This is a genomic window from Pseudomonas sp. B21-019 (assembly GCF_024749225.1).
Taxonomy (GTDB): domain Bacteria; phylum Pseudomonadota; class Gammaproteobacteria; order Pseudomonadales; family Pseudomonadaceae; genus Aquipseudomonas.
In genome coordinates this window covers 117,501-175,171 of record NZ_CP087193.1, presented here as the reverse complement: position 1 = coordinate 175,171, position 57,671 = coordinate 117,501, and the positions used below count along the sequence as shown (strand labels likewise).

The 57,671-nt window shown below is 61.0% G+C and carries 30 protein-coding genes and 3 rRNA genes (2 of these 33 cut by a window edge); 9 read left to right on the top strand and 24 right to left on the bottom strand.

Going from position 1 to position 57,671, the window contains the following annotated elements; genetic code table 11:
• From LOY36_RS00730 to LOY36_RS00720, 3 genes are all read right to left on the bottom strand, one after another.
• Positions 1-2,309, bottom strand: the beginning of a protein-coding gene (locus LOY36_RS00730) for an Ig-like domain-containing protein (RefSeq protein ID WP_258671871.1). The gene continues 5,557 nt to the left of window position 1, outside the view; only the first 2,309 of its 7,866 coding nucleotides appear in the window; it begins with the start codon at positions 2,307-2,309; the stop codon falls past the left edge of the window.
• Between the two features lie 50 nt (positions 2,310-2,359).
• On the bottom strand, positions 2,360-3,205 hold the full coding sequence (locus LOY36_RS00725; protein ID WP_018929397.1) for a sulfotransferase: 846 nt from the start codon (positions 3,203-3,205) through the stop codon (positions 2,360-2,362).
• A gap of 151 nt (positions 3,206-3,356) precedes the next feature.
• Complete coding sequence (locus LOY36_RS00720; protein ID WP_258671870.1) at positions 3,357-4,928, bottom strand: glycosyltransferase family 39 protein; 1,572 nt, start codon at positions 4,926-4,928, stop codon at positions 3,357-3,359.
• Positions 4,929-5,203: 275 nt separating this feature from the next.
• Here LOY36_RS00720 and LOY36_RS00715 point away from each other — a divergent pair, with 275 nt between their 5' ends.
• Positions 5,204-5,791 carry a phage tail protein gene (locus tag LOY36_RS00715; protein WP_018929399.1) on the top strand — a complete coding sequence of 196 codons (588 nt, stop codon included), beginning with the start codon at positions 5,204-5,206 and terminating at the stop codon, positions 5,789-5,791.
• 56 nt (positions 5,792-5,847) lie between these two features.
• Entirely contained in the window at positions 5,848-6,159 is a 312-nt protein-coding gene (locus tag LOY36_RS00710) for a DUF6916 family protein (protein WP_019651576.1), read from the top strand.
• Positions 6,160-6,281: 122 nt separating this feature from the next.
• On the opposite strand, the gene LOY36_RS00705 is transcribed toward LOY36_RS00710, so the two are convergent.
• The 15 genes from LOY36_RS00705 to LOY36_RS00635 all read right to left on the bottom strand — a co-directional run bounded on the left by LOY36_RS00705 (position 6,282) and on the right by LOY36_RS00635 (position 25,389).
• A complete protein-coding gene (locus LOY36_RS00705) occupies positions 6,282-6,779 on the bottom strand; it encodes a GNAT family N-acetyltransferase (protein ID WP_258671869.1) in 498 nt (165 codons plus the stop codon).
• A 12-nt stretch (positions 6,780-6,791) separates the two neighbouring features.
• Positions 6,792-8,888 (bottom strand): biotin/lipoyl-binding protein, encoded by a 2,097-nt coding sequence (locus LOY36_RS00700; RefSeq protein ID WP_258671868.1) that lies wholly within the window; start codon positions 8,886-8,888, stop codon positions 6,792-6,794.
• Positions 8,889-10,208: an efflux RND transporter periplasmic adaptor subunit gene (locus LOY36_RS00695; RefSeq protein ID WP_258671867.1), complete on the bottom strand. Its 1,320-nt coding sequence runs from the start codon at positions 10,206-10,208 to the stop codon at positions 8,889-8,891.
• Entirely contained in the window at positions 10,205-10,987 is a 783-nt protein-coding gene (locus tag LOY36_RS00690; protein ID WP_026331885.1) for an efflux RND transporter periplasmic adaptor subunit, read from the bottom strand. The genes LOY36_RS00695 and LOY36_RS00690 overlap by 4 nt, the downstream gene beginning before the upstream one ends.
• Positions 10,988-11,111: 124 nt before the next feature.
• Positions 11,112-12,680, bottom strand: a complete 1,569-nt coding sequence (locus tag LOY36_RS00685) for an efflux transporter outer membrane subunit (protein ID WP_258671865.1) — start codon at positions 12,678-12,680, stop codon at positions 11,112-11,114.
• The gene (locus LOY36_RS00680; RefSeq protein ID WP_019651581.1) at positions 12,677-13,747 is read right to left on the bottom strand and encodes an HlyD family secretion protein; all 1,071 of its coding nucleotides are present in this window, start codon (positions 13,745-13,747) and stop codon (positions 12,677-12,679) included. The genes LOY36_RS00685 and LOY36_RS00680 overlap by 4 nt, the downstream gene beginning before the upstream one ends.
• 26 nt (positions 13,748-13,773) lie before the next feature.
• Positions 13,774-15,312, bottom strand: coding sequence for an MFS transporter (locus tag LOY36_RS00675; RefSeq protein ID WP_258671863.1), 1,539 nt, complete (start codon positions 15,310-15,312; stop codon positions 13,774-13,776).
• Between the two features lie 179 nt (positions 15,313-15,491).
• Positions 15,492-16,412, bottom strand: a complete 921-nt coding sequence (locus tag LOY36_RS00670) for a LysR family transcriptional regulator (RefSeq protein WP_019651583.1) — start codon at positions 16,410-16,412, stop codon at positions 15,492-15,494.
• A gap of 76 nt (positions 16,413-16,488) precedes the next feature.
• Positions 16,489-17,355 carry an ABC transporter permease gene (locus LOY36_RS00665; RefSeq protein ID WP_258671862.1) on the bottom strand — a complete coding sequence of 289 codons (867 nt, stop codon included), beginning with the start codon at positions 17,353-17,355 and terminating at the stop codon, positions 16,489-16,491.
• A 20-nt stretch (positions 17,356-17,375) separates the two neighbouring features.
• Complete coding sequence (locus LOY36_RS00660; protein WP_258671861.1) at positions 17,376-18,236, bottom strand: ABC transporter ATP-binding protein; 861 nt, start codon at positions 18,234-18,236, stop codon at positions 17,376-17,378.
• Between the two features lie 5 nt (positions 18,237-18,241).
• Entirely contained in the window at positions 18,242-19,267 is a 1,026-nt protein-coding gene (locus LOY36_RS00655) for an ABC transporter substrate-binding protein (protein ID WP_086944200.1), read from the bottom strand.
• A gap of 15 nt (positions 19,268-19,282) precedes the next feature.
• Positions 19,283-20,194: a TauD/TfdA family dioxygenase gene (locus LOY36_RS00650; RefSeq protein ID WP_258671860.1), complete on the bottom strand. Its 912-nt coding sequence runs from the start codon at positions 20,192-20,194 to the stop codon at positions 19,283-19,285.
• 289 nt (positions 20,195-20,483) lie between these two features.
• Positions 20,484-21,851, bottom strand: coding sequence for an HlyD family type I secretion periplasmic adaptor subunit (locus tag LOY36_RS00645; protein WP_019651587.1), 1,368 nt, complete (start codon positions 21,849-21,851; stop codon positions 20,484-20,486).
• A complete protein-coding gene (locus tag LOY36_RS00640; RefSeq protein ID WP_258671858.1) occupies positions 21,841-23,997 on the bottom strand; it encodes a type I secretion system permease/ATPase in 2,157 nt (718 codons plus the stop codon). The genes LOY36_RS00645 and LOY36_RS00640 overlap by 11 nt, the downstream gene beginning before the upstream one ends.
• Positions 23,998-24,036: 39 nt before the next feature.
• A complete protein-coding gene (locus LOY36_RS00635) occupies positions 24,037-25,389 on the bottom strand; it encodes a TolC family outer membrane protein (protein ID WP_019651589.1) in 1,353 nt (450 codons plus the stop codon).
• Positions 25,390-25,745: 356 nt separating this feature from the next.
• Between LOY36_RS00635 and LOY36_RS00630 the strand changes: the two genes are divergently transcribed.
• Both LOY36_RS00630 and LOY36_RS00625 read left to right on the top strand, forming a co-directional pair.
• Positions 25,746-41,975, top strand: coding sequence for a LapA family giant adhesin (locus LOY36_RS00630; protein ID WP_258671856.1), 16,230 nt, complete (start codon positions 25,746-25,748; stop codon positions 41,973-41,975).
• A gap of 147 nt (positions 41,976-42,122) precedes the next feature.
• Complete coding sequence (locus LOY36_RS00625; protein ID WP_019582912.1) at positions 42,123-42,461, top strand: hypothetical protein; 339 nt, start codon at positions 42,123-42,125, stop codon at positions 42,459-42,461.
• Positions 42,462-42,509: 48 nt separating this feature from the next.
• Here the strand turns inward: LOY36_RS00625 and lapD are convergent, their stop codons facing one another.
• Positions 42,510-44,456, bottom strand: a complete 1,947-nt coding sequence (gene lapD / locus LOY36_RS00620) for a cyclic di-GMP receptor LapD (protein WP_258671854.1) — start codon at positions 44,454-44,456, stop codon at positions 42,510-42,512.
• 14 nt (positions 44,457-44,470) lie between these two features.
• A complete protein-coding gene (gene lapG / locus LOY36_RS00615; RefSeq protein WP_018930302.1) occupies positions 44,471-45,163 on the bottom strand; it encodes a cysteine protease LapG in 693 nt (230 codons plus the stop codon).
• Between the two features lie 266 nt (positions 45,164-45,429).
• Here lapG and LOY36_RS00610 point away from each other — a divergent pair, with 266 nt between their 5' ends.
• The 5 genes from LOY36_RS00610 to LOY36_RS00590 all read left to right on the top strand — a co-directional run bounded on the left by LOY36_RS00610 (position 45,430) and on the right by LOY36_RS00590 (position 52,514).
• The gene (locus LOY36_RS00610; protein ID WP_019651884.1) at positions 45,430-46,140 is read left to right on the top strand and encodes a GntR family transcriptional regulator; all 711 of its coding nucleotides are present in this window, start codon (positions 45,430-45,432) and stop codon (positions 46,138-46,140) included.
• 743 nt (positions 46,141-46,883) lie between these two features.
• Positions 46,884-47,660: a DUF3050 domain-containing protein gene (locus tag LOY36_RS00605; protein WP_019582916.1), complete on the top strand. Its 777-nt coding sequence runs from the start codon at positions 46,884-46,886 to the stop codon at positions 47,658-47,660.
• A complete protein-coding gene (locus LOY36_RS00600) occupies positions 47,657-48,586 on the top strand; it encodes a diiron oxygenase (RefSeq protein WP_258671853.1) in 930 nt (309 codons plus the stop codon). Before LOY36_RS00605 ends, LOY36_RS00600 begins: the two co-directional genes overlap by 4 nt.
• A 13-nt stretch (positions 48,587-48,599) precedes the next feature.
• Positions 48,600-52,016 carry a non-ribosomal peptide synthetase gene (locus LOY36_RS00595; protein WP_258671851.1) on the top strand — a complete coding sequence of 1,139 codons (3,417 nt, stop codon included), beginning with the start codon at positions 48,600-48,602 and terminating at the stop codon, positions 52,014-52,016.
• A 30-nt stretch (positions 52,017-52,046) separates the two neighbouring features.
• Positions 52,047-52,514 (top strand): SRPBCC family protein, encoded by a 468-nt coding sequence (locus tag LOY36_RS00590; RefSeq protein WP_019651881.1) that lies wholly within the window; start codon positions 52,047-52,049, stop codon positions 52,512-52,514.
• A gap of 136 nt (positions 52,515-52,650) precedes the next feature.
• Here LOY36_RS00590 and LOY36_RS00585 read toward each other — a convergent pair whose 3' ends face one another.
• From LOY36_RS00585 to LOY36_RS00570, 4 genes are all read right to left on the bottom strand, one after another.
• Complete coding sequence (locus LOY36_RS00585; protein WP_258671848.1) at positions 52,651-54,531, bottom strand: methyl-accepting chemotaxis protein; 1,881 nt, start codon at positions 54,529-54,531, stop codon at positions 52,651-52,653.
• A 407-nt stretch (positions 54,532-54,938) separates the two neighbouring features.
• Positions 54,939-55,054, bottom strand: a 5S ribosomal RNA gene (gene rrf / locus LOY36_RS00580).
• Between the two features lie 107 nt (positions 55,055-55,161).
• Positions 55,162-55,277: ribosomal RNA gene (rrf, locus tag LOY36_RS00575) — 5S ribosomal RNA — on the bottom strand.
• A gap of 149 nt (positions 55,278-55,426) precedes the next feature.
• Positions 55,427-57,671, bottom strand: a 23S ribosomal RNA gene (locus LOY36_RS00570); it runs 647 nt beyond the window's last position.

Sequence of the window (57,671 nt, the reverse complement as noted above, 5' to 3'; positions counted from 1 at the left end):
GTGAAGGTTCCCGTCCAGGTGATGCCGCCATCGCTGCTGCTCACCGCCGTGAGCGTACCGTTGGCAATCGTCAGGTCCGCGTTGGTGAGGCCGGTGACCGCTTCATTGAAGGTGATGGTCACCAGCGAGGTTTCGCCGACTTTCAGCGCATTGTCCGCCACCACGATGGTCGCGGTCGGGCGTACGGTGTCGACCGTGTAGTTATTGGAGTTGGTGGTGCCGACGCCGGCGGTGCCCAGGCCGTTTATCACGCCGGTGTTGTCCAGGGTGATGACGTTGGTCGTATCGGAAATACTGGCGGACGGGGTGAACGTTGCCGTCCAGGTGATGCCGCCATCGCTGCTGCTGACGGAGCTCAGGGTGCCGTTGGGGATAGTCAGGTCCGCGTTGGTGAAACCGGTCACGGCCTCGGAAAAGGTGATCGTCACCAAGGACGTTTCGCCGATGCTCAGTGTGGTGTCGGCGACCACAATGGTCGCGGTCGGCGGTGGCGAATACGCGGTGTTGAGTACGCCACCGTCGTTATAGATAGTCGCGAAGGAGGTCGGCGAGGTGCCGGTTGAACCTCCGCCCTGCGCGGTACCGCCTGCACCACTGGCCGCGGCATTACCGGCCAGGGCCGCGAAGTTGGCAGCCGTGATCAGTAGCGTGCCTTTGTTCCAGATCGCACCGACGCCCCGGCCGCCAATGCCGCCATTACTGGCATTGCTGCCTTGGCCACCACCACCGCCACCGCCGCCACCGGCGCCGATGTTGTTGCTGATGGTCGACGTGCCGATGACGGTTATGGTGCCGCTGCTGGCGTTGTAGATCCCGCCCACCGCATTGCCGCCAGCGCCACCTACCTTGTCCCAACCGGCCCCGCCGCCGCCACCGCCAATGGAAATCGTGCCATTGGTGGCCGTCGAACCGTTACCGCCGTTGCTGTAATAGGAAACGCCCACCCCGCCAGCACCGCCAGTGGTGGTACCGCCGCGACCGCCCATATGGGTGGCGTCATAACCGCCGCCATAACCACCGACACCGGCGCTGCCCGCCTGGCCGCCCAATGTGCCGGTGCCCGGCCCTGCCGAACCGCCGTGCCCGCCGCCCTGGCCGCCCAAACCGCCACCGCCACCGCCGCCACCGCCGTAAAAAGCGCCCGTGACACCGCCGCCGCCACCACCACCGGAAGCGGCGTTGGAGGTCACGGTAACGTTTTTCAGGGTCAGTATCCCTGCGTTGAAAATCCCCCCCGCCATCGCGCCCGTGGCACCGTAGCCACCGTTGCCACCGTTGCCCGCCACCAGGCCGCGGGTGATCACCAGGCCATCGAGTGTCACGATGCTGCCAGACGCCACTTCAACCACTCGGGTCTTGTACTGACCATCGAGAGTCACATCTGCCACACCGTCGTTGTTCAAGTCGCCATCAACGTAGACGTTCTTGTTGATCAGCAACTCGGAGGTCAACTGCACCGTCATGCCGGTGCTGAATGTGACGATATCGCCGTTCTGCGCCGAGGCGAGGGCGGCACGCAACGAGCCGACGCCCGTGTTGGCGTTGTTGGTGGCGGTCCAGGTGGCCAGGCCCCAGTGATAATCGTTCATGGCCGTGGTCGAGAGCACGTTGGCGCTTTCGATGTTGCCGGTGGCAATTTCCAGATTCCAGTCGCCACCGACCCCGGTGCGGTTGCTGGAAGCGGCGATATCACGACCGGTCAGTTGCGCCAGCGAGTCGACGAAACTCAAGCCGCGCTCACCTTCGGCGGTGTAGCAGCCGTAGATCAAGATGTCGCCGCCGACGTTCATGTCCTTGCCGATTTCCGCCAGCACGGCGCTGCGGGCCGCGACGTTATCGGCCGACAGATAACTGTTACCCAGCCACAGATCGCCTGCGTTGCCGTGGGCGATGATCTGCACCGAACTGATGCCTTGATGGGTATCGAGGTAGTCGGCAATCTGCTGCAAGCCGTCCTTGCTCGCGTCCAGCTGAACCACCTGAGTGCCAGGCGCGACGCCTTTAAGCAGGCTGTCGGCGTCCTTGACCCGCGAATCGACGAACACCACGCTTTGCCCCGGCACCGCGACAGGTGTCGGGGTTGGCGTGGCATCGGCCTGGCCGTGGGTGTCCTTGCTGGCGACCGGCTGATCGGCAGTCGGTGCCTTGACCGCGTCGGCCGTGGTATGGCTGTCAGCCTGGGCAGTATCGGCCACCGTGGCGGCCACCGCGCCGTCGAACAGCATGCGCGGCTCCAGGGACATAATCATTGGCGAGGCCAGCGCTCGTGCGCCTTCGGTAACCCGCGACTTGCCTTTGCTCCACCACATGCTGCTCACCCGGACTCGAACTTTTTGACAGGCTAATGAAAACGCCGCGATCAACTGATCGCGGCGTCGGCTTTCATACGAATGACATTGGCGGCGCTGGCTGAGCCATCGAGCCAAAAGGACAACTCGGCGTATTGCTTGAACAAATCCGGCGGCAGGATCGTGCGCCTGGACTGCAATTGGACCTTGGCCTTCACCTTATGCAGCCCCGAGAGGCCAAGGGCCTGGTCGAATTCCGGCGCGTCGTAGGCCAAATGATCGAAATCATGTTCGAACCAGGGTTCACCGATGAAGTCGTAGACCAGCCGCATCACCCGCTCTGGCGCCTGGCTCAGCAGGTCGTAATCGATGATCAGCAGTGAGTCGGCGTGTTCGCCGTAATAGGCTTCCTTGAGGGCGGCCCAGGAAAACCCCACCAGCCGATTGCGCTGGGCCAGGGTTTCGCAGCGGCTGTAGACCGTGTTGCGTTCGACTGCATCGCCGAACAACTTGGTGTTTTCGAAGGGATTGGCGCGGTACAGGCGCTCGATGCTGTCCATGACCCAGGCGACATTGCGCACACAGGCAATGATCTTGGCTTGAGGGAACAGATCGCTGATCGCCGGCAGGCGCGAACTCCACAAGCGATTGGTGTCGAACACCACCGGTTTGTCGGCCTTGTCGGCATAGTAAGAATCGAACAAGCCACGCAACAGGCGGCGACGCAGGTCGGTGTCGATCACCGCGCCGAATTCGCTGCCGGCGCTGCATTGCTCCAGAACGCCGGAAAAGAGTGCGCCCACGGGGCTGGTCATGCCGGCATGAAAGCGCGGATTCTGCAAAAGAATGGCAGAAAGCAGGGTCGAGCCCGAGCGCGGCAAGCCGGAGATAAAGTGGAATTGTTGCAATCCATTCACCCGTCATTCAGTCCTTTGTACGACGGAGCGTAGACCATGAATGGCCCTACAGCTAGTGGTGTTTTGATATCAAATCGGAGCTAAATCGACTGGAAAACGCAGTTTATATAACTGTTTAAAAGTTGAATCGTTTAAGCCCTGAAACCACGAATTACTTCAGCACATACAAGCGTGCCACGGCGCCTCCCCCCCGGGCTTCGTCGACGCGTCGCCAGCCCGCGGGCAATGGAGCGAACTCGTCCGCCCCCTCGAGGGTACCGACCAGCCATACCCGACCAGTGCCTTTGGGCAAGGCATCGAGGCTATCCAGGTAGATATCATTGGTCACCAGCGTACCGAAACCGTAGGCGTTCGGCCGGCTCGACCGGCCATCGGCCAATGGTGGCGTGTACAACATCGGTTTGGCGTTGGTCTGGTTGTAATAGACGTAACTCAGGTACCAGAGCATATCGCTGGTGACGATTCGGTCGCCGGGCATGAAGTGCTGGTTCACGTGTTTGGCCATGACGCTGATCTGATCCTCAGTATCCACCGTGGCATTGTTCTTCACCCCCACCAGCTCGACACCGACAAACAGCAGCAGCACGGCCAGCGCCAAGACCTTGAAGTCTGCGTACAAGCGATCGACGGCCAGTGCGACAACCATCGGCAGACCCAAGGCGTAAGCGGTCAGGTAACGCTCGATGAACACCGGCGAGATGAACGACACCGCAAACACCAGCAATAACGGGACCGCGGTGTAGATCACCGCCAGCGCACTGCCACGGAACACACTGCGGTCGCGGGCCAGCGCCACGCCCGCCAGGGCCACCAATGCCAGTGGCAGCGCAATAAAAATCAGCGTGGGCAGGTTCTCGCCATCGTCCTGGATCAGGAGCGACCAGATCATCGACGGCAATGAGTCGAGCATGACGGGGGGCTCCCACCCCACATCACCATTGGCCTTGAGCAGATCCAAGTGCTGGATCAGATCGATCAGGCTGGGCACCCACGGCAGGTACAACAGCACAATCGCCACATTGGCCAGCCACCAGCCCGAGCGCTGAATGTGTCGCAGTCGATACCCTGGCTGTACACGGATCAGGCCCAGATACAACCAGTGACACAGCACGCACAGCGCGGTGAAGTAATGGGTGTAGAACGCCGCTGTCATCAGCAGGGTGTAGATCACCAGATAGCGCGTGCGTTGTGGTCGTTTTATCCAGTACACCAGGGCGATCGTGGCGCCGATCAGCCACGTCCCCAACAGCGAATACATCCGCACTTCCTGGCTATACCGCACCGCCGTCGGCAACAGCGCCAGCAGAACCCCGGCCAGCAACGCGGCGCGGCGGGTCGCGAGCAGGTCCACCAGCCAGACACCGAGCCCGACCGTCGCAATCCCCGGCAGCGCGCTCAGGCAACGAATCGAAAAAATGCCGTCGCCGAACAGCCCGATCCAGCCGTGCAGCAGCATGAAATACAGCGGCGGATGCACATCATGGGCTGCATGCTCCCAGATCCCGGCCAGAGAGTACTGGCTCAACAACAGGCTGGACCCTTCGTCACCCCAGATCGCCGCCGCCGTCAGGTCGTAAAAACGCACCAGCGCAGCCAATGCCAGGATCGGCAGCAGCCAGTGCTCCCGCGCCCACCGCAATAAGCGGCGGGCAGCCGCCCATGAGCCCGGTGTCGCGTGCGGATCCTGAGTGTCACCCAGCGGTGTTTCTCTACGTGCCTCCATTGCCTCCCCTTTTTCGACCTGATGTGCCTCGACCCAATGAGCTTCGACCCAGTGAATACGCAATTTTCTCAAGCACTGTAGGACAGGCTCAGGCCCGTCGTCGATGCTGGCTTTAAGACGGACGACGTCCGGCAATCATTCCGATCAGCGTCTACGCTTTGGCGTGGCGTGACCCAGCCACGGAGATGAACGGAGTCGGCTGATCACTGCGATCCGCCCGGATAACCGGGCCTGCGATGTGACATATCAGACACTAACCTGAGGGATGAGGAACTATGGAAGTATTCATGGGCACTATCCAACCTTTCGCCTTTAACTTCGCCCCCAACGGCTGGGCCCTGTGCTATGGCCAGACGCTGGGGATCTCGCAATACCAGGCGCTTTTCTCACTGCTGGGAACCTACTATGGAGGCAATGGCACCACCAATTTCATGCTGCCCAACCTGCAGGGACGCATGCCGATTGCCCAAGGCAACGGCCTGGGCCTGACCCCGCGTGTCATCGGCGAGGTCTCCGGGACCGAAAACGTCACCGCGACCATCAATAACCTGCCCAACCACACCCACGCCCTGTCCGGGCTCACGGCCACCACCACCCTGCAACTGGCCAGCCCGGCGAGCAACCCGGTCACCAACCCGACCGCAACCAACTCGTACATCGGTGCCTCGGGCGGCGGGCCAGGCTCGGCGAGCATCTACTCCGATCAGCAAGGTGCTGCGGCGGTACCGCTCAAGGGCGTCACCAGCACGGTGACGGGGGAAATCTCGTCCGCCGGCAATGGTTTGCCCATGACGGTGATGAACCCGTTCCTGGTGCTCAACTTCAGCATCGCGCTGAACGGGCTGTTCCCTTCGCGTAACTGAGGGTCTGGCCGGGGGATGCACATCCCCCGGCCACTTTTGCTTGATGGAGGGATGCCATGCTGCAACAGGTTCAAAGCCAACACTTTCAGGCACTGCTGGGCAAGACCGGAACGCTGCGGCTGCCAGATGGCAGTGAGCTGCCGATCCATATCGACACCTTGAAAGAAACGCCCCATTCACAGATGCCCAAAAGCGAGCGCATGCCGTTCAGCGTCGAGCTCAACAGCCTGCAACCCACTGACTTTGTCGATGGCTTGTGTGCGCTGGAGTTACCGGAACTGGGCCAGGTGGAAAATATTTTTGTCTCGCGAGTACCGAACATGGGGCGGGATCCCGACGTGGGTTATTTCTACATTGCGTTCAATTGAAGAGTGACGCTGATCGCTTTACGTAGGAGCTGCCGAAGGCTGCGATCTTTTGATTTTGATTTTTTAAGATCAAAAGATCGCAGCCTCGTTTCACTCGGCAGCTCCTACAATCGATTATGGGTTCAGCCTTGGGGATACCACACCAGCCGCTCCGCCGCCGGGTTGCGCTCTTCAACCTGAAACCCCAGCGCCAGGTAATGCTGGCGCGCATGGGGATTGTTGGCCCAGACCACCGTCGCCACCGGGCAGCGAATTTGTTGCGCGGCTTTTTGCACGCCTTGCAGCACCGTCCGCCCGTAACCCCGACCTCGGGCCTGGGGGATGAACGCCAGGTACAGCACGCGAATTTCATTGGGGCCAAAATCCGTGGTCAGTGCGCCGATGGCCGTGTCGAGTTTCTCGATCACGTAATGCATGGCGTTGGGAAAGTTCTCCCCCAGCCCTTGTTCCTGCACGTTGAATTGCTGGGCAACCACCTGTTGGACCACTTCCTGCTCGCCGTCGATCCATTGCAGATCCGGCCGCGCCGCCTGGTAAAGGCTGTGCAGAAAAGGTCCATCGCTGGTGCGCGAAGGCCTGACCACCAAGCCGTCCGCTGCCACTGAATCGCTGCTCGCCATCGCTGTTCTCCCTTAGAAACCGCTTTCCCTGACCCCCAGGGCCGCCATGCGCCGCCAGGCAACGCCCAGCAACGATTCGCCGCTGCCCTGCAACACCACAATGCCGCGCAAAGGTTGCACCGGCGTCGGCGTCTCTTCGAGGACACTCAACCGCGCGCCATACTGCGCCTGCACCGGCTCGGCGCGCTGATGCTCATCCCGGCGCACGGCAATCGGCCCGTGATGATCGGAAGTCAGCGCCTCTTGATCGACATAAGCCGCGCCGTTGGTATCGATTTCGCTTAATTGCACGGCGATCGCCGGGTGCATCGGGTCATCGGCGATGAACCGCCCGCGAGCACCCGAAGCAACACGCCAGAGCTCGGCTTCGGCCAGATAACCGCGCAACCGCGCGCCGTCTTCGACCACCCGCGCCAAAGGATCTTTAGTCGAAAGCCAGCGACCGACCGTTAACTGCGGCAACAGGTCGCGCACCTTGCCGGCGTGGGGCGCGCGCAGTAGCAGTCGCTCACGCTGGGCGACCAGGCCGCGGTATTCAGCCACCGCTTCCGCCAGGCGCTGCTCGACGATTCCGGCGTCGGCCGCGGTTTCGCTGCGGCTGGCCTGACGACGCATCTGCAACTGCTGAATCTGGATCTCGCGGCGGACGATGGCCTGGCGTGAGTCCAGGTCCGGTGATTCCAGCTCGATCAGCACCTCGCCCTGGGCGACAACCTGGCCGTCATGCACATTCACCGTTTTTACCCGCGCCGCCACCGGCGCGTGCAAGGCGCTGGTGTGTCCCGCCTCCAACATCGTCGGCAACTCCACCGCGCTGCGCCACGGCAGCGCCAGCAGCAACAACAGCCCTAACAATGTCAGGCTGCTAAGCAGTACCCGAGGCGTATGCGCCTGTTCGCGACGACTCCACCATTGCCGCCACTCGCTCAGGATCGGCAGGAAGATGAACCACACCAGCTCCACCAGCATCAGGAAGATCCCCAATACCTTGAAGAACAGGTGATAAACCGCCAGCGCAATCCCGAAAAACAACGCCGCGCGCCATAGCCACGAGCCGTATCCCCAGATCAACAACCGCCGCTGCATCCTCGGCGCCCACGGCTCCGGCGCCGGGGCAGCGTAGCCGAACAGGAACTCGCGCAATCGCCAGCGACACAAGGCAAAGGCACGTCCCTGAAGGTTGTCCACTTCCCAGAAGTCGCTGAGCAAGAAGTAGCCGTCGAAACGCATGAACGGGTTGAGGTTGATCACCAGCGTAGTGATCCAGGTCGCACTGGCGAGCATGAACGCCGCCGTGCGCCCGGGGCCATCGGGCAGCAGGGACCAGGCGAGCAGCGCGATACAGGCCAGCACCAGTTCCGCCAGCACCCCGCCGGCGCCGATCAGCAAACGCGCACGTCTATCGTTGACCCGCCAGGCGTCACTGACGTCCGTGTAGAACATCGGCAGCAGCACCATGAACGCCACGCCCATGCTCTGCACCCGACAACCGGCGCGCTTGGCCATGAAGGCGTGGCCGAACTCGTGGCACAGCTTGGCGAAAAACAGCGCCACCGCGAACGCCAGCGCGCCACCGAGGCTGAACAGGTGCGGAAAGGTGGCGATGAATCGCTGCCAGTCCCGCGACACCAGAAACACCCCGAGCCCCAGCGTCGCGGGCAGTCCGTAGCGCAATGCGCGCGGGCCGAAACGCTCCAGCCACGGCCAGACGCGATTGAGAAAGGCGTCCGGACGCCACAGCGGAATCCGGAAAAACAGGTATTGATGCAGCAGGATTTTCCACAGGCTCTGGCGCTGCGCCGCGGCCTTCAGGCTGTAACTGGCGCGCTGCGATGGGTCGAGGGCGCTGATCAGGTCGTGGCCGCGCAAAAAATCCAGCAATTGCTCAAGCGCCGCGCCGTCCAGCGGCAGCCCTGGCTCGCGGTTGGCGGCACGCAGCACCTGCTCGGGATCACCCAGGGACCAATGACGCAGCAAGCGCATCGCCGCCGCGCCGAGTTTGAAATAACGTCCACGCACCGGGTCGGCCAGGGTCCAGCACGGTGACCCGTCGAGGGCCGGCGCCGCCGTCGACAATTGCAGGTCTGCCCGCAGGCTCGGCAGGCTCATCTAAAGGCCCACGCTCTGACGCAACCCGGCCAGCGGTCGACGCAACAGGTACAGCGCCAGCGGCGCACGGTCACCGAAGACTTTCGCCGTGCCACGCAGGCCAATGCGCGGCGGTGCGCCGTCGAATGTCGCATCCAGTCGATAAGCCAGTTGCCCACCAGCTGTTGGCTGCGCTTCATAGGCCGAACGTTCGAGCCTGGCCTGGTGCCGCTGCAGTGGATCGCTGTCGAGAAACAGCGCGACCTGCGCCCCAGGCTCCAGGGCGATCGCATCGCCCACGGCCAATTCGATGCGCAACTCGGCCTGGTTCGGGTCGGCGATTTCCATCAAGCGCTCGCCGGTCTGCACCGGTTTGCCGGTCCAGCGTTCGGCGTCGGCGAACACCGCGATGCCATCCCGCTCGGCACGCACTTCGCTGCGCTTGAGTAGTTCACGGGCGTAATCCCGTTCGGCGCGTTTCTGCTCGACACGTGCGGCCAGCAGATCGATTTTCGAACTGGATTCGGCATCGGCGAAGGAGCGTTGGGAATTGGCCTTGAGTTCCGCTTCGGCAACGCCCAGAGCGCGCTCGGCCACATCAGCCTGAGCCTTGAGCGTGGTGCTTTCGAAGCGCAGTAGCAGGTCGCCGGTCTTCACCGTCTGGTTGGGTTTGACCAGGAACTCGGCGATCACTCCGTCCAGCGGCGCGGCGACCACCCGGCCGCCCAACGGGACGACTTCGGCCGGTGCCAACACCGATTGGCGCACCGGAATCAGTAACCCGAGCAACAACACGGCGACCAGTGCCACCTGACGCTTGCGCGTCCAGCGCAGTCGCCAGGGTTTGCGCGGTTGCAGCGCCAGCCAGGCATGGCTGTAGGTGTCGCCCAGTTGCGACAACAGCACCTGCTCGGCAGGGTTCCATGGCACATCCCGCGCCAGCCACAGCCCGCCGAAGATCTCGCCCTGATGATCAATCAGTGGCAACCAGAACACCTGAGCGGCCGACAGACTTTGCCAGTCAGCCTGAATCGGTTCGCTAAGCAGATCGGGCGCGATCACCCGTGCCTGTTTCAACACCTCAAGCTTGAACAGCTGCGCGACCGCTTGCTCGACAAACGCCACGAACGGCGCATTCGGCTCCACGGCACTGACACCGGTCACCGCCTGCACCTTGCCGGCGATCAACAACGCAGCATGGCGGAAACCGAACAGCGCCTGGCCGTCATTGACCAGGCTGTAAGCCAGCTGCGAAGGATTGCGAGCGGCACGGGTCTGGCGTTCGAGATCAAGAAACCTGGCGAACACCTGCTCCGCGCCGCCCGTTACCGGGGCGTTCACTTGAGCTCCGCGAAACGTGCCGTTCCGCTCATGCCGGCCAACAGACCGCTGGCGTTGGGCAGCGTCGCCACCAGCAGCAAAGTCTGGCTGCCTTCGTCGATCCGCGCGCCGAGACGCTTGACCGTGGCATCCAGCGGCTGACCGGTTTCATCGGGGACAAAACTGAACGTCTGGCCGGGCTTGAGTTTGCCCATCCAGCGTGACGGCACCAACAGGTGAATTTCCAGGGTGCGGTTATCGACCACATCCAGCAACGGCGCGCCGGCGGCAACGCTTTCGTAGCGTTTGACCTTGCGCTCGACGACCTGGCCATCGAACGGCGCGACCACGCTGCAGCGTTTGACCTGAACCTGATAAACCTGAGATTGCGCCTGGGTTTCGCTGACCTTGGCCTCGGCCCGCGCCACTTCAAAGCGCCCCACCGAATTCAACGCCGCCAGTTGCCGGTTATGGGCCAGCTCCTCACCGGCGCCACGGTTGGCGGCCTGAGCCGCGTTGAGCTGAGCCTGATAAGCCGAACAGTCAAACCGCGCCAGGGTGTCGCCCTTTTTGAACGACTCGCCCTCACTGAACGGCAACTCGACAATCCGCCCGGACAACTCACTGGCGAGCACCGCCTGATCCCGGGCTCGCAACACACCACGGGCCTCACTGCTGGCTGACGCGTTACCGCCGACCGCGTTGCTTTCCAGCAACGGATCGTCTGGCGCAGGCGTTTGCGCCTGTACTACGCACGTTACAAAGGTTAATCCCGCAACCCAAATACGAAAACGCCGCATAACCGTAACTCCCTGACGGATGAACGGAGTCTACGACAGCGGGGAGGCTCGTCAAGCGGATGGCCATCATTGGTTGGAGCGCGCGTTGGCGGATAGGTGTTAATTTCCTTACAAACTATCCATATCAACGCTGCGCCATCTCCGCCACCGGATACGCCGACTCCCATCCCCCACCCAACGCCTTGTACAACCCAACCATTGCCAACGACACCCCGGTCGAGCTCTCGACCCACTGCTGCTGGGTCGCCAGCAATTCGCTTTGCACGGTGAGGACGTTGACGAAATCCACCACCCCTTCGACGTATTGCTGTTGCGCGGTGCGCAGGGCGATCTGGTTTTGGCGCACGGCTTCGGCGAGGCTGTCGCGGCGCAATTGGCTGGCGTTGTAGGCGGTGAGTTGATTGTCGATTTCATGCCAGGCCCGCAGCACGGTTTGCTGGTAAGCCAGGGCCGCTTCCTGTTGTTGGGCTTCGCGCAGATGCAACACGCCCCGCAGTCGACCGCCGTCGAACAGCGGCAAGCTCAATTGCGGACCGATGCTGAACGAGCGCGAGCCCCAGGAGCCGAAATCGCTCAGTTGCAGGGCTTGCGAACCGATGTTGCCCGACAGGGTGATTCGCGGATAGAAGTCACCCTTGGCCACGCCGATGCTGGCGGTCGCGGCATGCAGTCGGGCTTCGGTCTGGCGGATATCCGGGCGGCGCTCGGCCAATTGCGACGGCAAGCCGATGGCGACCTGTCGCGGGGTTTGCGGTACCGGGGCGTCTGTGGATAACTCGGCGGACAACGCTTGCGGCGGTTCGCCCATCAACAGGCTCAGCGCGTTGATCAGTTGCGACTGACGCTGCTCCAGCGCCGGTAAACGTGATTCGATGGCCGCGACTTGCGCGGCGGCTTCGGCGACGTCCAGATCCGTCGCCACACCGTCGGCCAGGCGCAGTTGCGAGAGTTTCAAACTATGCCGGGCGACGTCGAGATTCTGCTCGGTGACGGTCCGGGTGCTTTGCACACCGCGCAGTTGAATGTAGTCCTGAGCCGTTTCGGCGAGCACCGACAGCAGCACGCCACGGCGATCGTTTTCCGCCACCTCCAGGGTGGCATCGGCGGCTTCGGTTTCGCGGCGCACACGCCCCCAGAAATCCAGTTCCCAGGAGGCGGAAAAGCCTGCATCCCACAGGTTGTAGGCTGAGTCGCCACTGTTGCCCGACGGATCGTTCAGGCCTTCACCGCTGTTGCGTTTGCGCCCATAGCTGCCGGTGGCGGCGGTGTTGGGATAGCGGTCGGCGGTGATTACCTGGCGCGCGGCGCGGCTTTGTTGCAAACGGCTGCTGGCGAGTTTCAGGTCGAGGTTATCGGTCAGGGCGCGTTGGGTCAGGGCCGAGAGTTTCGGATCGTGGAACACTTCCCACCAGCGTTCGTCCATCTCGTTGGGGACGGCCTGACTGGCGGCGGCTTTGGCCGGTTTCGACCATTGGGCGACTTGCTGCGGCTGAGGGCGCTGGAAGTCCGGGCCGACGGTGCAGGCGTTCAATGAAAACAGACTCAACACAAAAACTACTGAATGAATGCCGACTTTGTGGCGAGGGAGCTTGCTCCCGTTCGAGTGCGTAGCACTCGCAAATTTTGGGTCCGCTTCGCGGCCCAGCGGGAGCAAGCTCCCTCGCCACAGGGATGTGCGATTAGCGAAGTTCATCGTTGTGCGACCTCATGCTCATCGGCCGTAGCGCTGGCAGTATCAATACTCGCCTCCACCGACATCCCCACCCGCAACCGCTCAGCCAATGGCTGGCCTGGATCGAGGATGATTTTCACCGGAATCCGTTGCACAACCTTGGTGAAGTTGCCGGTGGCGTTGTCCGGTTTGACTGACGCGAAGGTCACGCCGGTGGCCGGTGCGATGCTCTCGACGCGTCCCTGCAGGGCTTCGCCACCAAGGCTGTCGACATGCACCTGCACGTCCTGCCCCGGCTGTACGTCGGTCAGTTGGGTTTCCTGAAAATTGGCGACCACATACGCCCGTTCCAGCGGCACCACGGCCAGAATCTTGCTGCCCGGTGTGACATAGGCGCCGACCCGCACCGCGCGCTCGCCGACCATGCCGTCCTGGGGGGCAACGATGCGCGTATAGGACAGTTCATAGCTGGCCATTTCCAGCGCCGCTTGCGCTCGTTTCAGCCCACCTTCGGCGGCATCGCGCTGGGCGGTCAGGATCTCCACTTGTTTGCGTTCCGCCGCCAGCACCGCTGTGGCATTGGCCAACCGGGCGGTGGCCTGATCGATGCGCGTGCGCGCCTGCTGGGCATTCTGCACGGTGCCGGCGCCCACCCCGGCGAGGTGGTTGTAGCGGTTCAGTTCATGCTCGGCGAAAGCCATCTCCGCCTTCGCCGAAACCACCGTAGCCTGGGCCTGAGCGATCACCGACGTCTGGCGCTCCAGGGTTGCCCTGGCGTTTTGCAGCTGCGCCCTGGCCACCAGGGTTTGCGCGTCGGCGGCCTCGGCGGCAGCGCGCAGGTCGCGGTCGTCGATCAACGCCAGCAACTGCCCGGCCTTGACCTGTTGGTTGTCCTCCACCAGCACTTCCTTGATGAATCCCGCCACGCGCGGCGCCACCAGGGTGAAGTCCGCCGAGACGAAGGCATCGTTGGTGCTTTGCTGTGTACGCTTGCCGAACAAGCCCGGCGCCACCAGGTAAATCAACACGCCGACCACCATCGCTGCGGCAACGCCGACAGCGACTTTTTGCTTTGATTGAGTCGTCATAAAAACCTTCTGTTCCAGTGAAGCGTTCAAGTTGGCGCGCGCGGTGGATAAATCCGCGTCGGCAGCCAGAAAATCAGCAGGATCAGCGCCACGGCGACGCCAGCCATGCACAGATAAAGATCGGAAGAAGTCAGCACCACGGCCTGCTGATGCAGTCGGTGAGCGAGGCCCGCGCTGGCGCCATCAGCCAGAGGCGAGTTACCGAGGTTGTCCACCAGCACGGTCGAGTGAAAATGCAGCCTTGCGGTGGTCAGCGCGTCGATCACACCGGTGGCGATCACCGCCGCCAGGCCTTTCACGGTGTTGAACCAGGCCGAGGCGAACGGCCCTTCCATCGGGGTGATGCTGCCGGTGGAGAGCATCAACAGCGGCAGCACGGCCATGGGTTGACCGAAAATCTGCAGCCATTGCAGGACATAGAAATCGTCACGAATCCACGCCGACGTCAGCTGCGAGCCGCCGATGCAAGACAGCGCCAGCATGCTCAGGCCGATCCCCAGCACCCAACGGCAATCGACCCAACGCAGGTTGCACAGCGCCGCCACCAACGGCAGCGCGATCAACTGTGGCAACGCTGCCAACAGCATGATTGGCGCCGTCTGCAGCGGGCGATAACCCTGGACCTGAGCCAGGTAACTGGAGGGAATGATGACCACAGCGAGCAACACCACCAGCACGCCGGCCAGGGTCAACAACGCGAACGACAGGTTGCGGATACCGAGCATCTGCAATTTGAAGAACGGAATCGGTTGCGACCACTCGTTGATCAGGAACAGCACCAGCAGTAGCAGCCCGCCGCCGAGCAGTGCGCAGATCAGGCTCGACTCGAACCAGTCCAGCCGATTGCCTTGCAGGATGCCGATCACCAACATGCAGATCGCCGGAAACCCCAGTAGCAAGCCACGCCAGTTGAATGACTTGAAGCGTTCCAGACGCAGCGGATCCTGGGGTAGACCGTAAGCCACCGCCGCCATGGCAATCAGGCACGGCACGACGATTTGCCAGAAAGTCCATTGCCAGCCGACGTACTCGGTCCACAACCCGGCCAGCGGCGTGCCGAGACCAGGGCCGAAGGTTGCCGTCAGGGCATAACCGGCCAGACCATAGAGCTTCACGTTGGCCGGCAGGAACCGCAGCGCAACGGTCATCAGCATCGGCGGCAACGCACCACCGGCCAGGCCTTGCAGGGTGCGCATGACCAGCAAGCTTTCATAATTCGGAGCAAACGGGCTCAGCACGCCCAACAGGGTGAAGACGCTGATGGCGCACAGGGTGAAACGCCGCAACGAGAACGTCACCGAACACCAAGGGGCAAATGCCATGGCGGCCACCGAGGTCGCGGTGTAGCTGGCAACCAGCCAGGTGCCTTCGTCGTAGCCGATGGCCAACGCACCGCGAATGTCGGCCAGGGCGACCTTGGTCACCATCTCGTTCAGGCCCGACACCAACACCGCCAGCAACACGCCCACCAGGCCGATGATGATTCTCGGGCCGAAGACCGGTGGTGCGACGGCGGTCGCAGGTTTGGCCGCGACGAGAGGTGCCGTTGCCGCGAGGGAAGTCATGTACTGCACGCTCCGGAAGGGGGATTCCGAAGTATTTTAGGAAGTGCGAGAGCTTACGAAAATTGACTTATTGGCAGCTTATAAGTGCGCGATACGCAATGGTTAAAGTCAAAAGATCGCAGCCTTCGGCGGCGCCCACAGGCGCGTAGGAGCTGCCGAAGGCTGCGATCTTTTGACCTTCAAACCGGCTGCGCCGCCAACCAGGTCTCGTCGCAACAAGCCTTGAGCGTCTCGCGCATCCAGCGGTGCGCCGGGTCTTTGTCGAAACGCGGGTGCCAGGCTTGGGTCAGCATGAGGGTAGGTAGCGGAATCGGCAGGGTGAACGAGCGCAGCTTCAAGCCCAGGCGCCGCACACTCAGCAATGCTTCTTTGGGCACCGGCAGAATCAGGTCGGAATCCGGCAAGGCGAACATCGCCGCATGGAAACTCGGCGCAATCACCGCCACCCGCCGCTCCAGCCCCAAGGCATTGAGCGCCGTGTCGATCGGCCCACGGGCGATCCCGCGACGGGACATGCTGATATGGGAAAAGCCGGCGTAACGCTCGGCGGTGATCTCGTCATCGAACAGCGGATGGTCTTCGCGCACCAACCCGACAAAGTGGGTGGAGAACAGGTTTTGCACCTTCACTTCCGGCATCAGCGGTCGATTGTTGCTGACGCTCAGATCGATGCGTCCTTCGCGCAAGGCTTCATCGTCCCCGTCGCCCTCGGGGACAAAGCGTAGTTCGCAATGCGGAGCCTGGCGCTCCATCGTGTCGAACAGCTTGCCGCCATAGACGCCCACAAAGAAATCATTGGCGCGAATGCTGAACCGCCGGCGCAAGCTGCCCAAGTCCACGTCATCGGCAGAGCGGAACAGCAAGGCGGCCTGCTCCACCAGGTCCCGCACTTGCTCGCGCAGCTCCAGCGCCTTGGGTGTCGGCACCAGGCCACGGCCGGCGCGCACCAGAATCGGATCGCCGATGGCCTCGCGAATCCGCGTCAACGTCCGGCTCATCGCCGCCGGGCTGAGGTTCATCCGCCGCGCAGCGCCCACCACGCTGCCCTCGTCGAGCAAGGCGTCGAGGGCGACCAACAGGTTCATGTCCGGGAGTTGCATGCTGAGCACTCGTGGCTGATCTGGATTGATTCAGACGCAATGCTAGCAGATCAAAAGATCGCCTAAGTTAATCGGATCAGCGCTGCATCCCCCAACGCTTCACCGTCACCCGCTCCAACGTATCAAACACCAGATTCTCCACCAGCAACCCAATCAGGATCACCACCGCCAACCCGGCAAACACCTTGTCGGTGTACAGCTCATTACGGTTCTGGAAGATGTACCAGCCCAACCCACCCTTGCCGCTGGTGGCGCCAAATACCAGTTCAGCGGCGATCAGCGTGCGCCAGGCGAACGCCCAGCCGATTTTCAAACCGGCGAGGATCGACGGCAGCGCGGCCGGGATCAGGATGAACAGCACGAAACGCATGCCCTTGAGGCCGTAATTGCGCCCGGCCATGCGCAGGGTTTCCGAAACGCCTAGGAACCCGGCATAGGTGTTCAAGGCCAACGCCCAGAGCACCGAATGCACCAGTACAAAAATCAGACTGTTCTGCCCCAGTCCGAACCACAGCAGCGCCAGCGGCAACAGCGCAATCGCCGGCAGCGGGTTGAACATCGAGGTCAGCGTGCTCAGCAGATCGCGCCCCAATTGCGTCGACACCGCCAGCGTGGTCAGGGCAAACGCCAGCACAATCCCGATCAGGTAGCCCTTCAACAACACCACCAGCGAAATCCACACCTTGCCCAACAGCTCACCGCTGAGCAGGCCGTCGTATAGCGCGCTGGCGGTTTGCAGAAAACCTGGCAGCAGCAGGTCGTTATTCTGGTAACGGGCAACGGCTTCCCAAATCAGCGCGAGCACAATCAGGATCAGGCTTTTACGCAACCAGCCCTGTTGCCAGAGACGCTGACCGAGGGGTAACTCACGCTCCAGCGGGACGCTCGTCAGCGGCTGCAAAACGGTTTCGTACTCTTTACGCGCGGATGATAACGGGCTCATCGGGCACTCCTCTCAATGGCTCAATAAGCGATGCGAATGTCAGCGAAATCCAGCTCACGCGCGGTTTCCGGGGACTGGCCTTCATCGAACAACAGCCGATGAATCCGCCGCGCCGATTCCTGGAACGCCACGCCGCCGAGGCTGTGCAAATCGTATTGATGGCTGTGGACTTCGGCTCGTACCCGTCCCGGATGAGGCGACAGCAGCAGAATCCGATTGCCCACCACCAACGCCTCTTCGATGGAGTGAGTAACGAACAGCAGCGTGAAACGCACCTCTTCCCAAAGCAGCAGCAACTCCTCCTGCATCTTGCGTCGGGTCAGCGCGTCGAGGGCGGCGAAGGGTTCATCCATCAACAGGATTTTCGGTTGCATCGCCAACGCCCGGGCAATCGCCACCCGAGCTTTCATGCCGCCAGACAAGGTATGCGGATAGGCATCGGCAAACGCCGCCAGACCGACCTTGTCCAGATAATGCAGCGCCCGCTCTTCAGCCTCTTTGCGCTTGAGGGTTTTGGAAGCGAGCAGCGGAAACATCACGTTCTGTTTGACGGTTTTCCACGGCGGCAGCTGATCGAACTCCTGGAACACCACGATCCGGTCCGGCCCTGGCGCATCGACCCGCTGGCCTTGCAGGCGAATCTCGCCCTCACAGGGCGGGATAAACCCGGCGATCGCCTTGAGCAACGTCGATTTGCCGCAGCCGGACGGACCGAGCAACACAAAGCGGTCCGCCGGATCGATCTCGAAACTGACCTGATGGGTCGCTCGAACCACACGCGCGGGCGTGCGGTATTCCAGGCTGACCTTGTCGACCGACAGCAGCGCTTGCGCGGCCGCGATCGGATTGCTGGCCGTGTGGCCTTGCAAGGGGGCGTTCATGTCGATCAGCTCCCTTGCAGCGGCTTGGCATCCTGGAAGAAGTAATCCTTCCACGAATCCGGTTTGTTTTTGATCGCGCCGACGCGGTAGAGGAACTCGGCCAGTGGGTAAGTGTTTTTCGGCGTGACGGTAAATTCGAACTGCGGGTTGTCGATGATTTTCAGCAACGCCGCACGGTCGATTTTTGCCTTGGTGACACGGATGTATGTGTCGGCCGCCGCGCCTTTATCGCTCTGCGCAAACTCGGCCGCTTCGGTCAGCGCCGCGATGAAGGCTTTATAGGTTTTCGGGTTCTCGTTGCGGAATTTCTCGGTGGCGAACAACACGGTCGGCGAATTCGGGCCGAGCAGGTCGTAGGTGTTCAGCACCACGTGCACGCTGGGGTTTTCCAGCGCCTGATCCTGGAATGGCGGGTTGGAGAAGTGCCCGGTCAACTCGGTGCCGCCAGCGATCAGTGCCGCAGTGGCATCCGGGTGCGGAACGGCGATGGTGTACTTGTCGAGGCGATTGAATTCTTTGTCGCCCCATTGCTTGGCTGCTGCGTATTGCAGGAAGCGCGACTGCACCGACACCCCGACCGCCGGCACCGCAATGCGGTCCTTTTCGGTGAAGTCAGCGATGGTTTTGACCTTTGGATTGTTGCTCACCAGGTAGTAAGGGAAGTTGCCCAGGGAAGCCACGGCCTTGACGTTCTGTTTGCCGTGAGTGCGGTCCCAGATGGTCAGCAGCGGCCCGACGCCGGCACCGGCAATGTCGATGGAGCCGGAGAGCAACGCATCGTTGACCGCCGAGCCGCCGGAGAGCTGGGTCCAATCGACCTTGATGTCGATGCCTTCCTGCTTGCCGTATTTCTCGATCAGGTTCTGATCGCGCACCACGTTGAGCAGCAGATAAACGATGCCGAATTGTTCGGCGATACGAATTTCACCCTCGGCGTGGGCCACGGTCGGCGCCACCAGGCTGCCGGCGAGCAGGCTGAAACCCAGGCCGATAGCGGCGGCCAACGGTGCAAATGGAAGACGTTTGGACATGAGGGTTCTCCGAAATCAGAAAGGCGCGTCGCCCTGGATGGTGGTGCGATACAACTTGCGGCGCAGATGGCTGGGGCATCCGGCGGCGAGGTGAATCAGCGAGCGGTTGTCCCAGAACACCAGGTCGTGGGCCTGCCATTGATGGCGGTAAATGTTTTGCGGCAACACGCTGTGGGCGTAGAGCTCGTCGAGCAATTGTTTGCTCTCGTCTTCCGGCAAACCGACGATGCGGGTGGTGAAGCCCTCGCTGACGAACAACGCCTTGCGGCCGTTTTCCGGATGGGTGCGGACGATCGGATGAACAACTTCAGCGACCTGAGCCAGTTGCTCCGGCGTCAGGGTCGGACGCCAGTTGCCCTCGAATTTGCTCTCGCTGTAACGCGCCGTGTAGGAGTGCGCGGCCGAACGACCTTCGACGGCTTTACGCAGCGCCTCGGGCAGGCTGTCCCAGGCTTTGTGCATGTCGGCAAACAGCGTGTCGCCGCCTTCGGAGGGCAGCTCCTGGGCATGCAGCATCGAGCCCAGACTCGGCAGTTCTTTATAAGAGAGATCGGAGTGCCAGAACTTGCCGGCATCACCGAGGCCGATGGATTGGCCGTTTTCGATGATGTTGGAAACGATGAGGATTTCCGGATGCCCGGCGAGCAGGAATTGCTTGAGTACATGGATCTGCAACACGCCGAAACGGCGGCTGAAGGCGATCTGCTGTTCAGGGGTTATACGCTGGTCGCGGAACACCACCACGTGATGATCCAGGTGCGCACGGTGGATTCGGGAGAAGTCCTGGTGATTGATTGGGCGGGACAAATCCAGGCCGATGATTTCGGCACCGACGGCGCCGCTGAACGGGCGGATTTCGAAGGCTTGCGACGCGAGGGTGGCGGCGCTTGTTGGCTCAGGCTTTGGGGAAAAAGAGACAGCTGACATAAAAATCACTCCCACGCACGGCGCGCTCAAGGGCGCGCGTCGATCAGAAACTCACGGAGGTCCCGTGTTGGTTCGTGTCGTGCGGCGCGCCGATTGGTCGGCAGGTACGCAGGGAAGTGACTTTATGGGTATAAGAATTTAAATTTAAATACCGTTAGCGAATAACGATATGGCCGAAAATCAAAAGATCGTCCGAACGCGGCCCGAACCTTCGGCAGCTCCTACAGGTGTACTCGAAACCCTGTAGGAGCTGCCGAAGGCTGCGATCTTTTCAGACTCCCCGCTAAAACTACCGCTCGTGCAACGCCTCGGCGCGTGCCCGGATAATCGGCTTGAGCAAATAACTGAGTATGGTCTTCTTACCAGTAATGATATCCACCGACGCCACCATCCCCGGAATGATCAGCAACGGCTTTTCATCCGTCCCGAGGTGGCTGCGCTCGGTGCGCAGTTTGATGATGTAGTACGTGGTCTTCTTGTCTTCGTCGGTGATGGTGTCAGCACCGATCTGCTCCAGCTTGGCTTTCAGCCCGCCATAAATGGTGTAGTCGTAAGCCGTGAACTTCACCGTAGCGTCTTGCCCCGGATGCAGGAAGGCGATGTCTTGCGGGCGAATCTTGGCTTCCACCAGCAAGGTGTCGTCCAGCGGCACGATTTCCACCAGGTCGCTGCCCGGCTGAATCACACCACCGATGGTGTTCACCAGCAATTTGTTGACGATGCCCCGTACCGGCGATGTCACCAGCGTTCGGCTGACCCGGTCTTCCAGCGCTTTGCCGGTCGCCTGGGCCTTGTTCAGGTCGGTGCGTGCTTCGTTGAGTTGAGTCAGGGCTTCGCTGCGGAATTTGCCGCGAGTCTCATCGATCTTGCGCTGCACTTCCTTGATCGCCGATTCGGCGCGAGGGATCGCCAGGGTGGTGGCGTCCAGTTGGCCGCGGGTTTCGACCTCGGCACGCTTGAGTCGCAATACCTCGACCGGGGATACCGCGCCCTGAGCCACCAACGGCTCGGACATGGCGATTTCCTGACGCTGCAAGGACAGACCGCTGCGGTACTGGGCCTGTTTGGAGGTGAACTCGCGCAGCTCCTGCTGCTTCTGGATCAACTGCTCCTGCAAGCCACCGATCTCATCGTGCAGTTGCTGACGACGGCTGACGTATAACGATTCTTCGCTGGCAGCTTGGCCGGGCACGGCTTTGAGCACATCGGCGGGGAAATTCAACGGGCGGTCATCGACCTCGGCGCTCAAGCGCTCCACGCGCAACAGCATCGACAGCCGATCGGCCTCGGTTTCGCCAACATTGGAGGCGAACCGTGTGTCGTCCAGACGTATCAGCGGCGCGCCAGCCTCGACGATTTGCCCTTCCTTGACGAACAACTCGGAAACGATGCCGCCCTCAAGGTTCTGGATTTTCTGGATCTTCGACGACGGAATCGCCTTGCCGTCGCCCTTGGTGACTTCATCGATCACCGCAAAATTGGCCCACAGCATCAGGAACACGAAGAAGCCGATGATCGCCCAGATCGTCAACCGCACCACGCGCGGGGCGTCCTCGATCAGCGCTTTGTTGACCTCGGGAAGGGGCTGGCCTTGCAGCGACGCGGAGCCTTTGAAGTAGCGGCGGATGGATTCTTTGACCCCGGACTTAAGCAACACTGATCTGCCCCTTTTTCAACGCTTCCATCACGGCGGCTTTCGGGCCATCGGCGAGAATCTGCCCGCGGTCGATCACCAGCAGGCGATCCACCAGCGACAACAGCGAGGCCCGGTGCGTCACCAGCACCACGGTCTTGTTTTCCACCACGGCAGCGAGGCGTTGTTTCAGGCGCTCTTCGCCAGTGTTGTCCATGGCGCTGGTGGGTTCGTCCAGCAACAGGATCGGCGGGTTGAGCAGCAGCGCTCGGGCCAGGGCCACGTTCTGGCGCTGACCGCCGGACAGGTTCTGCCCACGCTCACCGACTTGCAGTTCATAGCCTTGCGGATGCAGGCGGGCGAACTCGTGGACGCCGGCCAGTTCCGCGGCTTGCAGCACCAATTCGTCTTCGACATAGCGCGCGCCCGACACCAAGTTGTCGCGCAACGTACCGGCGAGCAATTGGATGTCCTGGGGCACGTAGCCAATGTTGTGGCGCAGCTCGCTGACGTCGATCTGGCGGATATCCACACCATCCACCAGCAACGCGCCGTCGTCCGGTTGATAGAGGCCCACCAGCAGTTTGGCCAGGGAGCTTTTGCCCGAGCCGCTGCGACCGATGATGCCGATCTTCTCGCCCGGCTTGATGGTCAGGTTGATGCCCTTCAGCGCGGGGTTCTGTTGATTCGGATAGGTGAAGGTCAGCTGACGGCATTCAATGGCGCCTTGCAGGACCTTGCGGCTCAGCGGGCGCTCGTCGAAATTGCGCTCCTGGGGCAACTCCATCATCTGATCGACCGAGGTCATGGTCACGCGGGCTTGCTGGTAGCGGGTCAGCAGACCGGACAGCGAGGCCAGCGGGCTGAGGGCACGACCGCTGAGCATGTAACAGGCGATCAAACCGCCCATGCTCAGGTTGCCGGCAATGATCTGGTACACGCCGAAGACGATCATGATCACCCCGGCCAATTGCTGAATCAGCAAGGTGATGTTCATCGCCAGACCGGACAGCATTTTCACCCGCAGCTCAAGGCGGCTGAGGGTGCCGATAGTCTGTTCCCACTGGTATTGGCGTTCGCTTTCAGCGTTGTTGACCTTGACCGCATCAAGACCGGCGAGGGTTTCGATCAGGCTCGACTGGCGCTCGGCGCCCAGGGCCATGGTTCGCTCCATGGTCGCCACCAGCGGCTTCTGCAAGGCATAACCGATCAGCAACGCAATCGGGAACGCCAGCACCGGAATCCACACCAGATGCCCGCCGAGGATCGCGATGACCAGGAAGATCAACAGCGTAAACGGCAGGTCGATCAGGCTGGTGAGGGTCAGCGACGCGAGGAAGTCGCGCAGGCTCTGAAATTCATGGATGTTCTGGGCAAAGCTGCCGACCCGCGCCGGGCGGTACTTCATGGCCATGCCGACGATGCGCTCAAACAGCGTCGCTGAAATGATCAGGTCGGTTTTCTTTCCGGCCAGGTCCAGGCACAGACTGCGCAGGCTCTTGAGAATCAGGTCGAACACATAAGCGCCGGTGATGCCGATGGCCAGCACCCAAAGGGTCGATTCGGCCTGGTTCGGCACCACGCGGTCGTAGACATTCATCACGAACAGCGGCGCGGCCATGGCGATGATATTGATCAGCAGACTGGCAGCGATGGCGTCGACGTACAGCCAGCGCGAACGCTTGAGGGTGTCGCGAAACCACGAACGCGCGCGGGGGATCAGCGTGCCGTGATTGACGTCGAATTTGTGCTGGGGTTGGGCGAAGAACACTTTGCCGCTGTAGTCGTCGGCGAGCAGTTCACGACTGACGCAGACTTCGCCACCATCGCTTTCACTGAGCAGCAAGCGGGCCTGGTCTTCACCGTGCCAGCCGAGCAGCACCGCACTGCGTCCGTCCTTGAGCAACAACAGCGCCGGCATGGCGATTGCCGGAATCTGCTCCAGTTTGCGTTGCAGCACCCGCCCTTGCAGCCCGGCGCGAGCGGCTGCACGAGGCAGCAGTTCGACGCTCAGGCGCTGTTTGGGCAACGGCAGGCCGGTGGTCAGCATCGCCGCGCTGGCCGGCTTCTGGTGCAAAGTGCAGAGGGCTAGCAGGCCGTCCAGTAACGGATCGTCATGCAGCGCGCGTGGATCATGGATGAGTTGAACTCGACTGACTTCTGATTCCACGCTCGACACTCTTGGCTAACAGTTGAAATGGGGCAGGACTCAATTCATCCCAGGCAGCTGGACCTTGGGCTTCACGTCATTTTGCACAACGGATGCCAACGGTGCGACCACGCCCTGACTTTTGAGCAATTCGCCCATGGTCGCCTTGATTCGGTACTGAGTAAATAACTGAATGTTTTTGATCTCGGCGAGCCGACGGGAAGCCGTAAACAGCTCGTTTTCACTGTCGAGCAGGTCGAGCAATGTTCGCTCGCCGAGGCTGAACTGCTTCTGATACGCACCGCGCACGCTGGCGCTGCGATCGACATATTGCTGGGCGATCGGCACTTGGGCGTTGGCGTTGTTCAAGGCATTCCAGGCCAGGCCCAGTTCTTCATTCAACACACGCAGGGCGTTGTTGCGGATATCCAGCGCCTGGTTCGACAGATAGGACTTGGATTCCAGATCGGCCTTGTTGCTGCCACCGGCAAACAAATTGAAGCGCATGCGCAGCATGGCCTGCCATTCGTTGTTGTGACCGTTCTGACCATCGAGGTCGTTGTCGGCGGTGCGACCCAATTCGGCATCGAAGCGCGGGTAGAAGCTCGACTTGGCGGCTTCGTACTGTTTCTCGGCAGCAGCGATATCCGATTCGGCGGAACGCAGGATCGGGCTGTTTTCCAGCATCTGCGCCCGGGCTTCATTCAGGTTGGCCGGCAACAGCGCCATAAAATCGGCAGGCCGCTCCAGTTGATCGGGCATTTGGCCGACGGCACTGAGGAAGTTGGTCTGGGCGTCTGCCAGGTTGGTCTGCTCGGTGATCAGGTTGTTGCGGGCCTGGGCCATACGCGCTTCGGCCTGATCGAGGTCGGCGCCGCTGCCCACGCCGCGCTGGGTACGCAATTTGATCTGGTCAAAAATCCGTTCGTGGTTTTTCAGGTTGTCTTCGGCCAGGCGCACGAATTCGCGGCGGGTCAGCACATCGAGATAAACCTGAGCGACGGTCAACGCGGTGCGTTCCGAGGTGCCCATCAAGGAATAAGCACGGGAATTAACGGTGGCTTGTTGACGCCCCACTTCGCTGGACGTCGCAAAACCGTCAAAAACCATCTGTGACAGACGTAAACTTGACTCGCTCCGGTTCAGCGTTTCCCAGTGGTTGCTGCCGCCAGCGGCACGGGTGGAGACACTGTCGGTGCCTTCGCGACCATAACCGCCCAGCAGATCGACCCGTGGCAGGTATCCACCTTTTGCAGCCTTTAATTGATAATCCGCAGCCAGCCGACTATTGACCCCTGCCTGGATTTCCGGATGGACATCCAGTGCCTGTTGCATGGCCTGTGGAAGGGTCTGCGCCTGAACAAAGCTGGCGGCAAGGGCGAAAGGTAGAACCTTGAACAGGTGCAAACGCATAGTTGGAATTCCCGGGACTTCTTGTCTTGAATCACTGCAGAACATGGCGCTGCATCGCATGATGGCAACCGGAATGACCGTATGTCGGAAAGTTCAAAATCGGAACTGGATCACACGCTGTAGGACAGGTCGCCGCTTAAATATCAATGTGACATTACTTGGACGATTGTTTAGGATGGCTCCCATAAGGTCAATAGTTTGGCATAAAGTTAATTTCGAAAAAATATAGCCAAATTATTGACGGTTCGCGCGTCAAAGTTATGTATCGAATTTTGTAAGAACGTCCAGCCCCGATCGGCGAACACGCCCGAGCGGTTCATGGAAGTCAACTGAACGTGACACCCGGAGAGTCTTCAATGAGCAGTGTTGTTGCCATCGTCAAAAGCATTGTTGGTCAGGTTTTCGCGGTGTCCCCAGAGGGCATCCGCCGCGTACTCGTTGAAGGCGACCGGTTGTTTGTGGGCGACCAGGTGGACACGGGTGCCGCCGGCGCCATTACCCTTGAACTGGCTGACGGCCGGACCCTGGACCTGGGCCGCGACACTCAGTGGAGTGGCAGCAATCCGGACTCCAGCACCGACCTTGCGCAAGCCACTGCACAAGCGGCGCCATCAGTTGACGAACTGCAGCAAGCCATCGCTGCCGGTGTCGACCCGACCACCGCTCTTGAAGCCACTGCAGCCGGCCCTACTGCCGCGAGCGCGGGCGGCTCTGCCGGTGGCGGCCACAGCTTCGTGGCCCTGGAGGCAACCGCTGCCCGGGTCGACCCGACCATCGGCTTCCCGACCGCAGGCCTCGCCACTGCGGCGTCGGCAACACAAAACACTACCGGCGGCCAGACGGCCGATACCAGCACCAATGCCCTGCGCGAATCAACGCTGAGCCTGAGCGCCACGCCGACCATCACCGAGGCCGGTGGCGTGCTGGTTTACACCGCGACCCTGACCCAGGCGCCGCTGACCGACCTGACCATCACCCTGTCCAACGGCGCGGTGATCGTGATCACAGCCGGCCAGACCACCGGTACCGTCAACGTTCCGCTGGCGCCGAACGACACTGTTTATAACGATCCGACCCAAATCGACGTGACCGTCACTGGCACCACGGGCGGTAGCGGTATCGTGGTCACCCCGCCGACTGCTCCGGCCGTGACCCAGGTCACCGACACCGTCGACACCACTACCGTTACGCTGACAGCGGGTTCAAGCGTCACCGAAGGTGGCCAGATCACCTACACCGCGACCCTGACCAACCCGGCGCAAACACCGGTTACCGTGACCCTGTCCAACGGCTCGACCATCACCATCGAAGCCGGAAAAACCACTGGCTCCGTGAACGTCGACACCCCGGCCAATGACGTCTACAACAATGGCAGCACCGTCAGCACCACGATCACTGGCGCTACCGGCGGTAACTTCGAAAACCTGGTGCCGAACCCGACGCCGGCGGTCACCACCATTACCGACTCGATCGACAGTACCGGCCTGACCCTGACTGCCACCGGCAGCGTTACGGAAGGCGGCCAGATCACCTACACCGCGACATTGACCAACCCGGCGCAGACGCCGGTCACCGTTACCCTGTCCAACGGTTCGACCATCACCATCGAAGCCGGAAAAACCACCGGCTCCGTGAATGTCGAAACCCCGGCCAATGACGTCTACAACAACGGCAGCACCGTCAGCACCACGATCACTAGCGCTACCGGCGGTAACTTCGAAAACCTGGTGCCGAACCCGACGCCGGCCGTCACCACCATTATCGACTCGATCGACAACACCGGCCTGAGCCTCAGCGCCACCGGCACCGTTGTCGAAGGCGGCCAGATCACTTACACCGCTACCCTGACCAACCCTGCTGGCACGCCGATGACCGTGACCTTGAGCAATGGCTCGGTCATTACCATCGAAGCGGGCAAGACCACCGGCAGCGTGACCGTCGATACCCCAGCCAATGACGTCTACAACAACGGCAGCACCGTCAGCACCACGATCACCGGTGCCACCGGTGGCAACTTCGAGAACCTCGTACCGAGCACCACGCCGGCCGTCACCACCATCACCGACTCGATCGACAACACCGGCCTGAGCCTCAGCGCCACCAGCACCGTTGTCGAAGGCGGCCAGATCACTTACACCGCCACCCTGACCAACCCGGCTGGCACGCCGATGACCGTGACCTTGAGCAATGGCTCGGTCATTACCATTGAAGCGGGCAAGACCACCGGCAGCGTGACCGTCGATACCCCGGCCAACGACGTCTATAACAACGGCAGCACCGTCAGCACCACGATCACCGGCACCACCGGCGGTAATTTCGAGCAGCTGACCCCGAGCACCGAGCCGGCGCTCACCACCATCACCGACTCGAAAGACGACACCGGCCTGAGCCTGTCGGCGTCCACCGAAGTGGCCGAAGGTGGTCAGATTCTGTACACCGCAACCCTGACCAATCCGGCTGGCACGCCGGTCACCGTAACCTTGAGCAACGGTGCCGTGATCACCATCGCCGCTGGCGCGACCACCGGCAGCGTGAGCGTCGCCGCCCCTGCCGATGACGTTTATAAAGATGCTGGCCAGGTCGAAGTGACGATCAAGGATGCGACGGGCGGCAATTTCGAGAATCTGGTACCTAACACTGCCCCGGCAGTCACTACCGTCAACGACACCATCGACACCAGCACTGTTTCGCTGACTGCGACCGCGAACGTGGCCGAAGGCGGCACCGTGGTATACACCGCGTCCGTGTCCGCGCCGGTCACCGGTTCGCCAGTGGTTGTGACCCTGTCGAATGGCCAGACCATCACCATTCCGGTCGGTGCCAGCAGCGGTTCTGTCAACTTCGTTGCGCCAAACGATGCCCTCGCTGGCGGCGGTTCTTTGAGCGTGAAGATCGACGATGCCAAGGGCGGCAACTACGAGAAGCTGGAAGTCGACGGCAAGTCGGCGGACACCTCGGTGACCGACACACCGGACACCACGACCCTCAGCCTGAGCGCGACCGACTCGGTGGCCGAAGGCGGCTCCATCGTTTACACCGCGACCCTGACCAACGCCGCCGGCACACCGGTCACCGTGACTTTGAGCAACGGCGCCGTGATCACCATCGACGCTGGCAAAACCACCGGCTCCGTGACCGTCGATGCACCGAAGGACGACGTCTATAAAGACGCCGGAACCGTTGAAGCGACCATCAAAGACGCAACCGGTGGCAACTTCGAGAACCTGGTGCCAAGCACCACCCCGGCAGTCACCACCGTCACCGATACCATCGACACCAGCACCGTTTCGCTGACTGCGACTGCGAACGTCGCTGAAGGCGGCACCGTGGTGTACACCGCGTCCGTGTCCGCGCCAGTCACCGGTTCGCCAGTGGTGGTGACCCTGTCCAACGGCCAGACCATCACCATTCCGGTTGGGTCGAGCAGCGCCAGCGTCAACTTCACCGCACCGAACGATGCCTTGGCCGGTGGCGGTTCGCTAAGTGTCAAGATTGACGATGCCAAGGGCGGTAACTACGAGAAACTGGAAGTCGACGGCAAGTCGGCCGACACCTCAGTGACTGATACCCCGGACACCACGACCCTCAGCCTGAGCGCGACCGACTCGGTGGCCGAAGGCGGCTCCATCGTTTACACCGCGACCCTGACCAATGCCGCCGGCACACCGGTCACCGTGACCTTGAGCAACGGCGCCGTGATCACCATTGAGGCGGGAAAAACCACCGGCTCCGTGACTGTCGATGCGCCAAAAGACGACGTCTATAAAGACGCAGGCACAGTCGAAGTCACCATCAAGGATGCTGCGGGCGGCAACTTCGAGAACCTGGCCACCAGCACCACCCCGGCGGTCACCACCGTTAACGACACCATCGATACCAGCACCGTTTCGCTGAGTGCCACGGCGAACGTCGCCGAAGGTGGCACTGTGGTGTACACCGCATCCGTGTCGGCACCGGTCACCGGTTCGCCAGTCGTCGTAACTCTGTCCAACGGCCAGACCATCACTATTCCGGTCGGCGCGAGCAGCGGTTCTGTCAATTTCGTTGCACCCAACGATGCGTTGGCCGGTGGCGGTTCCTTGAGCGTCAAGATTGACGATGCCAAGGGCGGTAACTACGAGAAGCTGGAGGTCGACGGCAAGTCGGCCGATACCTCAGTGACTGATACCCCGGACACCACCACCCTCAGCCTGTCGGCAACCGACTCGGTCGCCGAAGGCGGTTCCATCGTTTATACCGCGACCCTGACCAATGCCGCCGGCACACCGGTCACCGTGACCTTGAGCAACGGCGCGGTGATCACCATTGCCGCCGGTGCCACTAGCGGCAGCGTGACCGTCGATGCACCAAAGGACGACGTCTACAAGGACGCTGGCCAAGTCGAAGTCACCATCAAGGATGCCGCAGGCGGCAACTTTGAAAACCTGGCCACCAGCCCAGCGGCAGCGGTCACCACCGTCAACGACACCATCGACACCAGCACTGTTTCGCTGACTGCGACCGCGAACGTGGCCGAAGGCGGCACCGTGGTATACACCGCGTCCGTCTCCGCCCCAGTGACTGGTTCGCCGGTGGTTGTGACCCTGTCCAATGGGCAGACCATTACCATCCCGGTTGGCTCGAGCAGCGCCAGCGTCAACTTCACCGCGCCGAACGATGCTCTGGCCGGCGGCAACTCCCTGAGCGTCAAGATCGACGACGCCAAGGGCGGCAACTACGAGAAGCTGGAAGTCGACGGCAAGTCGGCGGATACCTCGGTGACCGACACACCGGACACCACCAACCTGTCGCTCACTGCGACCGGCGCTGTAGATGAAGGCGGTCAGATCACCTATACGGCGACCCTGACCAATGCCGCCGGCACGCCAGTGACCGTGACCCTGAGCAACGGTGCCGTGATCACCATTGAAGCAGGCAAAACCACTGGCTCCGTAACCGTCGATGCGCCGAAGGACGACGTCTATAAAGATGCCGGAACCATTGAAACAACCATCAAAGACGCAACCGGAGGCAACTTCGAGAACCTGGTAACCAGCGATACGCCTGCGGTCACTACCGTCAACGACACTATCGACACCAGCACCGTTTCGCTGACTGCCACCGCAAACGTCGCCGAAGGCGGCACCGTGGTATACACCGCTTCCGTCACTGCTCCGGTCACTGGTTCGCCAGTGGTTGTGACCCTGTCCAACGGCCAGACCATCACCATCCCGGTTGGCTCGAGCAGCGCCAGCGTCAACTTCACCGCGCCCAACGACGCCTTGGCCGGCGGCAGTTCCCTGAGCGTCAAGATCGACGACGCCAAGGGCGGCAACTACGAGAAGCTGGAAGTCGACGGCAAATCGGCGGATACCTCGGTGACCGACACACCGGACACCACGACTCTAAGCCTGTCGGCAACTGACTCGGTCGCCGAAGGCGGTTCCATCGTTTACACCGCAACCTTGACCAATGCCGCTGGCACTCCGGTCACCGTGACCTTGAGCAACGGCGCGGTGATCACCATTGCCGCCGGTGCCACCAGTGGCAGCGTGACCGTCGATGCACCAAAGGACGACGTCTACAAGGACGCTGGCCAAGTCGAAGTCACGATCAAGGATGCCGCAGGCGGTAACTTTGAAAACCTGGTTCCGAGCACTGCACCGGCAGTCACCACCGTCACCGACACCATCGATACCAGCACCGTTTCGCTGACTGCCACCGCAAACGTCGCCGAAGGCGGCACTGTGGTGTACACCGCTTCCGTCACTGCTCCGGTCACTGGTTCGCCAGTGGTTGTGACCCTGTCCAACGGCCAGACCATCACCATCCCGGTTGGCTCGAGCAGCGCCAGCGTCAACTTCACCGCGCCCAACGACGCCTTGGCCGGCGGCAGTTCCCTGAGCGTCAAGATCGACGACGCCAAGGGCGGCAACTACGAGAAGCTGGAAGTCGACGGCAAGTCGGCGGATACCTCGGTGACCGACACGCCGGACACCACCACCCTCAGCCTGAGCGCGACCGACTCGGTGGCCGAAGGTGGTTCCATCGTTTACACCGCGACCCTGACCAATGCTGCTGGCACACCGGTCACCGTGACTTTGAGCAACGGCGCCGTGATCACCATCGATGCCGGCAAAACCACCGGCACCGTCACTGTCCCGGCACCGTCCGATGACGTTTACAAAGACGCCGGCACGGTCCAGGCCACCATTTCCACCGCCACCGGTGGCAATTTCGAGAACCTGGTGCCGAGCACTACCCCGGCGGTCACCACCGTCACCGATACCATCGACACCAGCACCGTTTCGCTGACTGCGACCGCGAACGTCGCCGAAGGCGGCACCGTGGTTTACACGGCTTCCGTGTCGGCCCCGGTCACCGGTTCGCCAGTCGTCGTGACCCTGTCTAACGGCCAGACCATCACCATTCCGGTTGGCGCCAGCAGCGGTTCTGTCAATTTTGTTGCACCCAACGACGCGTTGGCCGGCGGCAACTCCTTGAGCGTGAAGATCGACGACGCCAAGGGCGGCAACTACGAGAAGCTGGAAGTCGACGGCAAATCGGCGGATACCTCGGTGACCGACACACCGGACACCACCACCCTCAGCCTGTCGGCAACCGACTCGGTGGCTGAAGGCGGTTCCATTGTTTATACCGCCACCTTGAGCAACGCCGCCGGCACACCAGTGACCGTGACGCTGAGCAACGGCGCCGTGATCACCATCGATGCCGGTAAAACCACCGGCACCGTGACCGTCCCCGCTCCATCCGATGACGTCTACAAAGACGCCGGCACGGTCCAGGCGACCATCTCCACCGCCACCGGCGGCAATTTCGAAAACCTGGTGCCGAGCACTGCCCCGGCAGTCACCACCGTCACCGACACCATCGATACCAGCACCGTTTCGCTGACTGCCACCGCAAACGTCGCCGAAGGCGGCACTGTGGTGTACACCGCTTCCGTCACTGCTCCGGTCACTGGTTCGCCAGTGGTTGTGACCCTGTCCAACGGCCAGACCATCACCATCCCGGTTGGCTCGAGCAGCGCCAGCGTCAACTTCACCGCGCCCAACGACGCCTTGGCCGGCGGCAGTTCCCTGAGCGTCAAGATCGACGACGCCAAGGGCGGCAACTACGAGAAGCTGGAAGTCGACGGCAAGTCGGCGGATACCTCGGTGACCGACACGCCGGACACCACCACCCTCAGCCTGAGCGCGACCGACTCGGTGGCCGAAGGTGGTTCCATCGTTTACACCGCGACCCTGACCAATGCTGCTGGCACACCGGTCACCGTGACTTTGAGCAACGGCGCCGTGATCACCATCGATGCCGGCAAAACCACCGGCACCGTCACTGTCCCGGCACCGTCCGATGACGTTTACAAAGACGCCGGCACGGTCCAGGCCACCATCTCCACCGCCACCGGTGGCAATTTCGAGAACCTGGTGCCGAGCACTACCCCGGCGGTCACCACCGTCATCGATACCATCGACACCAGCACCGTTTCGCTGACTGCGACTGCGAACGTCGCTGAAGGCGGCACCGTGGTGTACACCGCGTCCGTGTCCGCGCCAGTCACCGGTTCGCCAGTCGTCGTGACCCTGTCTAACGGCCAGACCATCACCATTCCGGTTGGCGCCAGCAGCGGTTCTGTCAATTTTGTTGCACCCAACGACGCGTTGGCCGGCGGCAACTCCTTGAGCGTGAAGATCGACGACGCCAAGGGCGGCAACTACGAGAAGCTGGAAGTCGACGGCAAGTCGGCGGACACCTTGGTGACCGACACGCCGGACACCACGACTCTCAGCCTGAGCGCGACCGACTCGGTGGCTGAAGGCGGCTCGATTGTTTACACCGCGACCCTGACCAATGCCGCCGGCACGCCGGTCACCGTGACGCTGAGCAACGGCGCGGTGATCACCATCGACGCCGGTAAAACCACCGGCTCCGTAACCGTCCCCGCTCCATCCGATGACGTCTACAAAGACGCCGGCACGGTCCAGGCCACCATCTCCACCGCCACCGGCGGCAATTTCGAGAACCTGGTGCCGAGCACTACCCCGGCGGTCACCACCGTCACCGATACCATCGACACCAGCACCGTTTCGCTGACTGCGACCGCGAACGTCGCCGAAGGCGGCACCGTGGTTTACACGGCTTCCGTGTCGGCCCCGGTCACCGGTTCGCCAGTCGTCGTGACCCTGTCCAACGGCCAGACCATCACCATTCCGGTTGGCGCCAGCAGCGGTTCTGTCAATTTTGTTGCACCCAACGACGCGTTGGCCGGCGGCAACTCCTTGAGCGTGAAGATCGACGACGCCAAGGGCGGCAACTACGAGAAGCTGGAAGTCGACGGCAAGTCGGCGGATACCTCGGTGACCGACACACCGGACACCACGACTCTCAGCCTGTCGGCAACTGACTCGGTCGCCGAAGGTGGTTCCATCGTTTACACCGCAACCTTGACCAATGCCGCCGGCACTCCGGTCACCGTGACCTTGAGCAACGGTGCCGTGATCACCATCGACGCTGGTAAAACCACCGGCACCGTGACCGTTCCGGCTCCATCCGATGACGTTTACAAAGATGCGGGCACGGTCCAGGCGACCATCTCCACCGCCACCGGTGGCAATTTCGAAAACCTGGTGCCGAGCACTGCCCCGGCAGTGACCACCATTACTGACACGATCGACACCACGACCGTGACCCTGAATGCCACCGCTTCGGCAGCCGAAGGCGGCACCGTCACTTACACCGCAACCGTCGGTGCGCCAGTGACTGGTAGCCCGGTCACCGTGTCCCTGGCCAACGGCCAGACGATCACCATCGACGTCGGCAAAACCACCGGTACCGTGACCACCGCCGCGCCGAACGACGCATTGAATGGCCACGCTCCGCTGACCAACTCGATCACCAACGTCAGCGGCGGCAATTACGAGAGCCTGGTGGCGGACAAAACGCCGGTCAGCACCACCGTGACCGACACCGTCGACACCACGACCCTCAGCCTGAGCGCGACCGACTCGGTGGCTGAAGGCGGTTCCATCGTCTACACCGCGACCCTGACCAATGCCGCCGGCACGCCAGTGACCGTGACCCTGAGCAACGGCGCCGTCATCACCATCGAAGCGGGTAAAACCACCGGCTCCGTAACCGTCGATGCGCCGAAGGACGACGTCTATAAAGACGCCGGAACCATTGAAACGACCATCAAAGACGCAACCGGTGGCAACTTCGAGAACCTGGTGCCAAGCACCTCCCCGGCAGTCACCACCGTCACCGATACCATCGACAACAGCACCGTTTCGCTGACTGCGACTGCGAACGTCGCTGAAGGCGGCACCGTGGTGTACACCGCGTCCGTGTCCGCGCCAGTCACCGGTTCGCCAGTGGTGGTGACCCTGTCCAACGGCCAGACCATCACCATTCCGGTTGGCGCCAGCAGCGGTTCTGTCAATTTCGTTGCACCCAACGACGCCCTCGCAGGCGGCAACTCCTTGAGCGTCAAGATCGACGACGCCAAGGGCGGCAACTACGAGAAGCTGGAAGTCGACGGCAAGTCGGCGGACACCTTGGTGACCGACACACCGGACACCACCAACCTCAGCCTGAGCGCAACTGACTCGGTGGCTGAAGGCGGTTCCATCGTTTACACCGCGACCCTGACCAATGCCGCCGGCACACCCGTGACCGTGACCCTGAGCAACGGCGCCGTGATCACCATCGAAGCGGGCAAAACCACCGGCTCCGTGACCGTCCCGGCTCCATCCGATGACGTTTACAAAGATGCCGGTACGGTCCAGGCCACCATCTCCACCGCCACCGGTGGCAATTTCGAAAACCTGGTGCCGAGCACTGCCCCGGCAGTCACCACCGTCACCGACACCATCGATACCAGCACCGTTTCGCTGACTGCAACCGCGAACGTCGCCGAAGGTGGGACCGTGGTGTACACCGCGTCCGTCACTGCTCCGGTGACCGGCTCGCCAGTGGTTGTGACCCTGTCCAATGGCCAGACCATCACCATCCCGGTCGGCTCGAGCAGCGCCAGCGTCAACTTCACCGCACCGAACGATGCCTTGGCCGGTGGCGGTTCGCTAAGTGTCAAGATCGACGACGCCAAGGGCGGCAACTACGAGAAGCTGGAAGTCGACGGCAAGTCGGCGGACACCTCGGTGACCGACACACCGGACACCACGACCCTCAGCCTGAGCGCGACCGACTCGGTGGCCGAAGGCGGCTCCATCGTTTACACCGCGACCCTGACCAACGCCGCCGGCACGCCGGTCACCGTGACGCTGAGCAACGGTGCCGTCATCACCATCGAAGCAGGCAAAACCACCGGTTCCGTAACCGTCGATGCGCCGAAGGACGACGTCTATAAAGACGCCGGAACCATTGAAACGACCATCAAAGACGCCACCGGCGGCAACTTCGAGAACCTGGCCACCAGCCCAGCGGCAGCGGTCACCACCGTCAACGACACCATCGACACCAGCACTGTTTCGCTGACTGCGACCGCGAACGTCGCCGAAGGCGGCACCGTCACTTACACCGCAACCGTCGGTGCGCCAGTGACTGGTAGCCCGGTCACAGTGTCCCTGACCAACGGCCAGACGATCACCATCGACGTCGGCAAAACCACCGGTACCGTGACCACCGCCGCGCCGAACGACGCATTGACTGGCCACGCTCCGCTGACCAACTCGATCACCAACGTCAGCGGCGGCAATTACGAGAACCTGGTGGCGGACAAAACGCCGGTCAGCACCACCGTGACCGACACCGTCGACACCACGACCCTCAGCCTGAGCGCGACCGACTCGGTGGCTGAAGGCGGTTCCATCGTCTACACCGCGACCCTGACCAACGCCGCCGGCACTCCGGTCACCGTGACCCTGAGCAACGGCGCCGTGATCACCATCGACGCCGGCAAAACCACCGGCACCGTGACCGTTCCGGCTCCATCCGATGACGTTTACAAAGATGCCGGTACGGTCCAGGCCACCATCTCCACCGCCACCGGTGGCAGTTTCGAGAACCTGGTGCCGAGCACTGCCCCGGCAGTGACCACCATTACTGACACGATCGACACCACGACCGTGACCCTGAATGCCACCGCTTCGGCAGCCGAAGGCGGCACCGTCACTTACACCGCAACCGTCGGTGCGCCAGTGACTGGTAGCCCGGTCACCGTGTCCCTGGCCAACGGCCAGACGATCACCATCGATGTCGGCAAAACCACCGGTACCGTGACCACCGCCGCGCCGAACGACGCATTGACTGGCCACGCTCCGCTGACCAACTCGATCACCAACGTCAGCGGCGGCAATTACGAAAACCTGGTGGCGGACAAAACGCCGGTCAGCACCACCGTGACCGACACCGTCGACACCACCAACCTCAGCCTGAGTGCGACCAACTCGGTAGCCGAAGGTGGCCAGATCACTTACACCGCGACCCTGACCAACGCCGCCGGCACACCCGTGACCGTGACGCTGAGCAACGGCGCCGTGATCACCATCGACGCTGGTAAAACCACCGGCACCGTGACCGTCCCGGCTCCATCCGATGACGTTTACAAAGATGCCGGTACGGTCCAGGCGACCATCTCCACCGCCACCGGTGGCAATTTCGAAAACCTGGTGCCGAGCACTGCCCCGGCAGTGACCACCGTTACCGACACCATCGATACCAGCACCGTTTCGCTGACTGCAACCGCGAACGTCGCCGAAGGCGGCACCGTCACTTACACCGCAACCGTCGGTGCGCCAGTGACTGGTAGCCCGGTCACAGTGTCCCTGGCCAACGGCCAGACGATCACCATCGACGTCGGCAAAACCACCGGTACCGTGACCACCGCCGCGCCGAACGACGCATTGACCGGCCATGCTCCGCTGACCAACTCGATCACCAGCGTCAGCGGTGGCAACTACGAGAATCTGGTGGCGGACAAAACGCCGGTCAGCACCACCGTGACCGACACCGTCGACACCACCACCCTCAGCCTGAGCGCAACCAACTCGGTGGCCGAAGGCGGCCAGATCACTTACACCGCGACCCTGACCAACGCCGCCGGCACTCCGGTCACCGTGACCCTGAGCAACGGCGCCGTAATCACCATCGACGCCGGCAAAACCACCGGCGCCGTGACTGTCCCGGCTCCATCCGATGACGTTTACAAAGATGCCGGTACGGTCCAAGCGACCATCTCCACCGCCACCGGTGGCAGTTTCGAGAACCTGGTGCCGAGCACTGCCCCGGCAGTGACCACCATTACTGACACGATCGACACCACGACCGTGACCCTGAATGCCACCGCTTCGGCAGCCGAAGGCGGCACCGTCACTTACACCGCAACCGTCGGTGCGCCAGTGACCGGTAGCCCGGTCACCGTGTCCCTGGCCAACGGCCAGACGATCACCATCGATGTCGGCAAAACCACCGGTACCGTGACCACCGCCGCGCCGAACGACGCATTGACCGGCCATGCTCCGCTGACCAACTCGATCACCAACGTCAGCGGCGGCAATTACGAGAACCTGGTGGCGGACAAAACGCCGGTCAGCACCACTGTGACCGACACCGTCGACACCACCAACCTCAGCCTGAGCGCATCCAACTCGGTAGCCGAAGGTGGTTCCATCGTTTACACCGCGACCCTGACCAATGCCGCCGGCACTCCGGTCACCGTGACCCTGAGCAACGGCGCCGTGATCACCATCGATGCCGGTAAAACCACCGGCACCGTGACCGTCCCGGCTCCATCCGATGACGTTTACAAAGATGCCGGTACGGTCCAGGCCACCATTTCCACCGCCACCGGTGGCAGTTTCGAAAACCTGGTGCCGAGCACTGCCCCGGCAGTCACCACCGTCACCGATACCATCGACAAAACCGAAGTCAGCATCAGCGGCAGCACCTCGGTGACCGAAGGCCAGACCGCCAGCTACACCGTCAGCCTGACCCACCCGGCGCAGACTGAAGTGACCCTGAAAATCGTCTACAGCGGTACCGCCGCCGACGGTTCGGACTTCACCGGCGTGTACACCGTGAAGATCCCGGCCGGCGCCAGCAGCGCGAGCTTCAACGTCGCGACGCTGGACGACAAGCTCACCGAGGGTACCGAGAACTTCGTGGTCAAGATCGACTCGGCCACCGGCGGCAACTTCGAAAACCTCGCGGTCAGCAGCACCAACGGCAGCGTCAGCACCTCGATCATCGACAACGATGCCGCGCCGGTTCTCGACCTGGACGCCAACAACTCCAGCGGCGCCACCGGGGCCAACTACAACGTGACCTTCACCGAAGGCACCACCGGCCAGGGCGTCTCGATCGGCGACACCGACCTGAGCATCACCGACCCGGACAGCACGATGCTGACCGGCGCCACCATCGTGCTGACCAACCGTCAGCCGGGCGATGCGCTGAACCTGGGCAACAGCGTCAATGGCATCAGCATCAATGCCAACAGCCAGAACGGCACGGTCACCCTGACCCTGTCGGGCAACGCGACGCTGGCCGACTACATGCAGCAGATCAAAAACATCAGCTTCACCAACAGCAGTGAGGATCCGAGCACCGTGCCACGGATCATCACCGTGACGGTGACCGATGGCAGCAATTACTCCAACACCGCAACCACCACCGTCAACGTGGTGGCCGTAAACGACGCGCCGACCGCCGCGCCGGTTAACGTCACCGGTACCGAAGACACCCCGCTGATCCTCGGCTGGTCGACCTTCGGCGTCAGCGATGTCGACAGTCCGGCCGCCAACCTGGGGGTGAAAATCACTCAGCTGCCGGGCGAAGGCAAATTGCAGTACCTGGACGGTGCGACCTGGAAAGACGTAGCGACCAACCAGACCATCAGCAAGGCCGACATCGACGCCGGCAAGTTGCGCTTCACGCCGGATGCCAACGAATCGGGCGTTGACGGCTATGGTGGCAGCGGTGCGGGCAATAACCAGGCGGACTACGCGCAGATCAAGTTCCAGCCAACCGACGGTCAACTGCTGGGCAACACCGGCACGGTGAAAATCGACATCACGCCGGTTGCCGACGCGCCATCCCTGAGCGTCGCGGATAACAGCGTCAAGTCCACCGGCCTGGTCAAGGAAGTCTGGACCGGTCTGTCTGGCCTGGGCACCGATGGCAGCGGCGCGTCGTCCGGCACGCTGAAATCGGTCATCGACGCCGCAGGCACCCCGAACTCCACCGGCACCGTGACCAACGTTCAGTCCGATGGCGGCGTCACCGCCGGCACGGCCTCGAAAACATCCGGCCTGATCTACCTGGAAGCCGGCAAGACGTACACCTTCAGCGGTACCGGCGATGACAGCCTGTTGGTGACCATCGGTGGCAAGAACGTGGCCGCGACGACTTGGGGTGCAGGCGGCAAGCTGAATGGTTCGTTCACCCCGACCACCAGCGGTTACTACACCCTGGACATCTACCACCACAACCAGAGTGGCCCCGGCAGCTATGACGTCAACCTGTCGGTCAACGGCGGTACAGCGGTCGACCTGAGCAGCGCCGGCTTGCCGCTGTACACCGGAGTGACGGATCTGGCCGCCTCTGGCGTGACGGTTTCCGACCTGCACGGCACCAATGGCGAAGGCTACTACGACGGCTACAAACTCAACGAAGGCGCCGAAGGCACCAGCGTTCACCTGTCCGCGATCAAAACCGCACTGACCGACACCGACGGCTCTGAAAGCCTGAGCGTGAAAATCAGCGGCATGCCGGCGGGCTCGGTGCTCAGCGATGGCGCGGGCCACACCTTCACAACCACCAATGGCGAAGCCAATGTCACCGGCTGGAACCTCGGCAGCCTGACCGTCACCCCACCGCCGTACTACAACGGCCAGTTCACCCTGACTGTCACCTCGACGTCCACCGAAGCACTCGGCGGTTCGGCACTGAGCACCGCGCAGATCCCGGTCACGGTGTACCCGTCGGTCTACAACGCCGTGACCGCCACGGCGGCCGACGACACGATCACCGGCACCGACGGCAACGACATCATGGTCGCCGACATCGGCGGGCTGACCGTGGTGCCGGGCACCAACTACAACATCGCATTCATGGTCGACAGCTCGGGCAGCATGAGTGCCTCCTCGATCAGCGCGGCCAAGGATTCGCTGACGGCGGTGTTCAACACCCTCAAGCAAAGCCTGGGCGGCAACTCCGGGACCGTGAAAATTTTCCTGGTGGACTTCGATACCCAGGTCAACAAATCGGTGTCGGTGAACCTGAACGACCCGAACGCGCTGACCTTGCTCAAATCCGTACTGGACTCAATGTCGTCCGGTGGCGGCACCAACTACGAGGACGTGTTCAAAACCACGGCCAACTGGTTCCAGAGCGCCGACGCCATTGCCAATACTGGCGCGAAAAACCTCACGTACTTCATCACCGACGGCAAGCCGACCTACTACCAGAGCGGCGAGCAAACCAACCCGACCTTGTACGGCAACGTGAAGCTCGATGACGTCATCACCACCACCAATTACAAGTTGGGGCAGACCTATTCCGGCTATCTGGACAGCACTCACTACCTGACCATCGACAGCGCCGGCAACGTCACGCTGCAGACTCAGAAAAACTCGGGGCACTGGAACAGCTCAGAACTGGGCACCCTGCATGCCGAGGGTAACGGCACCTACGAGCTGTCCTATCGTGATGGCACCGGCTACAGCACCGATTCCACCGCCATCGACAACTCCTCCAGCGGCTTCGCATTGCTGAGCAACGTGTCGACGGTGGAAGCGATCGGCCTGAACACAGACGTCACCCTCACCGACCTCAAGCCCTACGACTCGGATCAAACGCCACAAACCAACATCGATCCGAAAGACCTGGCCAACTCGATCATCGGCCATACCGAAGCGACAATGCCGGGTGCCGACACGGTCAGCGGCGGTGACGGCAACGACCTCCTGTTCGGCGATCTGGTGAGCTTCAATGGCATTGCCGGCGAGGGTTATCAGGCGATGCAGGCATTCGTCGCCCAGCAAACCGGCGTCGACGTCAGCAAAGTCACCACCAGCAACGTGCACCAGTACATCACCGAGCACTACACCGCGTTCGACGTGTCTGGCGCTCACGATGGTAACGACACGCTGCTGGGTGGCGCAGGCAATGACATTCTCTTTGGCCAGGGCGGCAATGACCTCCTCGACGGCGGCAAGGGCAATGACATCCTGCTCGGCGGTACCGGCAATGACTCGTTGATCGGCGGTCAAGGCAACGACATCCTGATTGGCGGCTCGGGTGCCGACACCTTCATCTGGAAGGCTGGCGACACCGGCAGCGATGTAATCAAGGACTTCAAGGCCAGCGAAGGCGACCGCATCGACCTGCGTGATTTGTTGCAGGGTGAAAGCGGCAGCACAATCGACCACTTCCTGAAGATCACCACCGTGGACGGCGTGTCGTCCCTGCAAGTCAGTTCCGCCGGCAAGTTCAACGGCGCCGACACCGCAGCGGCAACCCCGGACGTGACGATCAAACTGGAAGGTAACAATTGGTCCAGCGCCAGCATCAACTCGTTGATCGCCGGCAGTGATCCGACCATCAAGATCGATCACAACAACAGCTGATACGCAGGCTGACGGCCGCCCCAACCGGGCGGCCGTCATGTATGCCCACACCTCACGGGTGACGATTCCGTCGTCGCACCGCATACTCGCCTGCGTTGGCCTATGCTGCTGACAGCACGACGCTGGTCCATTTCCGAGGGATGCTTAATGTTTTACGTGCAACGCGATGCGCAAGGTCAGTTAGTGCGCGTGGAAGCCACGGCCTACGCCGAGGCCACGGAAACGCTGCCGGCCGACCACCATGAAATCCAGGCCTGGTATGCCCACGAAGTGGTGGAAACCAGCCTCAAGCAGCTCAAGCAGAGCGACCTGGAGATGATTCGGGTACTCGACGACTTGATTCAGGTGCTGACCCAAAAAGGCGTGATCCGCGTCACCGACCTGCCGCCGGCCGCACAGGCCAAGCTGATGGACCGGACCCAGGCACGTGAGGCGTTGGGCGGGTTGAGCCAGTTGATCGATGATGATGAGACGGGGTTGATTTAACCCCTGACGCCGATCATTCCCACGCTCTGCGTGGGAATGATGAGCGGGCTACTGCCAAGGCTTCGGCTCACCAAACAACTGCCCCTGAACTCCATACAACCCCATCTCGCGAATCACCGACAACTCCCCTTCGGTCTCGACCCGCTCGGCAATCAACGGCAAATCGATGCTGTGCGCCGCTCGCTGAATCGCCTCGATGAACAGGCGCTTGTCGCTTTCCTGATCAATCGCGCGGATGTAACTGCCGTCGATCTTCAGATACGCCAGCCCCAGCCGCGCCAGGTTGCCGATCATGCTGAAGCGCCCACCAAAGCGCTGCAGACTCAGCGAGAACCCAAGCTCGCGCAAACGCCGCGTCAGCTGCTCCAATACCGCTTGCTCGGGCAGTTGCTCTTCGCCGATTTCCAGGGTCAGTCGTTCGCCAAGATTCGAATGCTGATGCAGGATATCGAACACTGCGTTCAGCGCCTGCGGGTCCGCCAGTGTCGCCGAAGACAGGTTCAGCGCCAGCGACTCCTCATGGTCGACCATCTGCTCAAGCACCAATTCCAGCATCAAACGGTCCAGTCGCGCGGTCCAGCCGAAACGCTCAAGCCATGGCAAGAAACGCCCGGCGGGAATGGTCTGGTCCTGTTCGTCGAGCAGGCGCGACAGCACTTTGTAATGCAGCACCAACTCTGTGTCGTGGCTGGCCACTACCGGCTGGAAATACAGCTCGAAACGCTGCTGGTCCAACGCCTGATCCAGCAGGGTGTGCCAGGCATGGTGATCGTCGCCAACCCGCGCCGGCGCGCCCTGATCGAGGCATGCCCAGCTCGGTTCACCCTGGCTTTCTGCCTGGGCCAGTGCCTGATCCGCCAACCCGATCACCGCTTGCGGCGAGTCGCCATGGGCAAACGGCGCCAACCCGATCGAAGCCACCGAAGCCACGTCCGTGGCGCCCGTCGCATGCAGGCTCCCCAAGGCACTTTCGAGATTACTCGCCAGTTGTAGCGCTTCTTCACGTACCAGCCCCGGCGCCAGCACGGCGAATTCCCCACCACGAATACGCGTCACGAGGTTCTGGATTTCCGGGTACTTGGCGCACTCGCGGGACAACTGCTCACCGACCGCTTTCAACAATTCATCGGTACGCTGACCGCCCAGCCGCTGGTTCAAACCAGCCAGATCCTTCACCCGCAACAGCAGTAAATAACCGGAGCTGGCCTGCTCCGAGTTGTTCAATCGCGCGTTTAATTGCATTTCGAAATAGCGCCGGTTGGCCAGGCCGGTCAGGTTGTCCTGATAGGACTCGGCGCGCAGCTTTTCACTGCGTTCGGCCTGTTCCTGGAACAGCGCCTTGAGCTTCTCGACCATCTGGTTCATGGCCTGCACCACCCGACGCAGTTCCGGGGTGCGCGGCAGTTCTGGCAGGCTTAAGAATTCCCGGCGAGCAATGGCATGGGATTGCTTGACCATGTAGTCCAGCGGCTTCAGTTGCCGACGCAGCAACAACGCGCCCAGCACCGCACTCACCGCGCCACAGAGCAGCAACCAGCCGAGGCTGCCCAACGCGCTCTGCCACAGCTTGGCTAACGCGAACATCGGATGGCTGACCACCTCGACCCGCGCGGCCTGCTCCCAGCCACGGCTGACAATCGCATCACCACCGGCCGGCTCCAGGCCGATCAGTTTGACGAACCAGTCGGGCACGTTGGTGACCGCCGGGATGCCGCTGCGCTCGACAATCGTCTTGTCGTTGGCCAGATCGACCACGCGGATGCTCGCGTAGTAACCGCTGTCGAAGATCGAGCTGACCAGCAACTCGACCATTGCCGGGTCGTCGATGTTCGGCGTCAGGGACAGCGCCAATGCCGTCGCGGCGTCCTGGGCGTGAGAACGCAACTGATTGACGTACTGGGTGCGCGAGCTTTCCAGACTGACCATGAAGCTGCCGGTGAAGGCGACCACCAGGAACAGACAGATAGCGATCAACAGCTGTTTGAACAAAGACATCTGAGCGCGTGCTCCTAGTTAATCGTCTCGACCGGGAAACCTTCGGCCTGCATTTTCTTCAACACGTCCTGCCAGCGAGACAGGCGTTTGGTGTCTCCGACCTTCTTGTTGCCCTTGGCACCCGGCAGCCACAACCCTTCGGCATTGAAAGAGTAGACCGGCAGCAAATCGGTTCGCTGGTTGGCGGGCTTGATCGCATCGATCAGGCTGTCGAGCACCAAAGGCATGGCCTCGGGGCTCGCGTAGTAGGTCAGCACCATGTGCGCGCGGTTCAGGCGCAAAGCCTTGACGTAGGTAATGCGCAGCTTGTCACTGGAGACACCAAGATGACGCAGACTGAAATACTTGGCGATAGCGTAGTCTTCGCAATCGCCGGCGCCCTTCCACAAGGCTTCGATGGGGGTTTCCCAATAATCGACCTCGTGCCACAGGTCGATGTCTTCTTCGTAGCGCATCTGCCTGTTGAAGAACTGGTTGACCACGTTGAGCTGCTCCAGCTCGCCGACCTGTTTTTGCGTGGCCAGCAACTGCTGCCAGGCATCGATGCGCTGCCGCCCTTCACCCAAAGGCCCGTACAATGCCTGCGCACGACGGCTGATCAGCGAAAAATCCCAGTCGGCATGCAGCCCGCCCAGCATGACGCCGGCCAGCAGCAGTGCGCAGCCTAGCCAGCGCAAAGTCCGAGGGATCGCGAAACGTACCGCCAATGCGAGGCATCCAGATCAGGCAGATGGAAATCTGGCTTGATGGTGAAGGTTCGTCTGCTAAAAGACAATGGCACGGTGAGATCACTGCCAACACGCTAAACTTTGCGTTACGGGTGCAATATAAAGATCGCAGCCTTCGGCAACTCCTGTGCCGAAGTCTGCAGGAGCTGCCGAAGACTGCGCCTTTTGACTGTTTGACAACCCGTCAGGCAGTCACTAGTGTCCATTTGGATCCAAATACTTCAGCCAATCAGGGTGCGTTTGTCGTGACACAGAAGCCCAACCCTCTCAGCAGCATCAAGGTCAACGGGCCGATTCCCGCTCATTTGGCACGCTCGGTGATCGAAGAAACCCTGCGCGCAGCCATTCTCGACGGTCGCATTCCTTGCGGCACGGCCCTGCGTCAGCAAGACCTCGCCGACCTGTTCGGCGTTAGCCGCATGCCGGTGCGCGAAGCCTTGCGCCAGCTTGAAGCGCAAGCACTGCTCAACGTGATCGCCCATAAAGGCGCGGTGGTCGCACCGTTGGTTCAGGGCGATGCGACAGAGACCTATGAGTTGCGGATCCTGCTGGAGTCAGAAGCCTTGCGTCGGTCGATCCCCCTGCTTGAAGACGCCGATTTCAAACAGGCTGCACGCTACATCGACGAGTTGGAAACGGAACACGACTACACCGAGATCGGCCGGCTCAATCGCCTGTTCCACATGGCGCTTTACCACAAAGCCCCCAACCAGCGGCTGCTGAGACTGGTCGAAGACGGGTTGAACGAAGAGGAACGCTTCCTGCGCTTCAACCTGGAAGCCATGGGCCTGGGCAAACTGTCTCAGGAAGATCACCGAGCGTTGTTGCGGGCCGCCGAGGACCGGGATATCGAGCACTCGGTGATGTTGCTCGAAAACCACCTCAACCGGGGTGTCGAAGTCATTACGCACTACCTCGCAAGCCCTGAGGCACAGCGCAGGAAAACCTCGAAGTAATCCGTGGCGACAGCTCCGAGCGAGCCATTGAACGGCTCGCCGCGATTTCTGGCTGATCCGCACCTGGACTGCTCGACGAACAAATCTGCTTACAAATCCCCCTTTCGCCTACACCGCGCCGGTGTGCAGCGACTTCATGCCCATTCCCAAAGCCCTGTCACCCCCGAGCCCGATAATTGCACCTATCAGATCATGCAGGGGTGATAGCGACTGCCGTGAATTACGCTCACTCTTGAGCTGCCAACGAATAATGACGGGCGACGCACCGCACTCCGGAGCAGTCACCCGCACCACAAGAACCAACGGAAGGAGTCTTGTCACGGGAAAGGAAGAACCGGCGTCGCTCCCAGCCAACTTCCACCCCCTCAGATCACATCAATGACCCAAGTAGAAAGTTGCTTCGAGTGAGGCATTCACTCTTTATTTGAATTTTGGCTTATATACGCCGAAAGGAGCAACTACGCCCAAATAAAACTTTATATGAAAGTCTTATTGGAACTTGTCGCACTCGAGAAAGTTAAACTTTCAATTAATTAAAAAAACACTTGCCCGACACTTTATTCATGCATTAGTTTTTCTCCGCCGCCCATAAACACCGGGCCAAGCACTACTCAGCGATTGCATGACCCTAACAAGCATCAATTCAATTGAGGCACCCGCTCGCCAATAGAAAACTTCAAGCAACCGTTACTTATTGATCAACACCCCCTCAACGGTATTCCAGATCACTTATAGGCTCGCTCATGAAACCGACTAAAGATCGTCTTAATCAGAAGAAAGCAGAACTTAGTGCGCACCCGATCTTTTCTGAAATACATTCGTTATCGGTGCTTCAACGCTTCATGGAAACCCATGTGTTCGCAGTGTGGGATTTCATGTCGCTGACCAAACGCCTGCAACAGGAACTGACCTGCGTTCAGCTGCCCTGGCTACCGCCACGAGATCCGCAGGCCGCGCGTCTGATCAACGAGATCGTGCTCGGTGAAGAGTCCGATGATCGTCCCGCCCAAGGTCACTACAGCCATTTCGAGTTGTACCTCGATGCGATGCGCGAAGTCGGTGCAAGCACGGTCGCCGTCGAACGCTTCGTGGCGTTGCAAAAAGAAGGCGTGAGCTACGACGTGGCCTTGCAAAGCGTGGACGTCGACCCGGCGGCCGCACAGTTCGTACGCCACACCTTGCACACCGCGTTGCATGCGCCGGGGCACAGTGTGGCGGCGGCGTTTCTGCACGGCCGCGAGAGTGTCATCCCGCAGATGTTCCAGCGGATTCTCGACGACTGGGGCATTGGCATCGAACAGGCGCCGACCTTCCGTTACTACCTGGAACGGCACATCGAAGTCGACTCCGAAGACCACGGCCCAGCGGCGGAAAAACTCCTCGCACGCCTGGTCAATGGCGATCCGCAGCGCGAAGAAGACGTATACGCCAGCGCCATCGCCGCCGTGGAAAGTCGCATCGCGCTGTGGGACGGCTTGCGCCTGAGCATGAGCGAACCGGTTGCCGAGGTGAACGCATGAACGCCGCCGACTACCAATCCTTCGCCGACGCCTGGGAAAGCCGCGCAACCATTCGCACCCGCCCCCGGCGTGTGCTGGAGAACGACGACAAGCTGATCTATCCACTGAGCCGCCAGCCGCTGGTGCTGAGCGAAACCTTCCTGCGCGAATGCCCGGAACAACGGGACTTCGCCCTGGTACAGACGCTCTACAAGTTCATCAATGACGTGGTGATTTTCGAAACCGAGATCGTCGACAAGACCGCCCGCAGCATCGCTAAAAACCGCTTCAGCGTGGCGTTCCCGTTCGCCTGTCGCTACGACGCCATGACCGTGGTGGTGGACGAGGATTACCACGCCCTGGTGGCCATGGACTTCATGCAGCAGACCGTCGCCATGACCGGCATCACCCCCATCGAACTGCCGGATGAAATCGAACTGAGCCGTGCCATCCCGGCGGCCGTGGCCCTCGCACCGGAGCACCTGCGCAGCGCCGTGGAACTGATCTGCGTAGCCATCGCCGAGAACACCGTGACCGGTGATGTGGCGGCGTTCGCCAAGGACGACACGGTCAAGCAATCGATCAAAGGCCTGATGGCCGACCACTTGCTCGACGAGGGCCGTCATTCCGGGTTCTGGTCGCGGTTGGTGCGCATCTACTGGCACACCGCAAGCGAAGACGATCGCCAGTGCATCGCGCACATCCTGCCGGTGTTCATCGGCCATTACCTGACCAACGACATCCAGAAGTCCTTCGACTTCCGCCTGATCGACGCCTTGCAGATCAGCGATGCAGCACGTCAGGCCCTCAAGGGCGAAATGTCGGGGCTGGCCTTCCCGATCAATCGCCATCACCCGCTGGTCGCCAACATCGTGCGGTTTTTCCGCAGCAGTTCGCTGCTCGATTCACCGTGCGTGCAAAGCGCCCTGAGCGACTACCTGGTTTAACGAGGAGAACATCATGAGACGTCTCGATATTTTGCTCATCGGGCAAAGCCAGGCCCTGACCGAACTGGCACTGGAGCTCGAACAACACGGTCATTCACTGGCGCGACTTGCGAATGTGGAGGAGCCGCCACCGGGCCTATTTGATTTGTTGATCGACGATGCCAGCCTGCCGTTTCGAGACTTCGGCAATGCGCCGCGCTTGATGCTACAGCTGGGTGTCGGGCTGCCTGGAGCCTGCGGGCTGCCACCGTTGGACCTGCTGTGCACGTACAACTCGACGCCGTTGAGTCGCGTGCCGGTCGCCGAAGAGTTGTCCGGCAACGGCCAGGCATTGCGCCTGCGAGCGGTGGCCGAGCTGGTCGATCATGTGGCGCTGCTGGTCAGCCGCTTCTCCCGGGATGCCGACTATTTCCTGCAGGCCGAGCCGACGATTTCCGCGCACTTCGAGCAGGTGGAAAACCTGCAGTTTTTAGAGCACCTGGCCTTCGTCCACCGCCTCAACAACACGGCAGAACCACGACTGCTGCAACTTGGGCAGATCCCGATGATCGAGCGGCTTGAACAGCGCTTCATTCAGTCTGCCGAGCGTGCGGCACTGAACATCGCCGGCACGTCGCTGAGCTATCGGCAACTGCACGCCCACAGCCGCGCCATCCAACAGCGATTGCAACCGTTGCTCGAACAGCATCAAGGACGGTTGGTGGTCGGGATCTGCCTGCCAAAGTGCAGCGCGTTGTATGCGGGAATTCTGGCGATCCTGGGCAGCGGCGCGGTGTACCTGCCGCTGGAGCCGAGCCACCCGCTGCAACGTCAGCAGTACATTCTGGAAAACGCTGGAGCGGTGTTGTTGCTGCATGACGGAGAACATCCACTCAGCGAGACGATGCCGGGGCTGGACATCAGCCGTATCGACAGCGGCGATGTGAACTTCGATCAACCCTTGATGCGCCAACGCCCCGATCTCGACGCGCCATGCATGGCGCTATACACCTCGGGCACCACGGGTCACCCCAAAGGCGTGGTGCTCAGCCAGGCCAACCTCGCGCACTTCACCGCGTGGTACGCCGACTACGTGCAGCTGACCGAACAGAGTCGGGCGTTGCAGTTTTCATCGTTGAGTTTCGACTCGTCACTGATCGATATCTTCCCGACCCTGCTGCAGGGCGCAGAGCTGATCGTGCCCAACGAGGACCAACGTCGCGACCCGCTGCAACTGGTCGAGCTGATCCGCCACCAACAACTCAGCCATGCCTTTTTGCCGCCAGCCTTGCTGAGCATCCTGCCGCTGGATCAGTTGCAGGTCCTCGATCATGTGATGACCGGCGGCGATGTCTGCGAACCCTACGTAGTCCAGCAACTGACCCGCCAAGGCAATCTCTACAACCTCTATGGCCCGACCGAAGCCACGGTGCTGATCACCGCGCGGCAACTGCGTACCGGCGACAGCAACCGGACCCTCGGTGCACCGATTGCCAACAGTCAGGTGCTGATCCTTGATGAGGATTTGCAACCGGTAACCGAGCAAACCGTCGGTGAGTTGTACATCGTCGGCCCGGGGGTGTGCCTGGGTTACCTGAACAATCCGCAGCAGACTGCCGAACGCTATCTGAACCTGCACCTGCCGAACGGCCAGAGCCTGCGCGCCTACCGCTCCGGCGACATGGCCAAGTGGACCGCCGACGGTATCGAGCTGTGCGGACGGCGAGACAATCAGGTGAAGATTCGCGGCTTTCGGGTCGAGCCGGAAGAGATCGAACGCTGCCTGCGCGACAGCCAGCTGTACCGTCAGGTGGCGGTGGTCATCGATTGTCATCGGCGGATTCTGGCCTTTCTCGCGCAACCCCAGGAAGTGCAACCCGGTGCCGCTCGCGAAGCCTTGAAAGCCCACGCGATGCAGTTTTTGCCGGACTACATGCAGCCGATCGCCTGGACCGAACTGGTAAGCATGCCGTTCGCCAGCAACGGCAAGGTCGACCGCAAAGCGCTGCTGGAATTGCCCGTCAATGTGACCGAAAACAGCCCACGGTGTTTACCCGCCAGCGCCGATGAAGCGCTGTTGTTAGAAATCTGGGCTGAGCTGCTGGAGCTACCCGCCAGCGACATTTCCACCGACGAAAGCTTCTTCAACCTCGGCGGGCACTCGATCCTGCTGTCGCGCATGCTCCTGCGTTTGCGTGAGGAGTTCGGCCGCAGTATCTCGATCAACCGCTTCATCGAACTGCCGACGATTGCGAAGCTGGCGACGTTGGTGCGCGGCTCCGGGACCGAGGAAGTGCTGAGTGAAAAAGCCTTGGCCGATGCCTTCCGTGAACTGGACATCGAGCCGCTGCCGGTCAGCCGAATGGGCGATGTGCACAAGGTGATCGTCACCGGTGCCAACAGCTTCGTCGGTGTGCATATCGTCGAAGCGCTGCTTGCCTGGGGCGCCAGCGAAGTGGCGTGCCTGGTGCGCGATGGCGGTGGGCAATCGGCGGCGCAACGCTTTGCGGATGCGTTGCGGGAAAACCGCCTGGAGCATCTGGACCTGAGCCGGGTGCAGGTTTACGCGGCGGACATCACTCGCCCGCAACTGGGGCTCAGCGAAGCGGTTTACGAACGGCTGGATCGAGAGTTCGGCGCACTGGTGCACAACGCCGCCAACGTCAATCACGTCCTCGATTACGAGTCGTTGGCGCGGGATAACGTCGAACCGATTTTCGAGTGTCTGCGCCTGTGTGAAGGCCGCAGCAAGAAGATCTTCAACTTCGTCTCGACGCTCTCGGCGTCCAGCACGATTTCCGACGATGGCCGGGTGCTGGAGTTGCCCGCCGCGCAGACACCACCGATCTACATCAAGAACGGCTACAACCTGTCCAAATGGGTCGGTGAGCGGATTCTCGAAAGGGCGCGGGAACGAGGAGTTCGGGTCAATCTTTACCGCCCTGGCAATATCAGCTTCAACAGCCTCACCGGCGTCTGCCAGCCCCACAAGAATCGCCTGATGCTGATGCTCAAGGGCTCGATCCAGCTTGGTCAGGTACCGGAGTTCGCACTGAATTTCGACCTGATGCCGGTGGATTTTCTCGCCCGTTTCATCGCCTTCCATGCCAGCCGTTACCAGGCCGAAAAAGCGGTGTTCAACCTGCACAACCCCGAACCTCTGAGCTGGGACACCTACGTGGCTTCCTTTCGCGAAGCCGGAAGGGAGTTCTCGATGGTCAGCGTCGCCGACTGGCAGCAGCAATTGGGCCGGGTCGACAGTGATAACGCGCTGTTTGGCGTGCTGGGTTTCTACCTCAACGGCTTCGAGGAAGACATCGGCGACATCTCGATGATCGGCCACGACAACGCCCAGGCCGGTGTACGGCAGATGGGCGCGCACTACCCGGAAAAATCCCCGGCGCTGCTGCGACGCGGCTGCGACTACCTCAAAGAAATCAACTTCATCTGAGTCACCCCAACCAAGCACGGAGCAAAAAACATGAATACCCTGCAACCCGATACCCTGATCAAAAACCCTCAAGGCTGCCACGTTGTGTCTTCGGTGGAAGTGCCAGTCGATGCGGCGCAAGTCTGGGCGGTGGTCGGCAACTTTGCCGGCTTCGACAAATTCATTCCGGCGCTGTCGCACATCGAGATGACCGGCGAAGGTGTGTCGTCGCTGCGCAAGAAGTTCTTTAAGGACGGCAACCTGGTGGTCGAGCAGCTCAACTCCCGCAACGACCAGGCGCTGAACATGACCTGGACCACGATCTACAACACCTTGGGCGTGGCCAATTTGTGGGCGGCGATGAGTGTGGAATCCCTGGGTACAGACAACTCGCGGGCGACCTGGACGATCATCGCCGAACCGGCCCAGGGCGGCGCCGAGGCCCTGCCGGGGTTCAAGCAGTTCGTTCAGGGGTTTGCCGATGATGCGATGGGGAATGTGGTGAAGCTGTTTGTGTAACACTTCGGTTCAGCGGTGACTGATCTACCGCTATCGCAGGCAAGCCTCGCTCCTACAGGTTAGCTCTTGTAGGAGCGAGCGGTGCGGCGATCCGACTTGCACGCGAAGAACGATAACGCGATCCTACTGACCTCAATCAGATCTTGAAGCTATCAACCAGTTGCTTCAAACGATTGGCCTGCTGGGACAGCGCATCACAATCCTTCAATGTTTCATTGAGGTTGGCCACGCTCTGCTGGTTCAGCAGGTTGATCTGGTTGACGTCGACGTTGAGGGTTTCGACCACGGCCGTCTGCTCTTCGGTCGCCGCGGCCACCGATTGGTTCATGCCGTCGATTTCGCCGATGCGCTGGGTCACGCTGACCAGTCGCAGGCCGGCCTGGTTCGCCACTTCGACGCTCTGCTCGCTGGACACCTGACTGGCGTTCATCGTAGTCACCGCCTCGCGAGAACCGATCTGCAGCGAGCTGATCATCTTGTGGATCTCTTCCGCCGACTCCTGGGTGCGATGAGCCAGGTTGCGCACCTCATCCGCCACCACCGCAAAACCACGACCGGCCTCACCGGCACGGGCCGCTTCGATGGCCGCGTTGAGCGCCAACAGATTGGTCTGCTGGGAGATGCCTTTGATCACATCCAGAATGTGGCCGATGTTGTCGGTGCTCGCGTTCAGGGTTTCGATCTGCGTGCAGGACAGGCTGATTTTCTGCGACAGCTCGGTCATGGCCTGGATGGTTTGTTCCACCACCTGACGGCCGTCATCGGCCTGCTCGCTCGCGCCGCTGGCGTGTTGCGAAGCATCGGCGGCATTGCGGGCGATTTCCTGGGTGGCGGCGCCCAATTGGTTGATCGCCGCGGCCACGCTGTTGGTGCGGGCGCTTTGTTCGTCGGAGCCGATGATCGAAGCGTTGGACGATGCCATCACCCGTTGCGACAGATCATGAACCTGGCGGGTCGCCGAGGACACTTCGCAAATCGATGCGTGAATCCGCTCCACGAACTGGTTGAAGGAACCACCCAACTCGCCGAACTCGTCTTTGCTTTCTACGACCAGACGACGGGTCAGGTCGCCCTCACCCTGAGCGATGTCCTGCATCGCACGGCCCATCGTGGTCAGCGGACGCATCAATACGCTGATCAGCAGGCTCAACAGCACCGCAATAGCGGTCACGGCGATGAACATCGCGATCAGCGCCGAGGTGCGGAACTGGCTCAGTGGTGCGTAGGCCTTGGCCTTGTCAATCGACAGACCGACGTACCACTCGGCATTCGGCAAACCGCTCACCGGTGTGAACGAAAGGATGCGGTCCTGTTTGTTCAGTACGACTTCCTGGATGCCTTTCTCGATGCGAACACTGGAACCCGGATAGATGTCTTTCAGGTTCTTCATCACTTGGTCTTTGTCCGGACTGACGATCACCTGACCGTCGGCACTGACCAAGAATGCGTGACCGATACCACCGAAGTCCACCGAGTTGATGATCTTCACCAGGGTTTCCAGGCTCAGGTCACCGCCGACCACGCCCAGCAGTTCGCTGTTCTTTTTCACCGGTATGGCAACGGTCACCACCAGCCCGCCGACCGCCGCCATATAAGGCGGGGTCAGCATGGTCTTGTCGGCGACCACGGCTTGTTTGTACCAGGGGCGCTGACGCGGATCGTAGCCGTCTGGCATCTTCGCGTCGGGGCGCTGGGTGAACATGCCATTGGCCTGCCCGACGTAGGTGAACTGGAAGTTCGAGGTGAGGGCCGGTTGATCGACCAGCCCTGGCAAGTCAGCATTGGCACCCTGATGGGCGACGTTCTGCGCGAGGTTTTCCAGGACCAGCACGCGGCCGCTCATCCAGTTCTGCACGCTGCTGGCAGTCAGGTCGCCGGCTTGCTCAACGGAGGACTCGATGTTTTGCCGAATGGTGTTTCGTTGCAGATAGTCGTTGTACAAAGTGAACAACGCAAACGCCAGCACCACGACGCCTGAAGCGGCCAGCAGGATTTTATGGCTGAACTTGAGATTCATTTCATGGGACTTCTTATGCCAAAAGTGGGGATGCGTTCCGGGTTGCAACATTCCATGTAACAGCGCAGACGGCATTCTGAAGCCGCTCTACTTTGGTGCACGCATGTCTCATCAGTCTTTCGGCACGAGCGGGAGAAAACTTAAGGATTTGTACAAAACCCGTCAGATAACCGCCGAACGGCGTGCTAGAAGGGACGGATTATTGGGCTTACCGCACGTCATGATCGCGGTGTTGGGTGTTTTGGCTGTGGTGTATCGATGAGGGGGGGTCTATATCTGATGCTACTGGCTCGAAGGAGCAGCGAGACACGCAGACCTGGATTTGACCCGCTTCAGACTTAGACGTCTATAAGCCCAGAAAGACAAAACCCCTGTCTGCATAAGCAGACAGGGGTTTCGGAATTTAATCTTGACGATGACCTACTCTCACATGGGGAAACCCCACACTACCATCGGCGATGCATCGTTTCACTTCTGAGTTCGGGATGGGATCAGGTGGTTCCAATGCTCTATGGTCGTCAAGAAATTCTGTGACCAGCCCGTTACAGCGGTAACGTGCCAGCAAAATTGGTGACTTCTACTAAAACAAAACCCCTACCTGCATATGCAGATAGGGGTTTCGGAATTTAATCTTGACGATGACCTACTCTCACATGGGGAAACCCCACACTACCATCGGCGATGCATCGTTTCACTTCTGAGTTCGGGATGGGATCAGGTGGTTCCAATGCTCTATGGTCGTCAAGAAATTCGGGTACCGAACCGTCTTTCGACGCTTCAGCAAATTGGGTATGCGATAGTTTGTGCGGCTTTTGTGAATAGTTGCGAACTTTCGGTTCATTGCGTCTTCACACACCGCAATCTGGCCTTTCGACTCAAATTGCTTGGGTGTTATATGGTCAAGCCTCACGGGCAATTAGTATTGGTTAGCTCAACGCCTCACAGCGCTTACACACCCAACCTATCAACGTCGTAGTCTTCGACGGCCCTTCAGGGGACTCAAGGTCCCAGTGAGATCTCATCTTGAGGCTAGTTTCCCGCTTAGATGCTTTCAGCGGTTATCTATTCCGAACATAGCTACCCGGCAATGCCACTGGCGTGACAACCGGAACACCAGAGGTTCGTCCACTCCGGTCCTCTCGTACTAGGAGCAGCCCCTCTCAAATCTCAAACGTCCACGGCAGATAGGGACCGAACTGTCTCACGACGTTCTAAACCCAGCTCGCGTACCACTTTAAATGGCGAACAGCCATACCCTTGGGACCGGCTTCAGCCCCAGGATGTGATGAGCCGACATCGAGGTGCCAAACACCGCCGTCGATATGAACTCTTGGGCGGTATCAGCCTGTTATCCCCGGAGTACCTTTTATCCGTTGAGCGATGGCCCTTCCATACAGAACCACCGGATCACTAAGACCTACTTTCGTACCTGCTCGACGTGTCTGTCTCGCAGTCAAGCGCGCTTTTGCCTTTATACTCTACGACCGATTTCCGACCGGTCTGAGCGCACCTTCGTACTCCTCCGTTACTCTTTAGGAGGAGACCGCCCCAGTCAAACTACCCACCATACACTGTCCTCGATCCGGATAACGGACCTGAGTTAGAACCTCAAAGTTGCCAGGGTGGTATTTCAAGGATGGCTCCACGCAGACTGGCGTCCACGCTTCAAAGCCTCCCACCTATCCTACACAAGCAAATTCAAAGTCCAGTGCAAAGCTATAGTAAAGGTTCACGGGGTCTTTCCGTCTAGCCGCGGATACACTGCATCTTCACAGCGATTTCAATTTCACTGAGTCTCGGGTGGAGACAGCGCCGCCATCGTTACGCCATTCGTGCAGGTCGGAACTTACCCGACAAGGAATTTCGCTACCTTAGGACCGTTATAGTTACGGCCGCCGTTTACCGGGGCTTCGATCAAGAGCTTCGCGTTAGCTAACCCCATCAATTAACCTTCCGGCACCGGGCAGGCGTCACACCCTATACGTCCACTTTCGTGTTTGCAGAGTGCTGTGTTTTTAATAAACAGTCGCAGCGGCCTGGTATCTTCGACCGGCGTGGGCTTACGCAGCAAGTGCTTCACCCTCACCGGCGCACCTTCTCCCGAAGTTACGGTGCCATTTTGCCTAGTTCCTTCACCCGAGTTCTCTCAAGCGCCTTGGTATTCTCTACCCAACCACCTGTGTCGGTTTGGGGTACGGTTCCTGGTTACCTGAAGCTTAGAAGCTTTTCTTGGAAGCATGGCATCAACCACTTCGTGTTCTAAAAGAACACTCGTCATCAGCTCTCGGCCTTAAGATCCCGGATTTACCTAAGATCTCAGCCTACCACCTTAAACTTGGACAACCAACGCCAAGCTGGCCTAGCCTTCTCCGTCCCTCCATCGCAATAACCAGAAGTACAGGAATATTAACCTGTTTTCCATCGACTACGCTTTTCAGCCTCGCCTTAGGGACCGACTAACCCTGCGTCGATTAACGTTGCGCAGGAAACCTTGGTCTTTCGGCGTGGGTGTTTTTCACACCCATTGTCGTTACTCATGTCAGCATTCGCACTTCTGATACCTCCAGCAAGCTTCTCAACTCACCTTCACAGGCTTACAGAACGCTCCTCTACCGCATCACCTAAGTGATACCCGTAGCTTCGGTGTATGGTTTGAGCCCCGTTACATCTTCCGCGCAGGCCGACTCGACTAGTGAGCTATTACGCTTTCTTTAAAGGGTGGCTGCTTCTAAGCCAACCTCCTAGCTGTCTAAGCCTTCCCACATCGTTTCCCACTTAACCATAACTTTGGGACCTTAGCTGACGGTCTGGGTTGTTTCCCTTTTCACGACGGACGTTAGCACCCGCCGTGTGTCTCCCATGCTCGGCACTTGTAGGTATTCGGAGTTTGCATCGGTTTGGTAAGTCGGGATGACCCCCTAGCCGAAACAGTGCTCTACCCCCTACAGTGATACATGAGGCGCTACCTAAATAGCTTTCGAGGAGAACCAGCTATCTCCGAGCTTGATTAGCCTTTCACTCCGATCCACAGGTCATCCGCTAACTTTTCAACGGTAGTCGGTTCGGTCCTCCAGTCAGTGTTACCTAACCTTCAACCTGCCCATGGATAGATCGCCCGGTTTCGGGTCTATTCCCAGCGA

What these genes read in the sequence shown, in the direction of transcription:
- LOY36_RS00720 (WP_258671870.1), bottom strand. Translation starts at nt 4,928, where the DNA reads ATGGAGGCACGTAGAGAAACACCGCTGGGTGACACTCAGGATCCGCAC.
- LOY36_RS00715 (WP_018929399.1), top strand. Translation starts at nt 5,204, where the DNA reads ATGGAAGTATTCATGGGCACTATCCAACCTTTCGCCTTTAACTTCGCC.
- LOY36_RS00710 (WP_019651576.1), top strand. Translation starts at nt 5,848, where the DNA reads ATGCTGCAACAGGTTCAAAGCCAACACTTTCAGGCACTGCTGGGCAAG.
- LOY36_RS00705 (WP_258671869.1), bottom strand. Translation starts at nt 6,779, where the DNA reads ATGGCGAGCAGCGATTCAGTGGCAGCGGACGGCTTGGTGGTCAGGCCT.
- LOY36_RS00700 (WP_258671868.1), bottom strand. Translation starts at nt 8,888, where the DNA reads ATGAGCCTGCCGAGCCTGCGGGCAGACCTGCAATTGTCGACGGCGGCG.
- LOY36_RS00690 (WP_026331885.1), bottom strand. Translation starts at nt 10,987, where the DNA reads ATGCGGCGTTTTCGTATTTGGGTTGCGGGATTAACCTTTGTAACGTGC.
- LOY36_RS00685 (WP_258671865.1), bottom strand. Translation starts at nt 12,680, where the DNA reads ATGAACTTCGCTAATCGCACATCCCTGTGGCGAGGGAGCTTGCTCCCG.
- LOY36_RS00680 (WP_019651581.1), bottom strand. Translation starts at nt 13,747, where the DNA reads ATGACGACTCAATCAAAGCAAAAAGTCGCTGTCGGCGTTGCCGCAGCG.
- LOY36_RS00675 (WP_258671863.1), bottom strand. Translation starts at nt 15,312, where the DNA reads ATGACTTCCCTCGCGGCAACGGCACCTCTCGTCGCGGCCAAACCTGCG.
- LOY36_RS00670 (WP_019651583.1), bottom strand. Translation starts at nt 16,412, where the DNA reads ATGCAACTCCCGGACATGAACCTGTTGGTCGCCCTCGACGCCTTGCTC.
- LOY36_RS00665 (WP_258671862.1), bottom strand. Translation starts at nt 17,355, where the DNA reads ATGAGCCCGTTATCATCCGCGCGTAAAGAGTACGAAACCGTTTTGCAG.
- LOY36_RS00660 (WP_258671861.1), bottom strand. Translation starts at nt 18,236, where the DNA reads ATGAACGCCCCCTTGCAAGGCCACACGGCCAGCAATCCGATCGCGGCC.
- LOY36_RS00655 (WP_086944200.1), bottom strand. Translation starts at nt 19,267, where the DNA reads ATGTCCAAACGTCTTCCATTTGCACCGTTGGCCGCCGCTATCGGCCTG.
- LOY36_RS00650 (WP_258671860.1), bottom strand. Translation starts at nt 20,194, where the DNA reads ATGTCAGCTGTCTCTTTTTCCCCAAAGCCTGAGCCAACAAGCGCCGCC.
- LOY36_RS00635 (WP_019651589.1), bottom strand. Translation starts at nt 25,389, where the DNA reads ATGCGTTTGCACCTGTTCAAGGTTCTACCTTTCGCCCTTGCCGCCAGC.
- LOY36_RS00630 (WP_258671856.1), top strand. Translation starts at nt 25,746, where the DNA reads ATGAGCAGTGTTGTTGCCATCGTCAAAAGCATTGTTGGTCAGGTTTTC.
- LOY36_RS00625 (WP_019582912.1), top strand. Translation starts at nt 42,123, where the DNA reads ATGTTTTACGTGCAACGCGATGCGCAAGGTCAGTTAGTGCGCGTGGAA.
- lapD (WP_258671854.1), bottom strand. Translation starts at nt 44,456, where the DNA reads ATGTCTTTGTTCAAACAGCTGTTGATCGCTATCTGTCTGTTCCTGGTG.
- LOY36_RS00605 (WP_019582916.1), top strand. Translation starts at nt 46,884, where the DNA reads ATGAAACCGACTAAAGATCGTCTTAATCAGAAGAAAGCAGAACTTAGT.
- LOY36_RS00600 (WP_258671853.1), top strand. Translation starts at nt 47,657, where the DNA reads ATGAACGCCGCCGACTACCAATCCTTCGCCGACGCCTGGGAAAGCCGC.
- LOY36_RS00595 (WP_258671851.1), top strand. Translation starts at nt 48,600, where the DNA reads ATGAGACGTCTCGATATTTTGCTCATCGGGCAAAGCCAGGCCCTGACC.
- LOY36_RS00590 (WP_019651881.1), top strand. Translation starts at nt 52,047, where the DNA reads ATGAATACCCTGCAACCCGATACCCTGATCAAAAACCCTCAAGGCTGC.
- LOY36_RS00585 (WP_258671848.1), bottom strand. Translation starts at nt 54,531, where the DNA reads ATGAATCTCAAGTTCAGCCATAAAATCCTGCTGGCCGCTTCAGGCGTC.